Source organism: Pseudomonas nabeulensis, from assembly GCF_004682045.1.
Classification (GTDB): domain Bacteria; phylum Pseudomonadota; class Gammaproteobacteria; order Pseudomonadales; family Pseudomonadaceae; genus Aquipseudomonas; species Aquipseudomonas nabeulensis.
The window spans coordinates 1-54,819 of the sequence record NZ_QUZT01000011.1 but is presented as its reverse complement, the minus strand read 5'-3'; the positions used below and the strand labels follow the sequence as shown (position 1 = coordinate 54,819).

The window sequence follows — 54,819 nt, the reverse complement described above, 5'->3', positions numbered from 1 at the left end:
CGGTGATTCGCTTCGACCAGATCACCCCGCATTTCCTCGGTGGCTTCCTGCTGCTGCAATTGGCCAACTTCACCTATGCCGCCGGGCAAGTGATGTACAAGCATCTGGTGAAGCGTTATCCGAGTGACCTGCCGCACTACCGACGTTTCGGTTTCTTCTACGTGGGCGCTTTACTGGTGGTGTTGCCGGCGTTCCTGCTGTTCGGCAAGGCCAACTACCTGCCTGATGCCCCGCTGCAATGGGGCGTGCTGGTGTTCCTCGGTTTGGTCAGCACGGCGCTGGGCATGTACTGGTGGAACAAAGGCGCGTGCCTGGTGCAGGGCGGTACGTTGGCGGTAATGAACAACCTGCATGTGCCGGTGGGGTTGTTGTTGAACCTGCTGATCTGGAACCAGCATGAGCCGCTGGGGCGGTTGGCGTTGGGTGGGTTGGTGATTTTGGGGGCGGTGTGGATTAGTCGGTTGGGGGCTGTAAGTAACTCAAAAGGCACCGTATAAGCAATGTGGGAGGGGGCTTGCTCCCGATAGCAGTGTATCAGTCAAGGATGTTCTAACTGATCCACCGCTATCGGGAGCAAGCCCCCTCCCACATTTAAAGCGGTTAAGCCTTGACAGCCAACTGCTCCACCAAAAACTCAATAAACGCCCGCGTCTTCTGCGGCACCCGCCGTGCCGATGAATACACCGCATTTACCGTAATCGCCGGCGCCTGCCACTCGCACAACACGGGCACCAGGCGCCCGGCCGCCAGGGCGTCCTCGACAATAAAATCCGGCAACAACGCAATGCCCATGTCCGCTTCGGCGGCCTGGGCGAGCAGGTCGCCGTTATTGGCGTGCAACGGGCCTGTGACATTAACGCGCTGAGTGTCCTTGCCGTTGCTCAGTTGTAGGCTCACGCCGCTTTGCAGGTAGCCGTAGTTCAAGCATTGGTGCTGACGCAGGTCCTGTGGGGTTTGCGGTGTGCCGGCACGTTCCAGATAAGCCGGTGAGGCCACCATGATGCGCGGCGCGGGCGCCAGTTGACGGGCGATCATGGTGGAGTCGGGCAGGCTGGCGATGCGGATGGTCACGTCGAAACCGCCGCGTACCGGGTCCACTTGTTGGTCGCTGAGTACCAGTTGCAACTCGATGTTCGGGTGTTGTTCGTGGAACAGCGGGATCAGCCGCCCGAGCCGATGCAAGCCGAACGACATCGGTGCATTCACCCGCAGTACACCGCGCAGTTCACCAATTCCGTCTCGTGCCCGTTGCTCGGCTTCGTCGAGTGCCGCGATCACTTCCCGTGCCGCTTCGAAATACTCGGCGCCAGCCTCCGTCAGGTGCAGGCTGCGGGTGGTGCGTTGCAACAGTTGCACGCCGATGGCGTCTTCCAGGGCCTGGATCTGTTTGCTCACTTTTGAACGTGGCACGTCCATGGCGCGGGCCGCGGCGGCGAAGCCGTTTTCGCCGACGGTGACGACGAACGCACGCATGCACTCGATGCGGTCCATAATTGTCCCTTTTTCAGAATCAATGAATCCATATTCTAGGTAATTGTCTCGATATTGGCTAGGCCGTAAAGTGACTTCCAAGCCGCCAGCCACGCTGGAAGCAACTAAAAAACCAACTCATTAAAGGGAAGTCACCATGTCCATTCGCGAATTGCTCAACCCATCCAACTCCACCCTGATCCTGATCGATCACCAGCCACAGATGTCCTTCGGCGTGCAGTCCATCGACCGCCAAACCCTGAAGAACAACACCGTGGCTCTGGCTAAAGCGGCCAAGATCTTCAACGTGCCGACCATCTTTACCTCGGTCGAAACCAAAAGCTTCAGCGGCTATATCTGGCCGGAGCTGCTCAGCGTATTCCCCGACCAACAGCCGATCGAGCGCACCTCGATGAACTCCTGGGAAGACAAGGCGCTGGTCGCCGCCGTGAAGGCCACAGGCCGCAAAAAACTGATCATGGCCGCACTGTGGACCGAGGTCTGCCTGAACTTCCCGGCGCTGGAAGCCCTGGCCGAAGGCTACGAGGTGTACATCGTCACCGACGCGTCCGGTGGCACCACCAAGGAAGCCCATGACATGTCGATCCAGCGCATGATCCAGGCCGGCGCAGTCCCGGTGACCTGGCAGCAAGTGTTGCTCGAATACCAGCGCGACTGGGCGCACAAAGAAACCTACGACGAAGTCATGGACCTGGTTCGCGACCACAGCGGTGCGTACGGCATGGGCGTGGACTACGCCTACACCATGGTGCACGGCGCGCCGCAGCGTCAGGTCAAGTAACGCCGTCACGGGCCACAGCCGCAGGGCTGTGGCTTTTTTTTGCGCTTTTTTCCAGCAGGTTTGCGCCATGACCACCGCCACCACCCGCTCCCCGTGGAGCCCGTTGAAACATTCAATCTTCCGCGGGCTCTGGCTCGCCAGCATCGCTTCGAATATCGGCACCTGGATGCACGAGGTCGGCGCCGGTTGGTTGATGACCTCGCTGTCGGCCAACCCGATGACCGTCGCCCTGGTGCAAGTGGCCAGTGCGGCGCCGATGTTCCTGTTGGCGCTGCCCGCCGGAGCCCTCGCCGATATCGTCGACAAGCGTCGCTATTTGCTGATGGTGCAAGCCTGGATGGCCACGGTGGCATTGCTGTTGGCGGTGTTGACGCTGAGCGGTTTGATGACCGTGCCGTTGTTGTTGCTGTTGACCCTGGGCATGGGCGTGGGCACGGCATTGATGATGCCCGCGTGGTCGTCGCTGACACCGGAACTGGTGCCGGCTGACGAGGTGCCGTCGGCCATCGCCTTGAGCAGCGTAGGCACCAACCTTGCCCGCGCCGTTGGCCCGGCAATCGCCGGTGTGCTGGTGAGCCTGGTGGGGCCATGGGCTACGTTCGCGGTGAATGCGTTGTCGTTTTTTGCGGTGATTTCGGTGCTGTGCCTGTGGCGGCGCGAAACCCAGGTGGCCGTGTTGCCGGCCGAGCGGTTGTTCAGCGCGGTACGGGTGGGCTGGCGTTACGCGCGCAGTTCGCGGCCGTTGCAGCGGGTGTTGGTGCGCACGTTGGCGTTCTTCTTTGGTGCGAGTGCCGGGATGTCATTGCTGCCGCTGATTGTGCGCGGTGAATTACATGGCAGCGCGGCGCAGTTCGGTGTGTTGCTGGGCAGTGTGGGAATCGGTGCGGTACTCGGCGCGATGCTGTTGCCACGCCTGCGTCAGGCGTTGTCGGTGGACAAACTGGTTGCGCTTGCCAGCCTGGTCTACGCCTTGGTGCTGTTTGCCCTGGCCTGGGTGCGGGAGTTCTACGTGTTGATCCCGGTGATGCTGATCAGCGGAGCAGCGTGGATCGCGGTGCTATCCAGCTTCCAGGTGGCGGCGCAAACCTCAGTGCCCGCCTGGGTGCGGGCACGGGCCTTGGCGGTGTATATCCTGATGTTCTTCGGCTCCATGGCCGTCGGCGGATTGCTCTGGGGTTGGGTCGCCAGCCATAGCTCCATGAGCCTGGCGCTGAGTGTTGCAGGTTCAGTGTTGGCGCTGGGTGTGTTGCTGACCTGGCGAGTTGCCTTGCCACAACGCAAGGCTGAAGACCTGGCACCTTCGCTGCACTGGCCGCAACCGCTGCTGGCAGAAGGGCAGGATCAAGAGCGTGGCCCGGTGATGGTGACGCTGGAATACGACATCGACCCGCAGCACCTCCAGGACTTCACCCAGGCTATGAGCGCAGTGCGCCGCATGCGCCAACGCAACGGCTCGTTTTCCTGGAGCCTGGTGCAAGACAGCGAGCATCCACGGCGCTGGTGTGAAGTGTTCTACGACGAATCCTGGATCGGCCACTTGCGCCATCACCAACGGGTGACGCGCGCGGAGTTGAAGATTGAAGCGGCGGCGCGGCGTTATCAGACGGAAGGGGTGGCGATTGGGATTCGTCACTTCTTGCAGGGTTAGCGCAACTTCAACGGATATTCGACCACCACATACACCCGGTCGATATCGTCCCCGGCCTGGGCGCTGTTGGCGCGGTGGCTGACATGGGACAGCTGCACCGACAGGTCCTTGGCCGGACCGGATTGCACCACGTAATGCAGGTCGATATCCCGCTCCCAGTGACGGCCGCCACGACCTTGTTGGAGTGTGTACGCGCCGTCTTGGGGAGCGTGCGTGCCGTCGATGCCACGGCCCGTGACGTAGCGGGTCATGAATTTCAGGCCGGGAATGCCGAAGCTGGCGAGGTTGAGATCGTAGCGAACTTGCCATGAGCTTTCGCCAGGGCCGTTGAAGTCGGCGTATTTGATCGAGTTGGCGAGGTAGATCGAGTCACCACCCACGAAGTCGAACGGTGTGTTGCCATTGATCTTCTGGTAGGCCAGCGTCACGGACTGCGCCGCAAAACTGTATTTGCCCGCCAGGCTGTAAGCGGTGTTGGCGATGGTGCCGGCCTCGGCGCGGCCCTGGTCTTCGGTGCGGTAGATATTGCTGTCCAGCATCCAGTTGGCAGGGGACCAATGCAGGTTGGCGTAGTACTGGCGCCAGGTGTCGCTCAACTGCGAAGTGTACAGCGCACCGCCCAGTGGCTGGCCTTCGAAGAATTGCCCGCCGAGAAAGTCGATGGCGTTGTGACGAGTGCTTGCACCGTAGCCGCTGAAATCACCGCGCCCGTTGGAGCTGTCCTGGTTTTTGAACGCGGTGAAGTGGCCGGCTTGCCAGTGCAGGGCTTCCATTTCGCGGCTATCGAGCAGAAATCCGCTGGCATATTCAGGTTGCAGGCGTTTGTCGGAGGTGTCGAACACCGGGGTTTCGACAGTCATTTCACCTACCGACAGGGTGGTCTTTGAGGCCCGCAACTTGAGTGCGCCTCCAGCGCTGGAGTAGTCGCGCTCACTGCGCCCGTCGCTGTCCACGGGCAGCAGACCGGTGCCGGAATGGCCTTTGCCGCCATCGAGTTTCAGGCCGACAAAGGCATGGGCGTCGAAACCGAAGCCAATCGTGCCTGGCGTGAAGCCGGAGTCGAAGTTGGCAATGAACCCTTGCGCCCATTCCTCCTTGTGCGGCTTGCTCGAAGGGGAGCGCTCTTTGTTGTCGAGATAGAAGTTGCGGCTGAGCACGTCGAGGGTTGAATCGTCGAGAACACCTGCCGCCAGCACGCTATTGCAGGTGCCGGCCAGCATAAGTGACAGCAGGGTTGGAGCGCGCATCGGCGTAGCCTCAAAGGATTTTCAATGAGGCCAAGGGTCGCCGAATGTTCAGCACAACGATTGGATGGCTGTGCTGAATCGCTCTAGATCGCGGCTCTTTCCGGTGCGGGCAGATGGCTGGCGCCCAGCACGGCGGGCAATACCCCGGCGCGCAGGTCATTGCCGCTCGGCTGCTGATACAGGCTCAGGCCAAATTCCGGCAACACCGCCAGCAGGTAATCGAAGATATCGCCCTGGATACGCTCGTATTCGGCCCAGACGGTGGTGCGTGTGAAACAGTAGATTTCCAGCGGTACGCCCTGGGCGGTGGTTTGCATTTGGCGCACCATGCAGGTCATGTTCGGCTGGATGTCCGGGTGGCTTTTCAGATAGGCCAGGGCATAAGCGCGGAAGGTCCCGAGGTTGGTCATGCGGCGGCGGTTGGCCGACAGTTGCGGGCTGTGCCCCTGGGCTTCGTTCCAGGCCTTGAGTTCAGCCTGCTTGCGCCCGATGTAGTCGGTCAGCAGGTGCACTTGGGTCATGCGCACTTCTTCATCGTCGCGCAGGAAACGCACGCCGCTGGCGTCGATAAACAGGCTGCGCTTGATGCGGCGCCCGCCGGAGGCCTGCATGCCGCGCCAGTTCTTGAACGACTCGGACATCAGTCGCCACGTGGGAATCGAGACGATGGTCTTGTCGAAGTTCTGCACCTTGACTGTGTGCAAGGTGATGTCCACCACATCGCCATCGGCACCGACCTGGGGCATCTCGATCCAATCGCCCACCCGCAGCATGTCGTTGCTGGTCAGTTGTACGCTGGCAACGAACGACAGCAGGGTGTCCTTGTAGACCAACAGGATCACCGCCGACATCGCACCCAGCCCCGACAGCAGCAACAGTGGTGAACGGTCGATCAGCGTGGCGACGATGATGATCGCGCCAAACACGTACAGGACCATCTTGGCCAACTGTACGTAACCCTTGATGGAGCGGGTGCGGGCGTGTTCGGTGCGGGCGTAGATGTCCAGCAGGGCGTTGAGCAGGGCGCTCATGGCCAGCATCAGGAACAGGATGGTGACCGCCAGGGCCACATTGCCGATGAACAGGATGGCGGTCTTGCTCAGGTCCGGCACCAGGTACAGGCCAAACTGGATCACCAGCGAAGGCGTCATCTGCGCCAGGCGCTGGAAGACTTTGTTGTGCCGTAGGTCGTTGAGCCAGTGCAGGGCCGGTTGCCGGCCGAGCAATTTGACGGTGTGAAGGATGAGGTAGCGCGCCACTCGTCCGAGCAACAGCGCCACCACCAGCAACACCAGCAAGCCGAGGCTGGCATGCAGCAGCGGGTGTTCATCGAGGGCGCCCCAGAGGTCCTGGGCGTTGAGCCAGAGCTGTTTGATATCCATGGGTGAAACCGATTCTTCTGTGGGACAAGACGGGGCGATTAGAGCATTTAAGTGCAACAAAGTTGGCGTCCTGGACAAATGCCCTGACAAAAAAACAGCCGATTGGCACCGTTCGCGTAAAGAAACTCGGTTTGGACGCCCGAAACCGGTAACCTATGCAGCTGATTTTTTGTATTTCTTCGAGGTAGCACCCGTGTTTTCCCAATTCGCCCTGCACGAACGCCTGCTCAAAGCCGTGGCCGAGCTTAAATTTGTCGAGCCTACGCCTGTGCAAGCAGCGGCCATCCCGCTCGCGCTCGAAGGGCGTGACCTGCGGGTGACAGCTCAAACCGGTAGCGGCAAGACCGCCGCCTTTGTCCTGCCTGTGCTGAACCGCCTGATCGGCCCGGCCAAGGTCCGCGTGAGCATCAAGACCCTGATCCTGCTGCCGACCCGCGAACTGGCCCAGCAGACCCTGAAGGAAGTGGAACGCTTTTCGCAATTCACCTTCATCAAGTCTGGCATCATCACCGGCGGCGAAGACTTCAAGGTCCAGGCAGCCATGCTGCGCAAGGTGCCGGACATCCTGATCGGCACCCCGGGCCGGATGATCGAGCAACTCAACGCTGGCAACCTTGACCTCAAGGAAGTCGAAGTACTGGTGCTGGACGAAGCCGACCGCATGCTCGACATGGGCTTTGCCGACGATGTGCAACGCCTTGTAGGCGAATGCGTCAACCGCCAGCAGACCATGCTGTTCTCCGCCACCACCGGCGGTTCCACGTTGCGCGACATGGTCGCCAAGGTGCTGAACAACCCTGAGCACTTGCAGGTCAACGCGGTCAGCCAACTGAACTCGACCACCCGTCAGCAGATCATTACCGCTGACCATAACGTGCACAAAGAGCAGATCCTCAACTGGCTGCTGGCCAACGAGACCTATCAGAAAGCCATTGTGTTCACCAACACTCGCGCTGCCGCCGACCGCATCTACGGTCGTCTGGTCGCCCAGGAATACAAGGCGTTCGTGCTGCACGGCGAAAAAGACCAGAAGGACCGCAAGCTGGCCATCGACCGCCTCAAGGCCGGTGGCGTGAAGATCCTCGTGGCCACCGACGTCGCCGCCCGCGGCCTGGACGTGGATGGCCTGGACTTGGTGATCAACTTCGACATGCCCCGCAGCGGCGACGAATACGTGCACCGTATCGGCCGTACCGGGCGTGCGGGCAACGATGGCCTGGCCATCTCGCTGATCTGCCACGGCGACTGGAACCTGATGTCGAGCATCGAGCGCTACCTCAAGCAGTCGTTCGAGCGCCGTACCATCAAGGAAGTCAAAGGCACCTACACCGGGCCGAAAAAGGTCAAGGCCTCGGGCAAAGCCGTGGGTGTGAAGAAGAAAAAGACCGACGCCAAAGGCGACAAGAAGAAAACCGGCGCCAAGGCTCCGACCAAACGCCGGATCACCAACCGTCCGAAGACCGACACGCCGTCGCTCGTCAGCAAAGACGGCATGGCCCCGCTCAAGCGCCGCAAGCCAGAGGCTCCGGCTGCTGAGTAAGGTTTTAGCGTTATGAAAAAACCGGACGATGGTCCGGTTTTTTTATGCCTGCGGGTTTTGTGGCTTCGTCAGCCGGAGTGAACGGCCCGCAGTGCAGCCTGTCCACCGTTTAACGGGCCACTTTTCCACCCGCCCGCAGGAGGAATCAGGATGACGACTTACAACTGGGATCTGATTGAGCGTCTGCTGCATGAAGTGCAGAACGGCGAAGGCAGCTTTGCCCCGCGCAAGTACGCCGAGCAGGAAGCTGCCGAGAAGGCTACGGCGGGTGAGACGACGGGGAATCTGGATGCACTGAAAAAAACCGCTGCAGATTATGAGGCGTTGCTGTTCAAGCGTGGGTTTATCGAGTCGCGGCCGGAGGAGGAGGGCGGCAATGGTGAGAATTTCATCCTTACCCCGCTGGGTGCGCAGTTGCTGGCGCTGATCGACAGTTCGATTCCCGGCAATGACCATCCGCGGCAAGTGTTGGACGAACAGGTCGACGCACTTGACCCGGCGACATTTGCCGAGGTGGCCTCCAAGGCACAAATTGCCTGACCGAAGATTTGCCCTAATGCCAGTCAGTTAAGGAAACAAAAAGGCGACGCAATCCTTGTAGTGAGCGGGCTTGCCCCGCGCTGGGGGGCGGAGCCGCCCAAACCCAGGCAGCTCGGTGTTTCAGTTAGACCGAGGTGGATGGATTTGGGGCGGCTTCGCCCCCCAGCGCGGGGCAAGCCCGCTCACTACAGAGGCAGTCTTGGGCAACGGCCTCTCCCACATTCTAGAGCGAAGCGGCCTTCAGGCATTTGAGTGCCTTGAAGTCGCTGCGCACGCTGTCGATTTTCTGCGTTAGTTTCAGGCGCTGTTGCGGCGTGCTTTCTGCCATCAGATCCACCAGCAGGCTGCGTGCCGCGGCCTCCGTCTGGGCGTAGGCTGCGCGATATTCCGGCGTCCACAGACTTTCCCGGTCCACCAGCAGCTGCTGGATTTTCTGTGGGAAGTCAGCGCGCTTGCGCTGTTGTACCGCCTCGATAAATTGCGCCTGCCAGCGTGCACGGTTGCCGATCCATGCCTCGTTCTGATTTCCAAGCCCGCTGGACCACGCCATCACGCGCTGCTGTTGACTGGTACTGAGCGGGCCGATCCAACCATCCAGGCGCTTGCTCATGCGTTCGGCGCGGTCCTTGATCTGTTGCTCGAGGGGCGGCTTGAGATATTCCTCCTGACGCTTGCGCAGGTCTTTGGCCAATGCGTCGTTCATTTCCTTGACCTGCTGGTCATCCAGGCCTTGCAGCAATTCAATGGCCGACGGCGTGATCGTACGGGCGGTTTCGGCGATGGCCTGCTTGGCTTCGACGGTGCGGGTCTGCAGGGCGGCGTCGGTGACTTGGTTGTTGTCGACCATCTGCTGCAATCGATCCAGCCAGTCGAGGTAGCCAGGCAGTTGGGTGGTGCAGTGCCAGGCCAGGTGCTCCTTGAGTCTGTCGTTGAACCAGTTTTTCTGCCCGGCGTGCATGTCCAGGTAGTCACTGAGGGTCCAGGGGATGATCACATCCAGGTTGCGGTAGGCCAGGCCGACCCGATTGCAGCCGGCGAGCATCAGGCTCACGGTCAGCAATACCACCAGTAGTTTGAGCCGACGCAGCATGGGCGAGTCCTTGCACTGAGGGGGTTAATGCATGTGAACCCACGCGGGACGCGACAGTTCAGCCCATCAATAAAACGACCGCGCCGCCTTCAAGGTCAACAGGCCATCGCATTGCGAGTTGTGTCCGGAGTAGGCCGAGCAATCGCCGCCGCTGAGGCTGGAGTCGCTGTAGATCAGGTCGAGGTCGATGCCCATCCACTGTCGGGAGAACTGCACCGACCAATCGCTGAACGTGCGGATGGAGCCTCCATCCACCGAGACCGGGGTGCCTAACTGATGAGTGGTGTACTTCATGCTCACGCCGATACCGAAGGGCTGGGTGCCGCTGAGGTCGGCGAACAGGGTGCTGTCCTGGCGGTCCGGGTCGTTGCTGAACGAGGCACCGAAGCGGTTGCCCAGCAGGTTCAGGCCGCCGTAGAACTCTTGGCTGTCGAGAGGGCTGAGCTTGGGGTAGCTGTAGTGGATCAGGCCCACTTCGTAGCCCAGGGTCTGGTCGAAGGGGTGTTTGAAGCCCATATACGAATCGACTTCAAGGGTGCTGTCTGGAGAAAGGCCCATGCTCGGTGAGAATTGGCCGATGTACAGGCCGCTGTCGTGGCTCAAGTCCAGTCCGCCATGGAACGAGTCGCTGCCAGGAGAGGTGGGCTTGACCAGTCCCTGAGCCATGCTACGGCTCGGAGTGGTACCCAATTTCAGGTCAAAGTCGCCCAATTCACGCTGGAAGATTTGCGCTTCGGCGAGAGGGCTGGCTGCCAGGGCAGTGACCAGGAAAATGCAAGGTTTGAACATGCTTCACTCCATGAAAAGCGAGGAGTGCTGACGGAGAAAACCGGGCAGATGCCCGTTCTAGACGTGTGCAAGCATACCGGCGAATGCCGGGAGATGAGGCCCGTTCGTCGATTGGCACAAAGATGAATGTGTTGGGAGGGTGTTTCGGGCTCTAGTCCTAGCGCCTTGAGGGCAAGGCGCTTAGGGACCAGGTGTGTTGCGCGGTATTACTTCTTACCCAGGCTGATCTGCTTGGACGGGCCGAAAGTCTGGCCGCTGACGCCCTTGGCAATTTGCTGGATTTCACCGCCGGACTTGAGGAATGCAGCAATCTGGCTGTTGATCGATTCGCTGGTTTCAACGGCGGGAGCTGGCTTTGCTTTGCTGTTGGATGCTTTTACGCGCATGGCGGCCACTAACCTGTAGAAAATTAACTTGGCCAGGCATCGTACAGGAAATACTTGACAATTGCTTGGCAAATATCCCCTGAGAATAAAAGCGGGGCCTGAAAATAACCGAAGTTTATCTTTGAAATAAGCCCCTAACTTACTGTTTTAACTCGTAACCACTGGGAAAACGGCTGCTGGCGTCGGCGCAAAATTCAGCCGATTGATCGGACGAGCGGGGCGGTGCCACTGGAACGCCACGCAACCCCGCGATTTTTCAGGTGCGCGCGCGTGGGCAGCGCAACTCGGGTAGAATGCCGCCCACGTAACGAGGGTATCGAAAATGGCTTTAGTCGGGCGCTACAACAGCTTGCAAGTGGTTAAACACACTAACTTTGGTTTGTACCTGGACGGTGCGCAAGACGGTGAGATCCTCTTGCCTAATCGGTATATCCCCAAAGATATTCCCAGTGAAGATGAAGACTGGCTTAACGTTTTCATTTACCTGGACAGTGATGACAAACTTATCGCCACGACCGAAAAGCCGAAAGTTCAAGTAGGCGAATTTGCCAGTTTGAAAGTCGTGGAAGTCAACAGCATTGGTGTATTCCTCGATTGGGGTTTGCCAAAAGATCTGTTGCTGCCGTATTCGGAAGAAAAGCGTCAGATGACGGCCGGTGAATACTGCGTGGTGCACGTCTACCTCGACAAGCACACCAAGCGCATCACCGCGACCGCACGTCTGGACCGCTACCTGGACAAGACGCCGGCCAACTACCAAGTGGGCCAGGAAGTCGACCTGCTGGTGGCCGAGGCCACGGACATGGGCTTCAAGGCGATCATCAATAACAAGCACTGGGGCCTGATCCACAAGAACGAAGTGTTCAAGTTCCTGCGTCCGGGGAAGCAAGAGAAAGGCTTTATCAAAGAGATTCGTGCCGATGGCAACATCAGCCTGAGCCTGCAACCGGTCGGCCAGGAAGCAGCCTCCAGCCTGAATTCGAAGATCCTCGCCAAGTTGCGTGAAAACAACGGCACCTTGCCGGTCAGTGACAAGAGTGACCCGGCGGTGATCAGCAACTTGTTCGGTGTGAGCAAGGGCAACTTCAAGAAGGCCATTGGTGCCCTCTATAAGCAAGGCCAGATTGTGATTCACGCGGATCGCATTGAACTAAGCTGATTGACCTCCGTCTCTGTAGGAACGGGCGTGTTGTGGTGAGGGAGCTTGCTCCCGCTGGAGTGCGAAGCGCTCCCAAAAATGTGGGGCCGCTACGCAGCCCAGCGGGAGCAAGCTCCCTCGCCACGATAAGTCGTTTCCTACAGAGGCGCGTGATGTCAAAAAAAAACCTCTTCGCCTACCTCGGCACCCTGCTCGCCTTCCTGGTGCTGGACGGCCTGTGGCTCGGCGTCCTCATGGGGCCGACCTACAAATCCCTGCTGGGCTCGCTGATGCTTGATCAGCCACGCCTGTTGCCCGCAGTGCTCTTCTACTTGCTGTACGTTCTGGGTTGCGTGGTGTTTGTCGTGTTGCCCAGCAGCACTTGGCAACGCGCCGCTCGGCTGGGCGCCTTGCTCGGCTTGGTTGCCTACGGCACCTATGACCTGAGCAATTGGGCCACGTTGCAGGGTTGGTCTGCCGGTTTGGCCGTGATGGACATGGCCTGGGGCACCGTGCTTACCGCGGCGTGCTGCACGGTGGGTTATGCATGCGCAAGGCGCGCTCAGCGCTGACCGAGTGTCGGCTGACTACCAGGCCAGCCAGCAGCAAGCCGCTGCCGGCGACCACCAACGCCGGGTGCAGCCCACCGCTTAGATGACTGCTGATCGACGCCAGCAACGGCCCGCTCAACTGGCCGATGGCAAAACTGGCCGTCAGTATTCCGGTGCCGCGCTGGTAGCCGTGGGGCGCGATTTCCCGCAGGCGTGCCATTACCAACTGCATGCACGCCAGGAACGGCCCACCACACAGCAACACCCCCAGCGCCAGGCCCCAGCCATTGCCTAGCAAGCAGGCGAACACCCCGATCGCTTGCAGCCACAACGTGGTGATCAACCAGTCGCGCGTGGTGTTCGGATCTTTACGACGCAGGCTTGCCGCCACCACGCCCAAGGCAGCGGCCAGGCCGAAGCATGGCCAGAACAGATCAGCCTGCCAGGCCCCCTTGAACTGCGCAGTGGCCATCTGCGACAGAAACGTCGCCGGAATGATGTAACCCAAGCCGTACAGAAAATAGATCCAGCCAAGGTGCGCGATGCTTTGATTGCTGTCGGCACGCGTCTCGGCGGCGGCGGTGACGCTGGGCTTAGGCAGAAACGGCAGGATAGCCAGCAACATCACCAAGGCCACCACGCCATACACCATCCACAACGTGGCGGAGTTTTGCCCCAGCAGGTTTGAGCCCAACGCCAGCAACCCCGTCAGCAAAATCCCCAATCCCGGCCCCGCAAAGACCAAGGCCCCCAGGCGCGGACGCCCCGCTTTAATCGCCAGTGGCTGGCTCAGGCTGGTAATCATCACCAACGCCCAGGCACTGGCGACCCCGGTGCCAAAGCGCAGTAACAGATGCGGCCAGAACCCGTGGGCCCAGTACGACGCCAGCGTCAGCAGTACGCACATCCACAAACCGCCATACAGGCGGCCACTCACATGGTGGTGGCTGCGCGCAAAAATCGAATCCACCGCGCCGACGAAGTAGCCCAGGTAGTTGGCGGCGGCGATCAGGCCTGCGCCCGTCAAGTCGATCTGCCCTTCGCTGAGCAAATGTGGCATCTGCGGGGTGAGGGCGAAACGGCCAATGCCCATGGCCATCATCAAGGCGATAAAGCTGGCGAGTAAACGGATCAACGGTGACATGTTCAGGTTTCCTGCAAGACAGCGATTGACCCTCAGGCTAAACCCCATTGACTTTCTGTAAAAATGAATAATAGTGAGTAACTTGTTCAGTTTTGGAGAAAGGTATGGAGTTCAGTCAATTGCGCATTTTCCAGGCCGTGGCGGAAGAGGGCTCCATCACTCGTGCGGCCGAGCGCCTGCATCGCGTGCCGTCGAACCTGTCGACACGGCTCAAGCAGATGGAAGAGCAACTGGGCGTTGAGCTGTTTGTGCGTGAGCGTCAGCGCTTGCAGCTTTCTCCTGCGGGCAAAGTGTTGTTGGACTACAGCACGCGTCTGCTGGCGCTGCATGACGAAGCTCACGGCGCCGTCCAGGGAGGGCAGCCGGCGGGCGACTTTGTGCTGGGCAGCATGTACAGCACGGCGGCAATTCATTTGCCCAAGCTGTTAGCGCGTTATCACAAGGCTTATCCGATGGTGAATTTGCAGGTGCAGTCGGCGCCCAGCGGGGAGCTATTGGAAGGGCTGATCACGGGGCGCTTGGATGCGGCGTTGGTGGATGGCCCGTTGACCATCGCTACGCTGGACGGCGTGCCGCTGTGTGAAGAGCGCCTGGTGCTGATTTGCGAAGCGGATCATCCGCCGGTACATGGGCCGCAGGATGTAGCGGGGCGGGCGGTATTCACCTTTCGGCGCAGTTGCGCTTATCGCACGCGCCTGGAAACCTGGTTTTCCCACGAACGGGTGGCGATGGGGAGGGCGATTGAGATTGAGTCCTATCAGGGCATGCTGGCCTGTGTGATCGCCGGTTCCGGTGTGGCGTTGATGTCCGAATCCATGCTCGACAGCCTGCCGGGCAAGGATGGCGTGTCCGTTCATCCGCTGACAGGGCCTTTTGCCACTGCGACCACCTGGCTGATGTGGCGAAAGGGTATGCTCGGCGCTAACCTCAACGCATGGATCGATCTGCAGCAAGCGGGCAAGGCCGAGGCTGTGCAAGACACCCGCGCAATTGCTTGAACGATCCGTCAGGATTTTGATGGATTCAGTAATAGTTCGTTGTGGTTTCGTTCAAGCATTACGTAGGACTTAGGGCTACTATCACTGTAGGAAACGGCGACAGAACTTGCGCCTACCAGCATTACCCTCAAAGGGGGCGACACCATGAAAGAGAAAATCCAGAACTGGCTCCATGACCTCGGCGTTGCATTGGGCTTGATCGAGCCGCCGCTGCAACCGGTGCCGATTCGTACGGATGATGAGCAGCGTCGGCCACGGCGCAGATAATCCAAGCTCAAAGCCGAATTAAAAAAGTGTGTGCGGGCTTGCTGTGGCGAGCAAGCTTGCTTGCGCTGGGGTGCGAAGCGCCCCTAAAAAGCTGGCTCCAGCTACGCTGTCGAACGGGAGCACGCTCCCTCGCCACAGCAAGCCCGCTCCCACATTAGTTTTGTGCAACACACAAATAACGTCGCGGGCCATCCGATCCCCCTCTCAATCCTCGGTGTTCAACTATCGGAATCGGACTACCTGCCCATCAGACGCGCCTGGCTTATTAAATTTTAAAGATAAAAGTAGGTTCAGCTTCGTAGTGCCCCAACTTCGCAATTGTTGGAGACAAAACGATGAAGCTCTGCTCAGTTCCGCCAGTCACCGCGTCACTCATCGCTACAACCGAACCCATCCTGCATATCGCACCGGTGTCGAGCGCCTGGAAGACCGACGCTCCCAGCAACGTCGTATTTCTCTCGCCGACACTGACCAAGCAAGCGCTACTCCTACAGATCGCCCTTCTGCGGCCCTCCACGATGATTATCGGAGACCAGGCCATCGATGCCGACATCATTGAACAATGGCGCACATCCCACCCCTTTGGAGACCTCAGTTTGCTGCGTCGAGGGACAAGCCTGGATAAGGTGCGACTGGACCTGTGCGCATCCAGCCATATTCGAGTGGTCAATACACCCGGTATCAACGCGCCGCATGTCGCCGCCTATATCGCGCACTGGCTGACACTCTCCGATGGTTCCATCCCAGGGGAAGTCTGTGTGTTGGGATACGGCAACGTGGGTAAAGCGCTGGTCAAGTTGTTACTTGAGCGAGATCCGACAGTTCAAATCAAGGTGCTTGCTCGATCCGGTCAAGCAACGGATTGCGACGCCAGAGTGGCGTTTGTCGCGGATTGGCCGCAAGCGCTGGAAGAGGCTGATGCGGTTGCCATCTGTGTGTCCCTCAATGAGGAGTCTGCTCATCGCATCGATCGCTCCCTCATTCAGTGTTTGCGCAAACACGCGCGTCTGGTCTGCGTGTCCAAGCCTGATGTCTTCAGCGATGACGCGTTGCAGGTGATGGCGGCGGCCGACGGCATCCAGCTTATTCTGGATTACGGCCCCGCCACGCTGGAGGCCTTTCGGCTGCGCACACAAATGCTCGGTTGCAGTACCGACGCGTGGCGCAGACCGGCAACGCTGACCAGCCAGGCGGCCACCACCGAAGCCTGCAACAGCGACCTTGACTACGCCGTCTCGGTGCAACTGAGCTTGATGGCCTTGCGCGGGCTGGTCCGGCGCAAACTTGCACACTCATTGACGATCCCCACGGAGCCTGCAGGCGCCGACGCGCCGCGGGTGTCGGTTATCGGCAGCGGTATCAACGGGTTGTTCCAGGCGGTGATGCTGCGTTTGGCGAATTATCAGGTCACGGTTTATGGCGTAACTCAATCGATGACAGCAGCGCCGACCTATTGTGAACACCTGTTTCCCGAAAATCAGCGCCTGTCCGTTGAATGCAATCGTGCAGGTGACGAGTTGTGTGAAAAACTGGTGATGGACAACCCATCGTTGGAGCGTGCCGCGGAAGCCGGCAGGATTGATGTGAGTCGCTTGGAGGCGCTTTTAGAGCGTTCCGGCGTACATTTTCTGCCCCAATGCCCGAGTCCGACCCAAATTGCCGAGCTGAGCAGAGACCACGTCGTAGTTGCCATCACGCAGGAAGAGGATGAAATTTCGATAGTCTATCGCGGCGCTTACCACCGAATCGTGGCTGGCGTAGCGCACGTTGGCGACGCAACGCGGGGCTTGGTATGGGCGTCCCTGATCCAGGAACTCACCCTGGCAAATTAAAAAAAACGGGCGCGACATCAGACGTCGCGCCCGCTGAAGAAACCGCTCTAAACCCCGTTACACATCACACCGCCTGAGCTCCCACCGCCCCAGGCTTGCGCGACAGCACACTCACCAGCACAAAACTGACCAACCCGATCGCCAGGCTGTAGTAGATCGGCGTATTCGCATCCAACCCATCCTTGAGCATAAACACCAATGCCGTCACAAAACCCAACGTCATCGAGGTAATCGCCCCGGATGTGGTGGCACGTTTCCAGAAAATCGCGCCGATCAGGGGGATCAACATGCCGCCCACCAACAGGTTGTACGCCAGCGTCAGCGCACTGATCACATCGTTGACCACCAGCGCGATACCCAGCACGGCGATACCGGTCAACATCGTGAACAAGCGGTTGATCGCCAGGCTCGACTGCTTGCCACCTCGCAGGCGCGGCAGCAGGTCTTCGGTCAATACGGTGGAGGCGGCGAGCAAGCCGGCGCTGGCGGTGGACATCATCGCGGCCAGTGCGGCGGCGATCACCAGGCCACGGATGCCGTCCGGCAGCGAGACTTTGACGATGGCGGCAAACGCGTTGTTGACGTTATCCAGGTCCGGGATCAGCACATGGGCGGCCATGCCGATCAACGCACAGGCCAGGCCGTAGAGAATGCAATAGAAACCCGCGAATGTGCCGGCGTGCTTGGCGACCTTTTCGTCACGCGCCGTGAACACTCGCTGCCAGATGTCCTGGCCGATCAGGATGCCGAAAAAGTAGATCATGAAGTAGGTGATGATGGTGTCCCAGCCAATCGCAGTGAAGCTGAAATTCGACGCAGGCAGCTTGGCCACCAGTTCATCCCAGCCGCCGACGCGGTACAGGCAGATCGGCAGCAGGATAAACATCAGGCCGACGGTCTTGATCACGAACTGCACGATGTCGGTGAGGGTCAGCGACCACATGCCACCGATGGTCGAGTACACCACCACCACGCCACCGCCCAATAGCACCGAGACCCAGAACGGCAGGCCGAACAGCACTTGCAGCACGGTGCCGATGGCCAGGATCGACGTCACGCCGATCATCAGCGCGTAAGCCAGCATGATCACCGCGCTCGCCTGGCGGGCCATGGGGTTGTAGCGTTTTTCCAGGACCTGGGTGACGGTGAAAATCTTCAACTTGAGCAGCGGCTTGGCCAGGAACAGGTTCAGCGCAATGATCCCGGCGCCCAGCGCGGCACACAGCCAGAAACCCGAGATGCCATGCACATAACCCAGGCGCACGGTACCGACGGTAGAGGCACCGCCCAATACCGTGGCGGCCATGGTGCCCATGTACAGCGACGGGCCCAGGTTGCGACCGGCCACCAGGTAGTCTTCGTGGGTCTTGGCACGGCGCATGCCGTAGTAGCCGAGCACGAGCATGCCGGCGGCGTAGATGAGTACGACGAATAGATCCAAAGCCATGACGGCGATTCTCCGGTTTTTTATTGTGATGACGAGGCTTGCTGTAAGGGAGCTTGCTGTGGCGAGGGAGCTTGCTCCCGTTCGACAGCGAAGCTGGAGCCGGCTTTTTTAGGGCCGCTGCGCAGCCCAGCGGGAGCAAGCTCCCTCGCCACAAAGGCAGGTCCATACACCTCGGCAGGCTCAGGAAACACCCGCAGCAACGTCAGGTACACCACCGACGCCAACCCCAACGTCACCGGCAAGCTGATATCGATGCCATCGGCCAAATTGCCCAGCGGCCCGACAAACTGCCCCGGCAAGTTGACGAAGCACAGCCCCACCAACGCACTCGGAATCCAGGCACCCAGCCCACGCCAGTTCCAGCCGTGGCTGAACCAGTAGCGGCCACCGGTTTCCCCACGGGTGAACACTTGCAGGTCATCCGGGCAGTAGAAGCCGCGACGCACGATCAGGCCGATGATCATCATCACCATCCACGGCGTGGTGCAGGTGATGATCAGCACGGCGAAGGTAGACACGCTCTGCACCAGGTTGGCGGCGAAACGTCCGATAAAGATGAAGGCAATCGACATCACCCCAATCAGCAGCGTGGCCTTGACCCGCGACAGCAGGCGCGGGAACACACTGGACATGTCCAACCCCGTGCCATACAGCGAGGTGGTGCCGGTGGACATGCCGCCGATCACCGCGATCAGGCACACCGGCAGGAAGAACCAGCTCGGCGCCACGGCCAGCAAACCGCCGACATAATTGTTGGCCGCAATGTAGTCCGGCGCCTTGATCGCGACGATGGTCGCGGTGGCCAGGCCGAACAAAAACGGGATCAACGTCGCGACTTGCGCCAGCACCACCGCCAGCATGATGCGCACTTTTGGCGTCTCACGCGGGATGTAGCGCGACCAGTCACCGAGGAACGCGCCGAAGGAAATCGGGTTGCTCATGGCCACCAGCGCCGCGCCGATGAACGCGGCCCAGAAGCCGGTCTGGCCCATGGCGACGGTGCCGGCAAAGTGGCTGTCGAAGGCCGGCGCGAAGGCAAAGATGCCCAGCAGGAACAGCAGGCTCGCCGCCCACACCGCAATGCGGTTGACCCACAGCATGAAGCGAAAGCCGTAGATGCACACGGTCAGCACCAGAATCGCGAACACGCCGTAGGCCAGGCCCAGGCTCAAGTCGGTTTCTGGCAGGCCGACCAGACGTTTCGCACCACCCACCAGCGCATCGCCTGAACTCCACACCGACAGTGAGAAGAAGGCAATCGCCGTCAGCAGCGACAGAAACGAGCCGACAATGCGCCCGTGCACGCCAAAGTGCGCACCGGAAGACACGGCGTTGTTGGTGCCATTGATCGGCCCGAACAGGCCCATGGGCGCCAGGATCAGCGCGCCCACCAGCACACCCAGCACAATCGCCCAGGCACCGGCCTGGAACGACAAGCCGAACAGCACGGGAAAGGAACCCAGCACGGCGGTGGCAAAGGTATTGGCACCGCCGAAAATCAGTCGGAACAGATCCTTGGGGCCGGCGGTACGTTCGTGGTCCGGGATCTGTTCGACCCCGTTGGTTTCTATCTTGCGAATACTTTTTTCGTTGTTTTTATTATTCATGATCAGCTCCGATCATATTGGCTAATGGGGCGGCAGCCCTTCCGGCATAGCGGACAAATGTTCGTGACAGGCCAGCCACAGGCCTTCTTTTTGTTGTGTGCCAGAGCCTTGTCGTTTGAAGACAATGGTCTCGCGTTCCTGGCTAAAGAATTGCTCCCCGTTCATGCGCAGCTCGGTGGCCACGTCATGGATAAAAATCGCCACGTCGCCTTGCAGGCTGACAAAGGCGTTGCTCGATGTGCACGAGAGCACTTCGAACCCCTCGTCCCGGCGCCAGCTGTCCCACAACGCCTGGTAGGCATCGCGACTGAGCAGCGGCTGGGGGAGGGTGTAGAACACAAAGCTGGCGTCGGCCGTGAACGCGCCGAAATAGGCGGCGCGATCATTGCGGGCGAAGGCCGCCACCAGGTCGGCGGCGGCTTGCAGCACGGCTTGCGCGCTCATCAGCGGTGCGCCACGCCAGGCAGTACGCAGAGCATCTCGTACAGCAGGTTGGCGCCCAGCAACGAGGTGTTGCCGGTGGTGTCGTAGGGCGGCGAAACTTCTACCAGATCACAACCAATCAGGTCGAGGCCCTGGCAGCCACGGATGATCTCGATGGCCTGGATGGTGGTGAGCCCGCCGATTTCCGGGGTGCCGGTGCCCGGTGCCCAGGCTGGGTCGATGCCGTCGATATCAAAGCTGAGGTACACCGGGCCACCGCCGACTTTTTCGCGCACTTCGGCCATCAAGGGCGCGAGGGAGTGGTGCCAGCATTCTTCGGCCTGGACCACACGGAAGCCCTGTTTGCGGCTCCAGTTGAAGTCTTCGGCGGTGTAGCCCTGGGCACGCAGGCCGATCTGCACCACGCGGTCACAATCCAGCAGACCTTCTTCCACGGCGCGGCGGAAGGTGGTGCCGTGGGCGATTTTCTCGCCGAACATATGGTCGTTCACATCGGCGTGGGCATCGATGTGCACCAGTCCGACCTTGCCGTGTTTCTTGTGGATCGCCCGCAGGATCGGCAGGGTGATGGTGTGGTCGCCACCCAGGGTCATGGGGATCACGTCGTGTTCGAGGATCTCGTCGTAGGCTTCTTCGATGATGCGTACGGCATCGAGCAGGTTGAAGGTGTTGATCGCCACATCCCCGATATCCGCCACCGACAGCGAGTCGAAGGGCGCGGCGCCCGTGGCCATGTTGTAAGGGCGGATCATCACCGATTCGGCGCGGATTTCACGCGGCCCGAAGCGGGTGCCGGCGCGCAGCGAGGTGCCGATGTCCAGGGGCACGCCGATAAAGGCGGCGTCCAGGCCTTTGGCCGATTGCAGGTGGGGAAGACGCATCATGGTGGCGATGCCGGCAAAGCGCGGCATTTCGTTGCCGCCCAGTGGTTGGTGGAAAATCTTGTCCACGGGAGTGCCTCATCGTTGTTTTGTTTGTTAGGGGCCGATTCTGCGAAATACGCTGAAGCGAAAGAATCGGCTGAGGCAAATACTTAGTTCAGATTTTTCTAAACTAATGCCTGGGGTAAACTCGGTTCAAATGTGGGTTTTGTATGTATCTGGAGATCCGATGGCCAACGCCTTGCCCGACCTGAAACTCCTGCGCATCTTCGTCAGCGTCGTGCGGCACCAGGGTTTCGCCAACGCCCAGCACGAACTCAACCTGTCCACCTCGGCCATCAGCACGTATATGAGCCAGCTGGAGTCGGCGTTGGGCCTGGTGCTGTGCCATCGCGGGCGGGGCGGGTTCAGCCTCACCAGCAAGGGCGAGTTGTTCCATCAGGAAACCTTGCGCCTGTTGGGCGAGCTGGAAGGCTTCGAGCAATACGCGGCGGCCTTGAAAGGCGAGTTGCGTGGCACGCTTAAACTGGGCGTGCTGGATTCCACGGTCAGCGACAATGCCTTGCCGTTCGCCGAAGTGATCGGCGCGTATAGCCTGGAGCACCCGGCGGTGCATTTGCATTTGTCTGTGATGAGTCCGTATGAGCTGCAACTCGGCGTACAGGACAACCGTCTGGACCTGGCCATCGGCGCCTTTTCCAACCGCATGAGCGGGCTGATCTACATGCCGCTGTACCGCGAGCAACATTGGCTGTATTGCAGTACTCGCCATCCTTTATTCAATGAGCGCCGGATTCCCGAACAAGTGATCACGCAACAGCGGATGGTCGGTCGCGGCTACTGGAGCCAGGCGGAATTGGCGCGCCACGGTTTCAAGCACAGCGCAGCGACCGTAGAAAGTATGGAAGCGCAGCTGATCCTTGTATTGTCCGGCGCCTACATCGGCTACTTGCCCGAACACTACGCCCAAGCCTGGGCCGACAAGGGCGACCTGCGCGTGTTGCTGCCGGCCACCTTCGGCTACCAGGCACCGTTCTCGATGATCATGCGCCGTGGCCGCAGTCGCGAACCGCTGATCCAGACCTTTCGCGACTTGCTGAAAACCCAGCTCAATCAGGCCTGAAATCCTATGTCCAGACCCCAATGTTCTCGTTGCCTCAGGCCGCTCACCCATTGTTTGTGCGCGCTGATCCCCAGCCTCGACAGCCGCACTCGCGTGTTGCTGTTGCAGCACCCCAGCGAAGTCAACCATGCGCTCAACACCGCACGGCTGGCGGCGTTGGGCTTGAACAATGCGCAGTTGGTGGTGGGCGAGGTGTTTGAGGACTTGCCGACGTTACTGCACGTGCCGGGCTATCAGGCGCGGTTGTTGTTTCCGGCGGACGATGCCCAGGCGTTGCACGCCTATGCGCCTGGCGAAGAGCCGCTGTTGCTGGTGGTGCCCGATGGCACTTGGCGCAAGGCGCGCAAGATGTTGCATCTCAACCCGTTGCTGGCGGCGTTGCCTCGGGTCACCCTGGCCGAGGGTGGGGTTTCCCGCTATCGGTTGCGCAAGGCGCCGGGGCCGGGAGCGTTGTCGACGGTTGAAGCCATCGCACAAGCATTGCAGGTGTTGGAGGCGCCGGTCTCTTTCGAGCCGTTGCTCAAGCCATTTGAAGCGTTGATTGAAGGCCAGATCGCAGCGATGGGAGATGATGTGTTTCAGAAAAACCATGGCTAGCAGGTTCACCGAGTCGCGCCCATCGGGGGCAAGCCCCCTCCCACACTTAACTGTGTTCACCGATCAAAATGTGGGAGGGGGCTTGCCCCCGATGGGGCCCTCAAGTGCGCCTTATTCTTTTAAGCCATAAGCACCACACTTTGCGTGATATGGCCCGCCGGCCTTTCCCGGTATGATGTGCGCCCCGCAGTCTGGATTGCGAATACGCCATGACCTTGCAGTACCCAACAATCGCCGATTGCGTCGGCAACACGCCCCTGGTTCGCTTGCAACGCATGGCGGGCGAAACCAGCAATACCCTGCTGCTCAAGCTCGAAGGGAATAACCCGGCCGGCTCCGTCAAGGACCGCCCGGCGCTGTCGATGATCACCCGCGCCGAGCTGCGCGGGCAGATCAAACCTGGCGATACCCTGATCGAAGCCACCTCGGGTAATACCGGCATCGCACTGGCCATGGCCGCTGCGATCAAGGGTTACAAGATGGTGCTGATCATGCCCGACAACGGCAGCGCCGAGCGCAAGGCGGCGATGACCGCCTATGGCGCCGAGCTGGTGCTGGTCACCCAGGAAGAGGGCATGGAAGGTGCCCGCGACCTCGCCGAGCGCATGGCCGCCGAAGGCCGTGGCCAGGTGCTGGACCAGTTCGCCAACGGCGACAACCCCGAGGCGCACTACACCACCACCGGTCCGGAAATCTGGCGCCAGACCCAGGGCACCATCACCCATTTCGTCAGCTCCATGGGCACCACCGGCACCATCATGGGCAACTCGCGTTACCTCAAGGAGCAGAACCCGGCGATCCAGATCGTCGGCCTGCAACCGATGGAAGGCGCCGCCATTCCCGGTATTCGCCGTTGGCCCGAAGAGTATTTGCCGAAGATCTATAACGCGACCCGCGTGGACCGCATCATCGACATGGCCCAGCGTGAAGCCGAAGACACCACCCGCCGCCTGGCGCGTGAAGAAGGCATCTTCTGCGGCGTGTCTTCCGGTGGCGCCGTGGCCGGTATGTTGCGCTTGTCCCAAGAAGTGGAAAACGCGGTGATCGTCGCGATCATCTGTGACCGAGGCGACCGCTACCTGTCGACCGGCATCTTCGACGAACCCAACTGATGGCCAAGCACGAGAGAGGCCTGCGCTTCCAACCGACGGGCGGCAGCCGCGCCCCGCAGATTCCGGTGGGCAAGAAGCAGCGCCTGACCATCGAGCGCCTGGCCAATGATGGCCGGGGCATCGTGTTCTTTGAAGGCCGGACCTGGTTTGTAAACGGTGCGCTGGCCGGCGAAGAGGTGGAGGCACGCGTGTTGGGTGCCCACGGCAAAATCGTCGAGGCGCGCACCGAGCGTGTGTTCAAGGCCAGCGAATTGCGTCGTCCGGCCCCCTGTGCCCATGTTGGCCGCTGTGGCGGTTGCAGCGTGCAGCACTTGCCCCATGCCGAACAACTTGCCCTGAAACAGCGCATGCTCGCCGAGCAATTGTCCCGCGTGGCCGCTGTCGAACCGCAGGAATGGGTCGCGCCGTTGAGCGGTCCGGAATTCGGCTACCGCCGCCGTGCCCGCGTGGCCGTGCGCTGGGATGCCAAGGCGAAACAGCTTGAGGTGGGTTTCCGTGCCGTGGCCAGCCAGGACATCGTCGCCATCGACGATTGCCCGGTGCTGGTACAGGCCTTGCAACCGATCATGCAGCGTCTGCCAACCATGTTGCGTCGCCTGAGCAAACCGCAGGCGCTGGGGCATGTGGAATTGTTCAGTGGTACGTCCATTGCCGTGCTGTTGCGGCATATGTCGCCATTGTCCGACGCCGACTTGCAGGTATTGAAAGAATTTTGCGCCTTCCATGAAGCCCAATTGTGGCTGCATGGCGAGGGCCAACCGGAGCCGGTCGACGCCGATTCTGTCCTGGGCTTTCGCCTGGAACAGTGGGATCTGGAGCTGGCCTACCGCCCAGGTGACTTCGTGCAAGTCAACGCTGGCGTCAACGAGGCGATGGTCGCCCAGGCCCTGGACTGGCTGGCACCACAACCCGATGAACGGGTGCTGGACCTGTTTTGCGGCCTGGGCAACTTTGCCCTGCCACTGGCGCGCCAAGTGCGTGAAGTGGTGGCGGTGGAAGGTGTGCAGGTCATGGTGGACCGGGCGGCGCACAATGCCGTCAGCAACGATTTGCATAATGCGCAGTTTTTTCAGGCCGATTTGTCTCAGCCTTTGACCGACGCAGAATGGGCCAAACAAGGCTTTTCTGCGGTACTCTTGGACCCACCGCGTGACGGTGCCCTGGAGGTTGTGCGCAAGCTCGCCAAGTTGGGTGCCAAGCGCCTGGTGTATGTGTCCTGCAACCCGGCGACGCTGGCGCGGGACACGGTTGAGTTGGTCAAGCAGGGCTACCGGCTAAAACGTGCCGGGATCCTCGACATGTTTCCGCAGACAGCGCATGTCGAGGCCATGGCGTTATTTGAAGCGGGCTAGGATGCCCGTTTAATCCGACTGGCCTGCACACTTCATGGCCGTGACCTGCCACGGGGTGTGCTTGAGCTTTAATAGGTAAAGCAGGTCAGCGATGATTTCTGGCGCATTCAAGGTGCGTCGTAGGGAAGGTAAGCAAGATGGTACAGGTGAGAGCACACCAGCCGATCAACACCGACGGCAGTATCAATCTCGAGGCATGGCTGGACCATGCCATCAGTGTCGACCCGGCACTGGACCGTGAAGCCATGAAGGCAGCCTGCGAGTTCGCGCGCGAGGCTGAGCAGCAAGACAAGGCGGCCAAGAACCTGTGGGCCGAAGGCACTTCCAGCTTTCGTACCGGGCTTGAGATCGCCGAGATCCTGGCCGATCTCAAGCTGGACCAGGACTCGCTGATCGCCGCCGTGCTCTATCGCGGCGTGCGTGAAGGGCATATCCCGTTGCCCACGGTCAGCCAGCGTTTCGGCGCGGTGGTGGCCAAGCTGATTGACGGCGTGCTGCGCATGGCGGCCATCAGTGCCAGCCTCAGCCCCCGCCAGTCCATGGTGCTGGGCACCCAGGGCCAGGTCGAGAACCTGCGCAAGATGTTGGTGGCGATGGTCGATGACGTGCGCGTTGCGTTGATCAAGCTGGCCGAACGCACCTGCGCGATCCGTGCGGTGAAGACCGCCGACGACGAGAAGCGCAACCGCGTTGCCCGTGAAGTGTTCGACATCTACGCGCCGCTGGCGCACCGCCTGGGTATCGGCCATATCAAGTGGGAGCTGGAGGACTTGTCCTTCCGTTACCTTGAGCCCGACCAATACAAACAGATTGCCACGTTGCTGCACGAGCGACGGCTCGACCGTGAGCGCTTTATCACCGACGTGATGAACCAGCTGCGCTCCGAGTTGCAGGCCACCGGGGTCGAGGCCGACATCAGCGGCCGCGCCAAACACATCTATTCCATCTGGCGCAAAATGCAGCGCAAAGGCCTGGCGTTCAGCCAGATCTACGACGTGCGCGCGGTGCGTGTGCTGGTGCCGGAAATGCGCGACTGCTACACCGCGCTGGGCATCGTCCACACCCTGTGGCGCCATATTCCCAAGGAATTCGACGACTACATCGCCAACCCCAAGGAAAACGGCTACCGCTCGCTGCACACCGCAGTGATCGGCCCCGAGGGCAAGGTGCTGGAAGTGCAGATTCGCACCCACGCCATGCACGAAGAGGCGGAACTGGGGGTGTGTGCGCACTGGCGTTACAAGGGCACCGACGTCAAGGCCGGGTCCAACCAGTACGAAGAGAAAATCTCCTGGCTACGCCAAGTATTGGAATGGCACGAAGAGCTCGGCGACATTGGCGGCCTGGCCGAACAGCTGCGCGTTGATATCGAGCCCGACCGGGTCTATATCTTCACCCCCGACGGCCACGCCATCGACTTGCCGAAGGGCGCCACGCCGCTGGATTTCGCCTACCGCGTACACACCGAAATCGGCCACAACTGCCGGGGCGCCAAGATCAACGGGCGCATCGTGCCGCTGAACTACAGCCTACAGACCGGTGAACAAGTCGAGATCATCACCAGCAAGCACGGCACGCCGAGCCGCGACTGGCTGAACCCGAACCTAGGCTACATCACTACCTCGCGAGCGCGGGCGAAGATCGTCCACTGGTTCAAGTTGCAGGCGCGAGACCAGAACGTCGCCGCCGGCAAGACCCTGCTCGAACGCGAATTGGCCCGCCTGGGCTTGCCGCAGGTGGACTTCGACAAGCTGGCCGAAAAGGCCAACATGAAGATTGCCGAAGACATGTTCGCCGCCCTCGGTGCCGGCGATTTGCGCTTGGCGCAACTGGTCAACCTGGCCCAGCAACTGGTCGAGCCGGAACGCGGCAGCGAGCAGTTGGAGCTGATCCCACGCAAAGCCACCGGCTACAAACCCGGCAAGCGCGGCGATATCCAGATCCAGGGCGTGGGCAACCTGATGACGCAAATGGCCGGCTGCTGCCAGCCGTTGCCGGGCGACGCCATCGTCGGCTACATCACCCAGGGCCGTGGCGTGAGCATTCACCGCCAGGACTGCGCCTCGGTGCTGCAACTGGGCGGGCGTGAGCCGGAGCGGATCATCCAGGTCAGTTGGGGGCCGGTGCCGGTGCTCACCTATCCGGTGGACATCATCATTCGTGCATACGACCGCTCCGGGCTGCTGCGTGACGTCTCGCAAGTCCTGCTCAATGAGCGGATCAACGTGCTGGCGGTCAACACCCGCTCGAACAAGGAGGACAACACCGCGCTGATGTCCCTGACCATCGAGATTCCGGGGCTGGACGCGTTGGGGCGGTTGCTGGGTCGGATTTCTCAGTTGCCGAATATCATCGAGACGCGGCGTAATCGCACCCCTTGATGAGCTCAAAATGTGGGAGAGGGCTTGTGTGGGAGGGGGCTTGCCCCCGATGAGGGCGTGTCAGTCAGCATCTCTATCGACTGATACACCGCTATCGGGGGCAAGCCCCCTCCCACATTTGATCTTCAGTGTTCCCACTTCAGCGGAAATAGAATCATGTATTCACTCGACGACCTGCTACACCTGATGAACCGCCTGCGAGACCCGCAATACGGCTGTCCGTGGGACATCAAGCAGACTTACGCCACCATCGTGCCGCACACCCTGGAAGAAGCCTACGAAGTCGCCGATGCCATTGAGCGCGGCGACTTCGACCATCTGCAAGGCGAGCTGGGCGACCTGTTGTTCCAGGTGGTGTATTACAGCCAGTTGGCGCGGGAGGAGGGGCGTTTTGAGTTCGCCGGTGTGATCGACAGCATCACCCGCAAGTTGATCCGGCGTCATCCTCACGTATTCCCTACCGGTGATCTGTATGCACCGCTGGATGTGCCTCGGCTGAGCGAAGAGCAGGTCAAGCAGCGCTGGGAGCAGATCAAGGCCGAGGAGCGTGCGGAAAAATCCGATGCACCGGAGCAATTGTCCCTGCTGGATGATGTGCCCACGGCGCTGCCATCCCTGTCCCGTGCCGCCAAATTGCAAAAGCGCGCGAGCCAGGTCGGCTTTGACTGGCCATCCGCCTTGCCGGTGGTGGATAACGTGCGTGAAGAGCTGGATGAAGTGCTCGAAGCCATGGCTGATAACGACTCGGCGGCCATCGCTGATGAAGTCGGCGACCTGCTGTTTGCCGCGGTCAACCTGGCCCGTCACCTCAAGGTCGACCCGGAAATCGCGCTGCGTGGCGCCAATGCCAAGTTCGAACGACGTTTCCGATTTATCGAACAGGCATTGCGCGATACCCACCGTCCCATAGAAGATTGCACCCTCGAAGAGTTGGACGCCCTGTGGGGCGAAGCCAAACGTCAGGAAAAGAACATGTCCAGCTGCGGTTGAGCGGCTGCCTAAGTGAGTAAGCACCATGAGCATTTCCCTTCGCGATCAGTTGCTCAAAGCAGGTCTGGTCAATCAAAAGCAGGCCAAGCAGGTCGGCAAAGAGAAACAGAAGCAGCAGCGCCTGGTGCACAAGGGCCAGATCGAGGCCGATGACACCCAGGCCCGCCTGGCTGCCGAAGCGAAAGCAGAGAAGGTCAAGCGCGACCAGGAGCTGAACCGCCAGCAGCAGGAAAAAGCCGAGGCCAAGGCCCGCACGGCCCAGGTCAAGCAACTGATCGAGACCTCGCGCCTGCCCAAGTTGACCACCGAGGACTACTACAACTTCGTGGACGACAAGAAGGTCAAGCGCCTGTCGGTCAACACCCTGATGCGCAACAAGCTGAGCAACGGCTCGCTGGCCATCGTGCACCACGGTGGCGGCTACGAGGTGATCCCGCGTGAAGCGGCGCTGAAGATTCAGGAGCGTGCGCCGGAGCGTATCGTGCAGCTCAATATCCTGACCGAGAGCCAAGTGCCGGATGAGGATGATCCGTACGCCGCGTACCAGATCCCGGATGATCTGATGTGGTAAGGCTCTAGAAACACAAACCCCGCTCAAAAGGCGGGGTTTGTGTTTGGAAGGGGTGGGGGCTCAGGAGCCTTCTACCTGGCGTCTCATCTCAAGGGCTTCAAGCTCGTTTTTATAATTATGAGCGTCGCTCTCGTTGTGGAACATGCCGACCAGCAGGTCCTGTTGGTGTACATCCCAGATGTGAATTCCATGGCCCAGCGCTTCGTGGGACATGTGTGCATCGTCGCGTTCAGTTACTTTTACAGTCATCTGCTTGCTCCAATCTCTGGTGGGTATGCGGCAAGTCGTCGCAGGCCTCTTTTATATGATTTGTTAGCTTGCTAAGTAAACCGACTTTTCGTGCAACAATTCTTTGCGGGAAATGCAACAGTGCTGCAGGCCGTGTAAACCGCGTCATTGCGCCGCAGGCTGCTGAGTTTTATGACAAAAGTTTCATGTTCAAGTCAGGCATTGAATGCTTTGTCGGCCTTGTTATCGCCATCGGGGGCAAGCCCCCTCCCACATTTTGATCTGTGAACGCAATCAAGTGTGGGAGGGGGCTTGCCCCCGATGGCGGTAGTGGCTTCAAAACAAAACCCATGGGCGAAAAAAAGCCCCGCATTCAGCGAGGCTCATTGTTGACTCATCAGTGCATCAGCTACCTTTGACAGCCTTCCCGTCAACGGTACCGTCCTGCAGCATGATGTTGTATTCCTTGCCATCTGTCTCAACCTGGCGCAGCGCAACCAGAATGCCGCCCTGGTCCTTGGCAAACCACATCTGGGTGATGCGCTTGCTCTGCGATGGATCACGCACGCGCTCGACCTTGATTGCGTCGATGGCGCCGACCTTGGTCTGCACCTTTTCCGCGCCGATCACGCGAAAGTCGTAGGTGTCGACGTCAGTGCCTTCGACCACGCGGTAGCTCATGCTTTTCTTGCCGGCCGCTACATCGCGTTGCAGGGCCAACTGGTAAGTGGATTTGTCGAGCATGCCACTTTCAAGGGTGACGTTGACCGGGTCTTTGTTCTCGAAACCGGTAACTTTCTTCGCGATCTGGTCGAAGTCCAGGTTGATCTTCTTCGCTTTGCCCAGGCCACCGCGCTCGAAGCTGTAGCTCTTCGGTTGCAGGGTGTCCTTGTCAAACAGGATCTGGCTGGTTTCGGTGAGGCTGGCGATCATCATGGAAGCCTTGAAGTTCAAGGTCCAGGTGCCGTCGCCATTCTTGGCCAGGCTGCGTTCAGCCGAACCACTCATGGGCAACTGTTTCCAGTCGGCGGTGTAGCTTACGGAGAAAGGGTGAAGGTCTGCTGCTTGCACGGCTGGCAAGGCGAACAGCGCAAAAGCGAAGAGCAAGGCGCGACGCATAAAATCTCCTAGGTTCGAATCAAGTGGCCGCTGGCCGCAAGTAACTGACCGTCCAATAATGCACCCTGATCGCTAAGAATCAACCGTCCCTCGGCAAACCAGCGAACAGCCAGCGGGTAAATCCTGTGTTCCTGGGTGTGAACCCGTTGCGCAAGGGTCTGCGCAGAGTCGTCAGACTCTACCGGAACCACTGCCTGTACGACCAGAGGCCCGCCATCGAGTTCCTCGGTGACGAAGTGCACGCTGCAGCCATGCTCGCTGTCGCCGGCGTCGAGCGCCCGCTGATGCGTGTGCATGCCTTTGTACTTGGGCAGCAGGGAAGGGTGGATATTCAGCAGGCGCCCCTCATAGTGCCGCACGAAATCAGCGCTGAGAATGCGCATGAAGCCGGCCAGTACCACGAGTTTGGGATTGAAGGTGTCGATCAGTTCGACCAAGGCTGCATCGAAGGCCTCGCGGCCCTCGAAAGCCTTGTGATCCAGCGAGCGGGTGGCGATACCCGCTTCCCTGGCGCGTTGCAGGCCGTAGGCGTCGCTGCGGTTGGAGATCACCGCAGCGATGCGCACCGGGTTGTCGCCGGTGCGCGTGCTGTCGATCAGGGCCTGCAAGTTACTGCCGGTGCCGGAAAGCAGCACCACGACATCACAGGTTGCAGGCATCAGTGCGCCTTAAGGTTCTTCAGTTCAACCTGAGCCGCGCCTTCGGCAGCGGTAGCGATCTGGCCGATGACCCAAGGCTGCTCGCCGGCTTCACGCAGTACGTTCAGCGCGGTTTCAACGTGCTCTTGAGCCACGCAGATCACCATGCCAACGCCGCAGTTCAGCACGCGGTGCATCTCGGTTTCGTCAACGTTGCCTTTTTCCTGCAGCCAGTCGAAGACCGCAGGACGCTGCCAGCTGGCAACGTCGACGATGGCCTGGGCGCCTTTTGGCAGCACGCGCGGGATATTGTCCAGCAGGCCGCCACCGGTGATGTGGGCCATGGCTTTAACCGCGCCAGTGTCCTTGATCAGCTTGAGCAGGGGCTTGACGTAGATGCGGGTCGGGGCCATCAGCAGGTCGGTCAGCGGCTTGCCGTCGAGTTGGGTGTTCTCGATGTCGGCGCCGGACACTTCGATGATCTTGCGGATCAGCGAGTAGCCGTTGGAGTGCGGACCGGAAGAGGGCAGGGCCAGCAGGGCGTCACCGGCAGCCACCTTGGAGCCGTCGATGATTTCGGCTTTTTCCACAACGCCGACGCAGAAACCGGCCAGGTCGTAGTCTTCGCCTTCGTACATGCCTGGCATTTCAGCGGTCTCGCCGCCCACCAGGGAGCAACCCGACAGTTCGCAGCCAGCGCCGATACCGGTCACCACTTGGGCAGCGGTGTCCACGTTCAGCTTGCCGGTAGCGTAGTAGTCCAGGAAGAACAACGGCTCGGCGCCGCACACCACCAGGTCATTGACGCACATGGCCACCAGGTCGATGCCGATGCTGTCGTGCTTGTTCAGGTTCAGGGCCAGGCGCAGCTTGGTGCCCACGCCGTCGGTGCCGGATACCAGCACAGGCTGTTTGTAGCCGGCCGGGATCTCGCAGAGGGCGCCGAAACCGCCCAGGCCGCCCATGACTTCGGGGCGCGCAGTGCGCTTGGCGACGCTCTTGATGCGTTCGACCAATGCTTCACCGGCGTCGATGTCTACACCGGCGTCCTTGTAGCTCAGGGAGGGTTGCTTGCTCATGATCCAGGCCTTTAGGGGGGATTCAGGGGTAACGACCGAGCGGGCAGGCGCTTTTGGTAAAAGCCCCAGCCGTTGACGGTCTGCGAAGGCGCGCGATTTTATCAGGCTTGAGGGGCAGCGGCCATCCTCGGGCCGACGGGCAGGGCCATATGAAGTTAAAAAAATGCTAATCGGCTCTGCTTTGCGGCGTATTAACGTATAGCCTTGAACCCGCTATCGTTATGACAGTACGAAAACTTACCAAGACCCTGTGAATGTTTTACCGGTCGCTGTGGTCACAGCCTTGCCACACCGGATTCACGCGGTCTGTTCCAGCCGCTAAATTTGTCGTTCGGGAATCTTTCATGCGTCTGTGTAAATTCTTTTTTGTGGGCTGCTTGTCGTTGGTCAGCCTGGCGAGTCATGCCGAAACCCTCAATGGCCTTTATCAAGTTCTTGAACCCGTCAGCAGCCAGTCGCCGCAAGAGCGCGACCAGGCCACCCAGCGTGCCGTGCAGACAATGGTGATTCGCCTGACCGGTGACGCCAAGGCCGCCGATGGCCCAGGGTTGGCGGCGGTTCGCAAGGATCCACAGCAAATCATCACGCAATACGGCTACGACGCGGGTCCGCCAGAAAGTCTGCAAGTGGATTTCGACCCTGTCAGCACAGATCGCGTCCTGCGCGAAGCGGGTTTGTCTATCTGGGGCAGTAATCGGCCGTCGATTCTCAGCTGGTGGTTGAACGATTCCACTGACGGCAGCAGCCTGGTGGGGGATGGTCAGGCCGTTGCCCAGGCCTTGCGTCGTGCGGCACAGCACCGTGGGTTGCCGCTGCGCCTGCCGCTGGGTGACCTCGAGGAACAGGTGGTCGCCACCGCACCCAATCTGGAAAGTGCCGATGCGACCCCGTTGCGTGCCGCCTCCGAGCGTTACGGCGCCGATGCCTTGCTGGCCGTGCATGCGCGCCAGGACGGTAATCAATGGACGGCCAAATGGCGCTTGTGGCTGGGGGACAAAAGCGATCAAGGCACTGCACAGGGCGCAGACACTGCCGCTGTGGCTGATGCGGTGATGCTGGCGGTCAGCCAAAAACTGGCGCCGCGATTTGCGGTCAAGCCGGGCGTCAGTACCGAACAATTGCTGGAAGTGCAGGGCATGACCCTTGAGCGCTATGCCGCGCTGGGCCACTTGCTTGAACCCTTTGGTGGTCAGCCACTGCGGGTGGAGGGCGACCGCATTGTGTATCGCGTCAATGGCAGCGCCGATCAGTTGCGCACCCAGTTGAGCCTGGCCAAGTTGCAAGAGGTGCCGGCAGGTGAAGCGCCTGCCGTTGTGGAAGGCGCTCAACCGGATGCCGCACCAGAGCCTCAGGCGCAACTGCGTTTTCATTGGTAGTCGTTTTCTTCTTTATATAGATGGAGTGGTATATGGCGGATACGCGTCGTTGGGTGTGGCTTGGCGGGATTGTCCTGCTGTGCGGGTTTGTGTTCTTGCTGCATTCGATCCTGACGCCGTTCCTGGTGGCGTTGTTGTTGGCCTATCTGTTCGATCCGGTGGTGGATCGCCTGGAGAAAATCGGCCTGTCGCGTACCTGGGGCGTGGTGACGGTATTTGCGCTGTTTACCTTGATCATCACCGCGTTGGTGTTGGTGTTGGTGCCGATGCTGGCCAAGCAACTGGTGCGCCTGTATGAACTGGCGCCGCAGATGCTTGATTGGCTGCAACACACGGCCATGCCGTGGGCCCAGGCCAAGCTGGGGTTGTCGGACGGGTTCTGGAAGTTCGACAAGGTCAAGGCGGCCATCAGCGAGCATATGGGCCAGACCACCGATATCGTCGGCGTGGTACTCAGCCAGGCCACGGCATCCAGCCTGGCGCTGATCGGCTGGTTGACCAACCTGGTGCTGATCCCGGTGGTGGCGTTCTACCTGCTGCGCGACTGGGACATCATGATGGCCAAGATCCGCAGCCTGCTGCCGCGCAATCGTGAAGAGCGCATCGTCTCCCTGGCCGAAGAGTGCCATGAGGTGCTGGGGGCGTTCGTGCGTGGCCAGTTGCTGGTGATGCTGGCGCTGGGGATTATCTACGCGGCGGGGTTGATGGCCATCGGCCTGGAGCTGGGCCTGTTGATCGGCCTGATCGCCGGTTTGGCGGCCATCGTGCCTTATATGGGGTTTGTGATCGGGATTGGCGCGGCCTTGGTCGCCGGGCTGTTCCAGTTCGGTGGCGATTTGTACCCGATGCTGGGGATCGTCGCAGTGTTCATGGTGGGGCAGGCCCTGGAAGGCATGGTGCTGACGCCATTGCTGGTCGGTGATCGGATTGGCTTGCATCCGGTGGCGGTGATCTTTGCGATCCTGGCCGGTGGTGAGTTATTCGGCTTCACCGGCATCCTGTTGGCGCTGCCGGTGGCGGCGGTGATCATGGTGCTGGTGCGTCATGTGCACGATCTTTACAAGGATTCAGAGGTGTATACGGGGACTGAAGACCCGGACCTGTAACCTTGGCGTCACAAACCCGGCTTTGGCCGGGTTTGTTGTTTCTGGAGCTGGCGCGTCAAACAATCTGCGCAAAACCGGCAAGTTAACGCAAACCTTTGATTTTGCTTGTGGTCTGCTGCATTGTGCGCCCGGCGTGACGGGTATAAACTTTGCAAACTTTTCACAGAGGCCACTAGCGGTTCGTTTGGAGCCGTTCAGTCAGCATGAAACCGATTCAGCTGCCCCTGGGTGTGCGTCTGCGTGATGACGCCACCTTTATCAACTACTACCCAGGCGCCAATGCCGCTGCACTCGGCTATGTCGAGCGGCTATGCGAAGCCGACGCCGGGTGGACCGAAAGCCTGATCTATCTGTGGGGCAAGCACGGCGTAGGGCGTACCCATCTGTTGCAGGCCGCGTGCCTGCGCTTCGAGCAAATGGGCGAACCGGCGGTGTACCTGCCGCTGGCTGAGTTGATGGATCGCGGTATTGGCATCTTCGACCACCTGGAGCAGTACGAGCTGGTCTGCCTGGATGACCTGCAAGCCATCGCTGGCAAGGCGGAGTGGGAGGAAGCGCTGTTTCACCTGTTCAACCGCTTGCGCGACAGCGGCAGGCGCTTGCTGATAGCGGCGTCGACCTCACCGCGAGAACTGCCGATCAAGTTGGCCGACCTCAAGTCGCGCATGACCCTGGCGTTGATCTTCCAGATGCGCCCGCTGTCCGACGAAGATAAATTGCGTGCCTTGCAGTTGCGCGCATCCCGTCGCGGCCTGCACCTCACCGATGAAGTCGGGCACTTTATCCTCACCCGTGGCACCCGCAGCATGAGCGCCTTGTTCGATTTGCTCGAGCAACTCGACCAGGCCTCTTTGCAGGCGCAAAGAAAATTGACGATCCCTTTTCTCAAAGAGACGTTGGGCTGGTAACTCGTTGAATTCAGGCGGTTCGGCAGTTTCCAGGCGTCAGAAAACCTGCGTTATAAGCCGGTTTGGCCACGCAAAAGGCGGGTATAGGGTGTTAAGGGCTTAGATGTCATAGTCCAAACAGGAAGTCACATAGTTCACGATTGAATTTGCAAATCGATCCGATAGTGGGCATAGTCTCGGCTTCTTTACCTATCAGCCACGGTCGTGCCCATGCTAAATCGCTTCGCACCCCTCGTGCCTCTCGCACTCGTTACCCTGTTGTTTGGTTGCGCCTCCCACCCTCAGCAGGTGGCAGAACAGCAAAAACCACAGGTTCAAAATCAGGCAAAATTCGTTGCTGCACAATCGGCTTCTGTTTATGAAGAAGAAGTGGCAACCGAAAAGGAACTGGCCGACTTCGGCGGCAGCAAGCCGTACCAGCTCCCAGTCCTGGCCGACAGCATCCTCGAACGCGGCATGTCCCTGATCGGTACCCGTTACCGTTTTGGCGGCACCTCTGAAGCCGGTTTCGATTGCAGCGGTTTCATCGGCTATCTGTTTCGTGAAGAAGCTGGCATGAACCTGCCGCGCTCCACTCGCGAAATGATCAAAGTGGATGCACCGTTGGTCGCACGCAGCAACCTCAAGCCGGGTGATCTGCTTTTCTTTAGTACGGCTGGCCGTGGTCGTGTAAGCCATGCCGGTATCTACCTGGGCGATAACCAGTTTATTCACTCCAGCAGCCGTCGCAGTGGCGGTGTTCGAGTCGACAACCTGGGTGACAGCTACTGGAGCAAAACCTTCATCGAAGCCAAGCGCGCACTCGCCATGGCCCCGACGACGGTTACCGCTAGCAAGTAAACTTAAAGTGATACTTGAAGTTTGACGTGTAAGCGCTAGAATCCCTGGATATTGTTGGAATCCGTTCGCGCGAGCTTTGCTTGCGCGTTCTGGTTTTCAGCGTTCGGCAGCGAAAGCCGCATCCAGACCAGGATTGTTCTGCCCATGTCGACCTCGGCCCGCCTGATCCTCATTTTTTGCGCCGCGCTGCTCAGCGCCTGCGCAAGTCGTCCACCGCCCGCGCCTGTGGCTGTCAAGCCGAAGCCGGTGTTCAACTACTCCACCCAGAATTTTTCGCCTGCGGCCGAGGACGTGCTTTTTCGTGCGCTGGGCCTGGTCGGTACGCCTTATCGTTGGGGCGGCAATACGCCGGACTCGGGGTTTGATTGCAGCGGCCTGATCGGATTTGTCTTCCGTGATGCCGCAGGGATCTCCCTGCCGCGAACGACCCGTGAGCTGATCGTGATGCGTGCGCAGGATGTCAGTGAACAGAACCTGCAGACCGGCGACTTGTTGTTCTTTGCCACCGGCGGTGGCTCCCAGGTCAGCCACGCCGGGATCTACGTGGGTGAAGGTCGCTTTGTGCATGCGCCGCAAACTGGCGGTACGGTAAAGCTCGACACCTTGTCCAAGGCGTATTGGCAGAATGCGTACCTGAGTGCCAAGCGCGTACTGCCGGGCAATCTGGCGCGTAATCCCTAAGCCACAATCAGATCAAAATGTGGGAGGGGCGGTGCGACGGTTCGACTTGCCCCCGATGTCGGTGCTTCAGTCCCTTACTCATTGACTGACACACCGCCATCGGGGGCAAGCCCCCTCCCACAATTGTTTTGTAGTGGTCTTGGGTAAGTGCAGCAGCTTTAATTGACGCTCCACCCCCAACCCACTACCCTTCGCGACTTGTTCCAGGTGCTCTGTGACCCATGGGTCGACAGAGTGAAACAGGGAAGCCGGTGAGTGAGCGCACTTGTACACAGTGCCGCCGCAATTCCGGCGCTGCCCCCGCAACGGTAAATGAGTCAAGACGCTGCTTTTTGCCACTGTATCGACGCCGATATGGGAAGGCGCAGCGACGGCCAATTGCGCCACTCATGAGCCCGGAGACCGGCCCGGAGCATCCAACAGCATCACGGTGGGCGATGCTTGGCTGTCTGTAATGTCTTTTTCCTGCCCGCCGTTTTTGTCCAGCCCCAACGGAGAGCTGCCATGACCGATTCCCCCGACCGCGACGAACGCCACCTGGCGCGCATGCTGCGCAAAAAAGCCGTGATCGACGAGCGCATCGCCAATTCCCCCAACGAATGCGGTTTGCTGCTGGTGCTGACCGGCAACGGCAAGGGCAAAAGCAGCTCCGCGTTTGGCATGCTTGCCCGGGCCATGGGCCACGGGATGCAGTGCGGCGTGGTGCAGTTCATCAAGGGCCGCAACAGCACGGGCGAGGAGCTGTTTTTCCGCCGTTTCCCCGAGCAGGTTCGCTTCCATGTGATGGGCGAAGGCTTCACCTGGGAAACCCAGGACCGCCAGCGCGACATCGCCGCCGCCGAAGCCGCTTGGGCGGTGTCCCGCGAACTGCTGCAAGACCCGTCCATCGGCATGGTCGTGCTCGACGAGCTGAACATCGCTCTCAAGCATGGCTATCTCGACTTGGACAGCGTGCTCAGTGACTTGCAAGCCCGTCCGCCGATGCAACACGTGGTGGTCACCGGCCGTGGTGCCAAGCCCGAGATGATCGAGCTGGGCGACACCGTCACCGAAATGGGCATGCTCAAACACGCCTTCCAGGCCGGTATCAAGGCACAGAAGGGCGTCGAACTTTGAATCAGCCCCGTCATTGCCCGGCCGTATTGATCGCCGCACCGGCGTCCGGCCAGGGCAAAACCACCGTCACCGCCGCGCTGGCCCGTTTGCACCGCAATCTGGGTCGTAAAGTGCGCGTGTTCAAATGCGGGCCGGACTTTCTCGATCCGATGATCCACGAACGCGCCAGCGGTGCGCCGGTGTATCAATTGGATATGTGGATGGTGGGTGAGCAAGAAAGCCGCCGCCTGCTGTGGGAAGCGGCGGGGGAGGCCGACCTGATCCTGATTGAAGGCGTGATGGGCTTGTTTGACGGCACCCCATCCAGCGCCGATTTGGCCCGCCACTTCGGCGTGCCGGTGCTGGGCGTGATCGACGGCACCGCCATGGCCCAGACGTTCGGCGCACTGGCCCTTGGCCTGGCGCGCTACCAGCCGGACTTGCCATTCGCCGGCGTGCTGGCCAATCGCGTCGGCACCCTGCGCCATGCGCAACTGTTGGAAGGCAGCCTCACCGAAGGCTTGCGCTGGTATGGCGCGCTGTCCCGCGAAACCGGGATCGAATTGCCGAGCCGCCATTTGGGCCTGGTGCAAGCCAGTGAACTGAATGACCTAGACGTGCGCCTGGACGCTGCCGCCCAGGCCCTGGGCAGCAGTTGTGAAGTCGCGTTGCCGCCGCCAGTGACCTTCGCCGCGCCGGAAGTGATCGCGGCCGAGCCATCGCTTGCCGGCGTACGTATCGCCGTGGCCCGCGACGAAGCCTTTGCCTTTACCTATGGCGCCAGCCTCGATTTGCTGCGGGCGATGGGCGCCGAGCTGACATTCTTCTCGCCGATCCACGACCGGGAGTTGCCTGACGCCGACAGCCTGTACCTTCCCGGTGGTTATCCGGAATTGCACCACAAGGCACTGTCGGAAAATACCTCGATGCTAGAAGCCATCCGCGCCCATCACGCGGCGGGCAAACCGTTGCTCGCCGAATGTGGCGGCATGCTCTATCTGCTGGATTCGCTCACCGATGTCGACGGAACCCGCGCCGAACTGGTCAGCCTGTTGCAGGGCGATGCGGTGATGCAGAAGAAGCTCGCGGCCCTGGCGCTGCAAAATGTCGAGCTGCCCGAAGGTACGTTGCGCGGCCATACTTATCATCACTCGCTGACCAGCACGCAGTGGCAACCGATTGCCCGTGGCCTGAGCCCCAACGGTGGGCGTGGGGCCGAGGCGGTGTATCGGCAGGGGCGCATGACGGCTTCGTACGTGCACTTTTATTTCCCGTCGAATCCGAGCGCAGTGGCCGCGTTGTTTGCGCCAGACCGGGAGGCCGCCATCGCAGGCAAGCCAGCTCCCACATTAACGGCGTTTGCAGATCAAAATGTGGGAGGGGGCTTGCCCCCGATGAGGCCATGACGGACAACGCCTTCCCCCAGGCCGACCGCGAAGCCGTCTACCGCGCCATCGCCGAACGCCGCGACATGCGCCACTTCAGCGGCGGCACGGTCGCCCCCGAGTTGCTCCACCGCCTGCTCCACGCTGCCCATCAAGCCCCCAGCGTCGGCCTGATGCAGCCGTGGCGCTTTATCCGCATCAGTGACCGCCAGCTGCGTGGCCAAATCCAGCATCTGGTGGAAGAAGAGCGCGTACGCACCGCCGAAGCCTTGGGCGAGCGCTCCGACGAATTTATGAAGCTCAAGGTCGAAGGCATCCACGATTGCGCCGAAGTGCTGGTGGCTGCGCTGATGGATGATCGCGAACGCCACATCTTTGGCCGGCGCACCTTGCCGGAAATGGACATGGCCTCGCTGTCCTGTGCGATCCAGAATCTGTGGCTCGCGGCCCGCGTCGAAGGCCTGGGCATGGGCTGGGTCTCGCTGTTCGAACCCCAGGCCCTGGCCGATCTGCTGGGCTTGCCGCCCGGCGCCAAGCCCCTGGCGGTGTTGTGCCTGGGGCCGGTGACCGAGTTTTACCCGGCACCGATGTTGCAGCTCGAAGGCTGGACCGAGCCTCGGCCGCTGAGTGACATGCTGTATGAAAACACGTGGGGAGTGAGTCAATGAGTGTGGCCTTGCTGTGTGTCGCGGCCGTGGCGCTGGATGCGCTGCTGGGCGAGCCCAGGCGCTGGCATCCGCTGGTGGCGTTCGGCAGTTTCGCCGGGCGCATCGAGCAACGTTTCAATACCGGTGGGCGTGGCTGGCGCAGCCACGGCGTGACCGCGTGGGTTATCGCGGTAGTGCCACTGACCCTGCTGGCCACGGCATTGTCCTGGGCGCCGTATATTGGTTGGGTGCTGGAGATCCTGGCGCTGTACTGTGCCCTCGGCATGCGCAGCCTGGGCGAACATGTGATCCCGGTGGCCCAGGCCTTGCGCAGTGATGACCTGGACGAGGCGCGCAAACGCGTGAGCTATTTGGTGAGCCGTCAGACCAGCGAATTGGACCGCACCGAAGTCGCCCGCGCCGCCACGGAGTCGGTGCTGGAAAACGGCAGCGATGCGGTGTTTGCCGCGTTGTTCTGGTTTGTCGTGGCGGGTGTGCCGGGCGTGGTGCTGTACCGCCTGAGCAACACCCTGGATGCCATGTGGGGCTACCGCAACGAACGCTTCGAGCGCTTTGGCTGGGCTGCGGCCAAAATCGATGACGTGTTGAACTACATTCCTGCCCGCTTGGTGGCATTGACCTACGCGCTGCTCGGCAAAACCCGACTGGCACTTAAATGCTGGCGCACCCAGGGCCCGACGTGGGACAGCCCCAACGCTGGCCCGGTGATGGCTGCCGGTGCAGGCGCCCTCGGTGTCGAACTGGGTGGTGCCGCGATCTATCACGGCGAAGTCCATCAGCGTTCGCAGCTGGGCGAAGGCCCGCCAGCGGATGCGGACTCCATCGACCGAGGCTGGCAACTGGTGCAACGCGGCGTATGGTTGTGGCTGCTGATCCTGTGCGCGGGGGCGCAATTCTATGCTTGAACACGGTGGCCGACTGCGCAAGGCGGCGCTGCAATACGGAATCGCCGAGGCCGACTGGCTGGACCTCTCCAGCGGCCTGGCTCCCTGGCCCTGGCCCATTCCCGAGATTCCCTTGCGGGCCTGGGCACGTTTGCCAGAGACCGACGATGGCCTGGAACAGGCCGCCAGCGAATACTACGGCGCCGCGCATTTGTTGCCGGTGCCCGGTTCCCAGGCGGCGATCCAGTTGCTGCCGCGCCTGCGTCGTGCGGGCAAGGTCGGGGTGCTGTCGCCGTGCTATGCCGAACACGCCGAAGCCTGGCGGCGCGCCGGCTATGTGGTGCGTGAAGTGCAGGAGCAGGAAGTGGATTTCTTCCTCGACAGCCTCGACGTACTGGTGGTGGTCAATCCCAATAACCCCACGGGCCTGAGCCTGCCCCCGCAACGCTTGCTGGACTGGCACACGCGCCTGGCCCAGCGCGGCGGCTGGCTGGTGGTGGACGAAGCTTTCATGGATGTGACCCCGCAATTGAGCCTGGCGAGTGAAGCCCATCAGGTCGGCCTGATCGTGCTGCGTTCATTTGGCAAATTCTTCGGCCTGGCCGGTGTGCGGCTGGGTTTTGTGTTGGCCGAACGCAAGTTGCTCAAATTGCTCGCTGAACAAGTCGGGCCTTGGGCCGTCAGCGGACCCACCCGGTTGGTGGGGCAGGTGTGCCTGCGTGACGTGGCAGGGCAGGCACGGCAACGCACGCGGTGTATCGAGGCTGGCAAACGCTTGTTCGCCTTGCTTGAGCGGCATGGCTTCCAGCCCCAGGGTGGCTGCGCGCTGTTCCAATGGATGATCACCCCGCACGCCGAACGCTTGCACGAATTCATGGCCCAGCGCGGCATCCTGCTGCGTTTGTTCGTCCACGACAGCAGCCTGCGTTTTGGCCTGCCCGACACCGAGGCCGACTGGCTACGCCTCGACGAAGCCCTGGCCGCCTACAAGGATGCTTCATGAGTACGCTGATGGTGCAAGGCACCACCTCCGACGCCGGTAAAAGCACACTGGTGACTGCATTGTGCCGCTGGCTGGTTCGCCAAGGCGTGGCGGTCGCGCCGTTCAAGCCGCAGAACATGGCCCTCAACAGCGCCGTGACCGCCGAAGGTGGCGAGATCGGCCGCGCCCAGGCCGTGCAGGCCCAGGCCGCCAACTTGGCGCCGCACACCGATATGAACCCGGTGCTGCTCAAGCCCAACAGCGATACCGGCTCCCAAGTCATCATCCACGGCCGTGCGGTGACCAGCATGAACGCCGTGGCCTATCACGACTACAAAGCCATCGCGATGCAAGCGGTGCTGGCCTCCCATGCCCGACTGAGCGCAGCCTACCCGGTGGTGATGGTGGAAGGTGCGGGCTCCCCGGCGGAGATCAACCTGCGCGCCAACGATATCGCCAACATGGGCTTCGCCGAGGCGGTGGACTGCCCGGTGCTGCTGATCGCCGATATCAACCGTGGCGGCGTGTTTGCTCATCTGGTGGGCACCCTGGAGTTGCTGTCGCCCAGCGAACAAGCGCGGGTCCAGGGTTTCATCATCAACCGTTTTCGCGGCGATATCGCGCTGCTGCAACCGGGGCTGGATTGGTTGGAGGCACGCACCGGCAAACCGGTGGTGGGCGTATTGCCCTATGTGATGGACCTGCACCTGGAAGCCGAGGATGGCATCGACCAGCGCCAGATCGACAAAGCCGCCCAGGTGCTCAAGGTGGTGGTGCCGGTGTTGCCGCGCATCAGCAACCATACGGATTTCGACCCGCTGCGTTTGCATCCCCAAGTGGATTTGCAGTTTATCGGCCCGGGCCAGCCGATCCCGGCTGCCGACCTGATTATCCTGCCGGGCTCGAAAAGCGTGCGCAGTGATCTCGCTTACCTGCGCGCCAACGGCTGGGACACTGCCGTGGCGCGGCACTTGCGCTACGGCGGCAAGGTGCTGGGCATTTGTGGCGGCTTGCAGATGCTCGGCGAGCAGGTGCATGACCCGCTCGGTCTGGAAGGGCCTGCGGGCTCCAGCGAAGGACTGGGGCTGCTGGCGTTCAGCACCACGCTGGAAGAAGAGAAGCAACTGCGCAATGTGCACGGACGTTTGTTGTTGGAAGACACCGAGGTCAGCGGGTATGAGATTCATGCGGGCGTGACGTCGGGTGCTGCGCTGGCGAATGCTGCGGTGTTGCTGGATGACGGTCGCAGCGACGGCGCGCAAAGCGCAGATGGGCAGATTCTTGGTACTTACCTGCATGGTCTGTTTGAAACGCCGGCTGCGTGTAGCGCCTTGCTACGCTGGGCGGGGCTGCAGGATGTGCAGGAGGTGGATTACCACGCGTTGCGCGAGCGCGATATGGAGCGTTTGGCGGATCTGGTGGAAAATCATTTGGACACTGATCTCCTGCGCCGCCTGTGCGGGATTTAATGGTGTGCACATTATCCAAATGTGGGAGGGGGCTTGCCCCCGATAGCGGTGGTTCAGTTAGAGCAACTTTGACTGACACACTGCCATCGGGGGCAAGCCCCCTCCCACAGGGGGATGTGTCTGTCTCGAAAACCGATTCGGCGAAACAAGGTATAACCCCATGCTCCAACTGATCCTCGGCGGCGCCCGTTCCGGCAAAAGCCGCCTCGCCGAAAAACTCGCCAGCGACAGCGCGTTGCCCGTCATCTATATCGCCACCAGCCAGCCCCTGGACGGCGAGATGAATGAGCGCGTCGCGTTGCATCGCCAGCGCCGCCCCGATCACTGGGGCCTGATCGAAGAGCCTCTTGAACTGGCACGGGTGCTGCGGGAAAACGCAGCCGTCGGCCATTGCCTGCTGGTGGATTGCCTGACCCTCTGGCTCACCAATCTACTGATGCTTGAAGACTCAAGCCGGCTGACGGCGGAACGCGATCAACTGCTCGAAACCCTGGCCACGCTGCCAGGGGAAATCATTTTTGTCAGCAACGAGACCGGTCTGGGTGTCGTGCCGCTGGGCGAATTGACTCGCCGCTATGTGGATGAAGCCGGTTGGCTGCATCAAGCCTTGGCCGAGCGTTGTCAGCGTGTTGTCCTGACGGTTGCCGGCCTGCCCCTGACTTTGAAAGGTACTGCGTTATGACTGACTCCTGGTGGCTCAACCCTTGTAAGGCGATTGACGCGCAAGCGTACGAGCAAGCCCTGGCGCGCCAGCAGCAATTGACCAAGCCGGCAGGTTCCCTGGGTCAGCTGGAGGCGCTGGCGGTGCAGTTGGCTGGTCTGCAAGGCCAGGTAAAACCTGCTGTGGACCAGCTGTGGATCGCGATTTTTGCCGGTGACCACGGCGTGGTTGCCGAAGGTGTATCGGCCTATCCCCAGGAAGTGACCGGGCAGATGCTGCATAACTTTGTCAGCGGCGGCGCGGCCATCAGCGTCTTGGCGCGGCAACTGGATGCGCAATTGGAAGTGGTCGACCTTGGCACGATTACGCCGTCGCTGAGTTTGCCCGGCGTACGCCACCTGAATATCGGCGCGGGCACCGCGAACTTCGTCAACGGTCCGGCGATGACCGCCGCCCAGGGTCGCTTGGCCCTGCAAGCGGGTCGCGACAGTGCGCTGCGTGCACGGGAGAGCGGCGCACAGTTGTTTATCGGCGGCGAGATGGGCATCGGCAATACCACGGCCGCCAGTGCGCTGGCGTGCGCGTTGCTGGATTGCCAGGTCAGTGACTTGACCGGTCCGGGCACCGGCTTGAATGCGCAAGGCGTCAGCCATAAGGTTGCCGTGATCGAACGTGCGCTGACTGTGCATGCCGGACAACGCAGTGATGGGCTGCAAACCCTGTTCAATCTCGGCGGTTTTGAAATTGCCGCCCTGGTGGGCGCTTATCTGGCCTGCGCCCAGGAAGGCATCGTGGTGCTGGTGGACGGATTTATCTGCACCGTGGCGGCACTGGTCGCCACGCGTCTGAATCCGGCCAGTCGTGAGTGGTTGGTGTTTGGCCATCGGGGTGCCGAGCCAGGCCATCGTCATGTACTGCAAAGCCTCGACGCGCAGCCGTTGCTGGAATTGGGCCTGCGCCTCGGTGAAGGCAGCGGCGCCGCATTGGCCGTGCCGCTGTTGCGCCTGGCGTGCGCGCTGCACGGCCAGATGGCCACCTTTGCCGAAGCGGCCGTGGCAGACCGTCCGGCATGACCGTGCACCTCGACCTGCTGCGCCACGGCGAAACTGAGTTGGGCGGCGGCCTGCGTGGCAGCCTGGACGACGCGCTCACCGCCAAGGGCTGGGAGCAGATGCGCGCCGCCGTAGTCGGGCAGGGGCCTTGGGACCGTTTGGTCAGTTCGCCGTTGCAACGCTGTGCGCGATTTGCCGAGGAATTGGGCGCTCGGCTCAATGTGCCGGTCAGCCTGGAAAAGGCTCTACAGGAGTTGCACTTCGGCGCCTGGGAAGGCCAGAGCGCGGCGGCACTGATGGAGACCGACGCCGAGGCGCTGGGGTTGTTCTGGGCTGATCCGTACGGTTTTACGCCGCCGGATGGCGAGCCTGTCAGTGACTTTTCCGATCGGGTGCTGGGCGCAATCTCACGCCTACAGCAGGCCTACGCCGGCGAGCGTGTGTTGTTGATCAGCCATGGCGGCGTGATGCGTCTCTTGCTGGCGCGGGCGCGTGGTTTGCCCCGTGAGCAGTTGCTGAATGTTGAGGTTGGGCACGCTGGGTTGTTCAGCCTGCAAATCAACGCGGATGGCGTGTTGAAGGAAGGAATCTGACGATGCTGCCGTTTTGGATCGCCCTGCAATTTCTCAGCAGCCTGCCGATTCGTTTGCCGGGCATGCCGCAACCCCAGGAGCTGGGGCGTTCGTTGCTGTTTTACCCGCTGGTCGGCGTGTTGTTCGGCGTACTGTTGTGGGCCCTGAACGCCGTGTTGATGGGATCGCCCTTGCTGCTGCACGCCGCACTGTTGCTGACGGCCTGGGTGCTGCTCAGTGGAGGCCTGCACCTGGACGGCCTGGCAGACAGCGCCGACGCCTGGCTGGGTGGCTTTGGTGACCGTGAGCGCACCCTCACCATCATGAAAGACCCGCGCAGCGGGCCGATTGCGGTGGTGACGTTGGGCCTGGTGTTGTTGCTCAAGTTCACCGCGCTGGTGGCGTTGATCGAGCAACACAACGGCGCGGCGTTGCTCCTGGCACCGCTGATCGGTCGAGCGTCGATGTTGGCGTTGTTTCTGACGACCCGTTATGTGCGTGCAGGAGGATTGGGCCAGGCCTTGTCGGATCATTTACCGAGGGGCGTCGGCCAACAGGTGCTGATCCTGAGTGGCCTGGCGTGCATCCTGATCGGCGGTTTCAGCGGCGGCATGGCTGTTTTGCTGGCTGCGCTGTGCTTTATCGGTTTGCGTCACCTGATGGTCAAGCGCCTGGGCGGAACCACCGGCGACACCGCCGGGGCGTTGCTGGAGCTGCTGGAAGTCGCGGTATTGGTCAGTCTGGCGCTGTAACACTTTCTTGCATTCTATTAATCGCGGGTATATACACGTTCCATGCTTGCCTCCCAATGTTTATGCACCAACCTGCGTCGTGCCGCCCGTGGCGTCAGCAGGTATTACGACGGCGCTCTCGACGGCTTCGGGATCAACGTTGCCCAGTATTCTTTGCTGTGCAACTTGCAGCGCCTGGATCAGCCGAGCATTTCCAGCCTGGCCGAAGCCATGGGACTGGATCGCAGCACCTTGGGGCGCAACCTGCGGGTGCTGGAAGGCGAAGGCCTGGTGCAACTGGTGGAGGGCGACGACCTGCGCAACCGCCTGGTGCTGTTGAGCGAGGCCGGCGAAGAACGGCTGGCCGCCGCGTTACCGGCCTGGGAAGCGGCACAACAGAAATTGATCGATCAACTCGGCGCGGATAAACGCGAAACCTTGTTGGCCTTGCTGGACGAACTCGCCTGAAGGCGAGTTTGTTCGAATACAAGCGGGTATATACCCGCGAGCGGAGAATAAGAAATGACCTCGATGTGGCGCGCCAGTGGCTGGATTCTTGTGGGGAGTGCGCTGATCCTGGCGCTGTCGTTGGGTGTGCGACATGGTTTCGGCCTGTTTCTGGCGCCGATGAGCAGTGAATTTGGCTGGGGCCGTGAGACGTTTGCCTTCGCCATCGCCTTGCAGAACCTGATCTGGGGTCTGGCCCAGCCGTTTACCGGTGCGCTGGCTGACCGTTTCGGTGCGACCAAAGCCGTGTTTGTCGGCGGCGTGCTGTACGCCGCCGGACTGGTGTTGATGGGCATGTCCGATTCGGGGGCGTCGTTGTCCCTCAGTGCGGGTCTGCTGATTGGTATCGGCCTGTCCGGTACGTCATTCTCGGTGATTCTGGGTGTGGTCGGTCGCGCGGTGGCATCAGAGAAGCGTAGCGTCGCCATGGGCATCGCCAGCGCAGCCGGTTCGTTCGGCCAGTTTGCGATGGTGCCAGGCACTCTGGGGCTGATCAGTTGGTTGGGTTGGTCCGCAGCCCTGCTGGTGCTGGGCCTGATGGTCGCGTTGATCCTGCCATTGGTGAGCATGCTCAAGGATCGACCATTGCCGGCCACGGCGGGTCAGCAAACCCTGCGTGAAGCCTTGAAGGAAGCCTGTTCCCATTCCGGTTTCTGGCTGCTGGCCTTCGGCTTTTTTGTCTGCGGTTTCCAAGTGGTGTTTATCGGCGTGCACTTGCCGGCCTACCTGGTGGACCAGCATCTGCCGGCCACCGTCGGCACCACCGTATTGGCGCTGATCGGGCTGTTCAATATCTTCGGCACCTACACCGCCGGTTGGCTCGGTGGGCGTATGTCCAAGCCGCGCTTGCTCACCGGGTTGTACCTGTTGCGGGCGGTGGTGATTGTGTTGTTCCTGTGGGCGCCAGTCACCGAGATCACGGCGTATCTGTTTGGCATGGCGATGGGCTTTTTGTGGCTGTCCACCGTTCCGCTGACCAACGGCACGGTCGCTACGCTATTTGGTGTACGAAACCTCTCTATGTTGGGTGGGATTGTATTCCTGTTCCATCAACTGGGATCGTTCCTCGGCGGCTGGTTGGGCGGGGTGGTCTATGATCGAACCGGCAACTACGATTTGATCTGGCAGGTGGCAATTCTGTTGAGCGTACTGGCGGCGGCGTTGAACTGGCCGGTGCGTGAACGCCCAGTGGCAAGGTTGCAGGCGCAGATGGAGGCGGCATGAGCATAGCGGCACGGGGTTTGGTGATGATTGCAGGGCTGATCCTGATGCTGTTGGCCTGGTGGGGCTGGCAACACGGTGGCCTGGCATTGATGCAACTGGGTATGTCGATCTGTTAAGTTCGTGACCTGACATTCTCAAGGACACATGACATGCAGATGCGCTGGCTCGCTGTACCCGTGCTGATGGCCATCGGCAGCGCCGCGATGGCCGCCACTTGCCCGCCGTTGCTGGAAGGCCAGTTGCCCAAGCTGCGCGCCAAGGAATCCATCGACCTGTGCCAGCGTTTTGCCGGCAAGCCGCTGGTCATCGTCAACACCGCGAGCTTCTGCGGGTTCGCGCCGCAATTCAAAGGCCTGGAAGCCTTGTACCAGCGTTACAAGGGCGAAGGGTTGGAGGTGATCGGCGTACCGTCCGATGACTTCAAGCAAGAGGCCAAGACCGGCGAAGAGACCGCCAAGGTTTGTTACGTGAATTACGGCGTAACCTTCACCATGACCGAGCCGCAGAAGGTCAAGGGGCCGGATGCGGTGCATCTGTTCAAGGTGTTGGCCGAGCAGACCAACGCGCCGAAGTGGAATTTCTACAAGTACGTGGTGGATCGGCAGGGCAAGGTGATTGCCAATTTCTCCAGCCTGACCAAGCCGGACAGCCCGGATTTGATCGAGGTGGTGGAGAAGGCGTTGGCTTCCAAACCGTGATTTTCGGGTATTAAAAAGCCCCGCTTCCTTTGCAGGAGAGCGGGGCTTTTTTACACCCGTCCGTTTTAGAAGGTGTAGGTCATGCCGAGGCCGAAGCCGTTGGCACTGTTTTCGTATTTGGCGCGGTAGCTCGACGGTGCGGCAGTGTTATTGACCTTAACGTCTTCTTCCTTGAGGTAGGAATAAGCCAAGTCGATGGTCATGTTGTCCATGACTTTGTAGCCCAGGCCGACACTAAAAATCGTCCGGTCGCCGGTAGGAATACGTGGCGAGCGGTCAGTATTGTTAGTTGGCGACTGGTCGAAAGTCAGGCCGGTACGCAGTACTACCTGCTTGGTCAATTGGTACGAAGTACCCACGGCATAAGCCCAGGTGTCATGCCAGTTTTGCTCTTCGGTAATGCTGCCGATTCGGCTAGGGCCCAGAAGGCCGCCGTTTGCTGTGGTCACACCATCATTGTTAACGGTGATCTCTTTCAGCCGGCTCCAGCGGGTCCATGTGGCACCACCGTACAGTTTCCAGGCATCGGTCAGATCTTGAGTGACCGACAAGTCGTAGGATTCTGGCGTTTCGATCTTCAACGAGGCATCGTAACGGTTGTTACGCAGGAACCCTTGAGTCGCAGCAGGACCGCTGACGGTCGTGTGGCCTTCAAGTTTGTATTTGACCTTCGAGTGGTAGGTCAGGCCAACGCGAGTCGTATCGGTCGCTTGAACCAGTACGCCAACGTTGAAACCCAAGGCAGTATCGTCACCCTTGATTTTGACATTGGTGTCGGAGGCGAGAGGGCTCAGCGTTTTATCCGACTCCAGAGTGCCGGAAATCCGGTTGATGGTCGGGCCAAAGCCAACGGAAACCTTGTCGTTGAACGCATAGCTGACGGTTGGCTGGAAGGTCACTACCTTCACTTCGCTCTTACTGCCAAAACCACGGCCCTGGAAACCGCTCTCATAATCGGTCACAAGGCCAAAAGGGGCATAGAAACCCAGGCCAACAGCCCATTGATCGTTGAGTTTATTCGTGTAGAAACCGAATGGCACCGCGGTGAACGGAACCATGTCACCTTTGTTGGAGCCGCTTGGAGAACCGCTTGCATCTTTGATATTGGTCGACGCATCAATGGCAGCGACACCGCCAGTGATTTGCTGACCATTCAGGCGAGCCATACCGGCAGGGTTACCGTAGACAGTGCTTGCATCATCGGCAGAAGAGGAGCGACCTGCGAAACCCGTACCCATCCCGCTGACGCTCTGTTCGTTCAGTGCAAAACCGCTTGCGAACAGGTGGGAGGATGCCATGGCAACGGCGAGGCTAAGTGTGGTCTTGAGCATTACTTTTTTCATTATTAGAACTCCGTGGTGATCACCGCTGCGGAAAGTATCAATAAATTTAAGAGAGCGCTATAGGCTGTAATGTGGGAGATAGAGCGGTTTTGTAGGACAATCCGACCAAAATCGCTGTTTTTTGGCGATTCTTGCAAATTGCCCGGTCAGCAAGCCACGTGATTCATGGATGAAACACAGGTTTGCCAGGTTTGCGTCAAATCCTTGATGCGCCCATGAGGGTGAAATATTTCTTTCCAGATACGCGCCATGGCCAGAACATCGCCAGGCGGTGGCAAAGCGGGGTTGTGTTGCTCCACCAACAGCCAGGCGATGGCGGTGGCGTAACGCAGGTTTACCGTAAGTTCGAGTTGCGGCGCACTGAGGAATGCATGTTGACTGGCCAGCCCACGTACCAGGCTGGCGCGCTCGGGGTCCAGCGCCAGGTAGTTATCCCATAATGCGCGATGGCGGGGTTCGGTGATGCTGTACAGCCCGTGGCCGCGCCGGTCGTGCAGGGCGGAGCCCAGTTCTGACTGGCTGGCGGCAATGCCCAGCAGCAGTGATTCAGCCGCATCGTTGTGACAGCCCAGGTAGGTCAACGTCGGCCGAATCACATAACGACACAATTCGCTGGCAGCGATACCCATACACGCCTCAATCCGTGAAGAAAGTGGTCGACGAGGCCTGAGCGGGGGCTTGGCAGCAGTGGATCGGAACTCAGGCTCGCCGGAAGCGGATCATGCCGCTTGAGTTGAAGTGTAGTGTCATATTTGTGATGTAAAGGACTGTTTTTAAAACATCTTCGCCATTTAGTTATAACGTTTATACCTATTCGCACTTAGTGCAAAAGCTCAAAACTGTTATTTCGGGCAATAAAAAACCCTGCTTTTTAAGCAGGGTTTTGGGTGTTTCAGCGACTCGGGTCAGTCAGGCAGTCAATGCCTGGCGAGTACGATCGATCACGGCCTGCAGCGGTTCTGCGCTGGAGTATTGATCGGGGTACAGGCGTTCGCTGTGACGAGCGATGCCGTGTTCGTTGACCAGCGTGAAGCTGAAGCAGCCTTTGCGAGCGGCCATGATCAGGCAGTTCATTGGAGCAAAAGCGTTGGTTAGGGTGCGAATGGCATCCTGAGTATGAATTTGAGTGTTCATATTATTGGTGTTCCTACAAATGACACAGATAAGAACCGTGCCGTATTAAAACGTTCCAGCGACGTTGACCACGATTGATCGAACGAAGAAACCAACTGGAACAAAGCAGCCAGTTTGAAGCGCTGATAAGTTAGGCGCGCTTGGGCTGGCAGGTAGGTACTTAGGAGGGCAGGCAACACAACAGGGGCAAAGGTTCTGGGCCCGGGGTGAGGATCCTGATCAATTTGCAGGTTGGTTCGGTCAGAGTATTGAGACTTGGCGACACCCTTTGCTTGTTCAAAGGCTGTGTCGTCGCAAGGAATACCTGGAAACCATCGAGGTGATCGATCCCGCGTTGTTCGGGGGAGTTATTCGACCAGAATTGACTTTCAGCTTGGTACTAACGCCGCGGATAGTAACGGATTGAAACAGGTAAGGGAAGTGTGTTAGCCAAAAAAATTAATCAGTAGCCCAACAGGCCGTGGTAGACCAGCACCGTGGCCGATGCCGCGAGCGAGCAGCCGAGCCCGTAGGCTGCGAGCGTCAAGCGCAGGGACTGGCCGGTTTCGATCACGTTCATCACATCGCCCATGTCATTGATCCGGCCTTCGCCCAGTTCGATGCACAGGCAAACGGCCGTGAAGGTCGCTGACAGCAGGATCGCGATGGCGAACAGCGCCCCATCCGGGGACGGCAGCGTCGCGCTGATTCCCAGGGAAGTGGCGCAAATGGCCAATAACAACATGGCGAATACCAGCATTCCTTTCATCAGCCCGCCCGCTGTGGTGTTGTAAGTCGCGAAGTGTGGCGAGCGTTTCGGGATTTGAAAAGTCCCCGGTTTGTCCATGCGGTAACATTTTTGAGGCCAGTCGCTTCAAAAAACGCGGGCGATATAACCATCGGAGGGGCACTTGTGCACATTAGTTGCGGAATGTGTAACCACCCTGTCAACTGCGTTGATGAGGCGTCTGGTGCCTGCATTGGAAATTTAAGTCAATGAAAAATCTCGCTTTTTTTTATTGGTGAAAAAATCGTCAGTTTGACTGCGGCCCCCATTCCATGGGCCTTTGCGCGGGTTAAAGGGGGGTTGTCCACTGAGTTATCCACAGCTTCTGTGGATTGTCCCGAGCGCTTGCTCTAGAACGGGCGTGCAGAGTTTTTCCAGCTTTACCTGTACGAAAAAAAGAGTAGAGTGGCGCGCCTTCCGATCTGTCCCACAGTGTTTTATGAAGTTTCGCTCAGTATCACCTTCTGTTACCGATACCCCTCAGACTGTTACCGCACCCAAGCGCTTTTCGTTGAAGGTCGCGTTGTGGCTGCTCGACAGCCCGCGCCTGGGGCACAGCACCAACGTCAAGCACTTCGCTGGGCGCTTGCTCAAACAACCCGCCCGTGAAGGCGTGGTCGCGGCGCAGAGCCGTTTGGGCGAGCTGATGTGCCGTGAATGCGGCAACGCCCGCGACCGCCGCATCGGCCACGACCTGCTGCGCCTGGCTGCACGTGCCGGCGACCGCCGGGCCCAACGTGAGCTGGGCCAGGTCGAAGACTGAACTGTCCTCCCGCCTCGTGCTCCGCTAACCTTGGTTTTTTTCGGTGATGGCAGAAATGGCTATGGTGTTTGACTGGACCAGTATTGCCTTGGGCCTCGCGGGTGCAGCAGTGCCGTTACTGGCGGTGTGCTGGCAGATCCAACGCAAGCTCACGGCCCGCATGACGGGCTGGGAATTGCTCGAAGAGCGCCTGGCCACCGCGCAACTGGCCCAGGAAGGCCTCACCGCTCAACTGGAGGCCAGCCGCGACGAGATCAGCGACCTGAGCCACGCCAATGCCGCCAAACAAGCCGACCTCGCGGCTGTGCGCCGTGAAGTCGAGCTGTTGCAGATCGATCGCGACAACGCCCGTGACGCTGCCCACGCCTGGAACCTCGACCGCAGCGCCAAAGACACCGAACTGCGCCGTCTCGACGCGCTGGCAGCCGCCTTGCGTGCCGAACTGCGCGAGCAACAGGACAGCCATCAACAACGCCTCGCCGACCTGCAAGGCTCGCGGGATGAGTTGCGCGCGCAGTTCGCCGAATTGGCTGGCAAGATCTTTGACGAGCGCGAACAACGTTTTGCCGAAACCAGCCAGGAGCGCTTGGGTCAGTTGCTCGACCCGTTGAAGGAACGCATCCAGTCCTTTGAAAAGCGTGTCGAAGAGAGCTATCAGAATGAAGCCCGTGAGCGGTTTTCCCTGGCCAAGGAGCTTGAGCGCCTACAGCAGTTGAACCTGCGTCTGTCAGATGAGGCCACTAACCTGACCCGTGCCCTCAAGGGCCAGAAAACCCAGGGCAATTGGGGCGAACTGATCCTGGAGCGCGTGCTGGAACATGCCGGATTGGAGAAAGGCCGCGAGTACCAGACACAAGTCAGCCTCAAAGGCCCGGATGGCGAACGCTTCCAGCCCGATGTGCTGATCATGTTGCCCGGTGACAAGCAGGTGGTGGTGGACTCCAAGGTCAGCCTCACCGCCTATCAGCAGTTCGTCGGCGCGGACGATGAGGTGATCGGCCAGGCGGCGTTGAAGCAACACGTGCTGTCCCTGCGCAATCACGTCAAAGGCCTGGCCAGTAAGGATTACAAACGCCTGGAAGGCCTGCACAGCCTGGATTTCGTCTTGCTGTTCGTGCCCATTGAGGCGGCGTTCTCCGCGGCGTTGCAGGCTGAGCCGAACCTGTTCCAGGAAGCCTTCGACCGTCATATCGTGATCGTCAGCCCCACCACCTTGCTCGCCACGTTGCGGGTGATCGACAGCCTGTGGAAGCAGGAGCGCCAGAGCCAGAACGCCCGGGAAATCGCTGAGCGTGCGGGTTGGCTGTACGACAAGTTCGTGTTGTTTATCCAGGATCTGGATGAAGTGGGTAATCGCTTGCAACAGTTGGATAAGGCTTACAGCTCAGCGCGCAACAAGCTGACAGATGGACGCGGGAATCTGGTCAGCCGTACTGAGCAATTGAGGTTGCTGGGCGCGCGGGCCAGTAAAAGCCTGCCGACAGATTTGCTGGAAAGGGCGATGACCGATGCCGATGGCGTGGCACATCTCCCCGAATAAATGAAGTTCAACATGTGGGAGGGGGCTTGCCCTAATGCCAG

56 protein-coding genes and 1 riboswitch (1 of these 57 only partly in view) are annotated in these 54,819 nt (G+C 60.4%); of the genes, 37 read left to right on the top strand and 19 right to left on the bottom strand.

Annotation, left to right across the window (positions count from 1 at the left end):
* On the top strand, positions 1–497 hold the 3' portion of the coding sequence (locus DYL61_RS08475; protein WP_135307956.1) for a carboxylate/amino acid/amine transporter. Its footprint begins 373 nt before the window's first position; the window shows 497 of its 870 coding nt (coding positions 374–870); its start codon lies beyond the left edge, outside the window; it ends in the stop codon at positions 495–497.
* A gap of 103 nt (positions 498–600) precedes the next feature.
* Here the strand turns inward: DYL61_RS08475 and DYL61_RS08470 are convergent, their stop codons facing one another.
* Positions 601–1,491 carry a LysR family transcriptional regulator gene (locus DYL61_RS08470; protein WP_135307955.1) on the bottom strand — a complete coding sequence of 297 codons (891 nt, stop codon included), beginning with the start codon at positions 1,489–1,491 and terminating at the stop codon, positions 601–603.
* Between the two features lie 136 nt (positions 1,492–1,627).
* On the opposite strand from DYL61_RS08470, the gene DYL61_RS08465 reads away from it, so the two are divergent.
* Positions 1,628–2,272, top strand: a complete 645-nt coding sequence (locus DYL61_RS08465) for a hydrolase (RefSeq protein WP_135307954.1) — start codon at positions 1,628–1,630, stop codon at positions 2,270–2,272.
* Between the two features lie 67 nt (positions 2,273–2,339).
* Complete coding sequence (locus DYL61_RS08460) at positions 2,340–3,920, top strand: MFS transporter (protein WP_135307953.1); 1,581 nt, start codon at positions 2,340–2,342, stop codon at positions 3,918–3,920.
* Here DYL61_RS08460 and DYL61_RS08455 read toward each other — a convergent pair.
* Complete coding sequence (locus tag DYL61_RS08455; RefSeq protein ID WP_135307952.1) at positions 3,917–5,167, bottom strand: OprD family porin; 1,251 nt, start codon at positions 5,165–5,167, stop codon at positions 3,917–3,919. The genes DYL61_RS08460 and DYL61_RS08455 overlap by 4 nt on opposite strands.
* Positions 5,168–5,250: 83 nt before the next feature.
* Positions 5,251–6,549, bottom strand: a complete 1,299-nt coding sequence (locus DYL61_RS08450) for a mechanosensitive ion channel family protein (protein ID WP_105694788.1) — start codon at positions 6,547–6,549, stop codon at positions 5,251–5,253.
* Positions 6,550–6,742: 193 nt separating this feature from the next.
* On the opposite strand from DYL61_RS08450, the gene DYL61_RS08445 reads away from it, so the two are divergent.
* The gene (locus DYL61_RS08445) at positions 6,743–8,089 is read left to right on the top strand and encodes a DEAD/DEAH box helicase (protein ID WP_135307951.1); all 1,347 of its coding nucleotides are present in this window, start codon (positions 6,743–6,745) and stop codon (positions 8,087–8,089) included.
* A 150-nt stretch (positions 8,090–8,239) separates the two neighbouring features.
* Positions 8,240–8,629, top strand: coding sequence for a transcriptional regulator (locus DYL61_RS08440; RefSeq protein ID WP_135307950.1), 390 nt, complete (start codon positions 8,240–8,242; stop codon positions 8,627–8,629).
* 223 nt (positions 8,630–8,852) lie between these two features.
* On the opposite strand, the gene DYL61_RS08435 is transcribed toward DYL61_RS08440, so the two are convergent.
* From DYL61_RS08435 to DYL61_RS08425, 3 genes are all read right to left on the bottom strand, one after another.
* Positions 8,853–9,719, bottom strand: a complete 867-nt coding sequence (locus DYL61_RS08435) for a DUF6279 family lipoprotein (protein WP_135307949.1) — start codon at positions 9,717–9,719, stop codon at positions 8,853–8,855.
* A 66-nt stretch (positions 9,720–9,785) separates the two neighbouring features.
* The gene (locus DYL61_RS08430) at positions 9,786–10,508 is read right to left on the bottom strand and encodes a TorF family putative porin (protein ID WP_135307948.1); all 723 of its coding nucleotides are present in this window, start codon (positions 10,506–10,508) and stop codon (positions 9,786–9,788) included.
* A 206-nt stretch (positions 10,509–10,714) separates the two neighbouring features.
* Positions 10,715–10,894 (bottom strand): hypothetical protein, encoded by a 180-nt coding sequence (locus DYL61_RS08425; protein ID WP_003193095.1) that lies wholly within the window; start codon positions 10,892–10,894, stop codon positions 10,715–10,717.
* A gap of 322 nt (positions 10,895–11,216) precedes the next feature.
* On the opposite strand from DYL61_RS08425, the gene DYL61_RS08420 reads away from it, so the two are divergent.
* Together DYL61_RS08420 and DYL61_RS08415 are read left to right on the top strand one after the other, a co-directional pair.
* Entirely contained in the window at positions 11,217–12,053 is an 837-nt protein-coding gene (locus DYL61_RS08420; protein ID WP_105694794.1) for a CvfB family protein, read from the top strand.
* Between the two features lie 152 nt (positions 12,054–12,205).
* Positions 12,206–12,604 (top strand): DUF2177 family protein, encoded by a 399-nt coding sequence (locus tag DYL61_RS08415; protein WP_135307947.1) that lies wholly within the window; start codon positions 12,206–12,208, stop codon positions 12,602–12,604.
* Here the strand turns inward: DYL61_RS08415 and DYL61_RS08410 are convergent.
* Entirely contained in the window at positions 12,549–13,727 is a 1,179-nt protein-coding gene (locus DYL61_RS08410) for a YbfB/YjiJ family MFS transporter (RefSeq protein WP_135307946.1), read from the bottom strand. The genes DYL61_RS08415 and DYL61_RS08410 overlap by 56 nt on opposite strands.
* 104 nt (positions 13,728–13,831) lie before the next feature.
* Between DYL61_RS08410 and ptrR the strand changes: the two genes are divergently transcribed.
* The 3 genes from ptrR to DYL61_RS08400 all read left to right on the top strand — a co-directional run bounded on the left by ptrR (position 13,832) and on the right by DYL61_RS08400 (position 16,824).
* On the top strand, positions 13,832–14,725 hold the full coding sequence (ptrR, locus tag DYL61_RS08405) for a putrescine utilization regulator PtrR (RefSeq protein ID WP_135307945.1): 894 nt from the start codon (positions 13,832–13,834) through the stop codon (positions 14,723–14,725).
* Between the two features lie 144 nt (positions 14,726–14,869).
* Positions 14,870–14,992: a PA1414 family protein gene (locus DYL61_RS31720; protein ID WP_003193089.1), complete on the top strand. Its 123-nt coding sequence runs from the start codon at positions 14,870–14,872 to the stop codon at positions 14,990–14,992.
* A 335-nt stretch (positions 14,993–15,327) separates the two neighbouring features.
* On the top strand, positions 15,328–16,824 hold the full coding sequence (locus DYL61_RS08400; RefSeq protein WP_135307944.1) for an NAD(P)-dependent oxidoreductase: 1,497 nt from the start codon (positions 15,328–15,330) through the stop codon (positions 16,822–16,824).
* A 64-nt stretch (positions 16,825–16,888) separates the two neighbouring features.
* Here the strand turns inward: DYL61_RS08400 and DYL61_RS08395 are convergent, their stop codons facing one another.
* From DYL61_RS08395 to speB, 4 genes are read right to left on the bottom strand one after another with little or no spacing between them, the layout of a single operon-like run.
* Entirely contained in the window at positions 16,889–18,271 is a 1,383-nt protein-coding gene (locus DYL61_RS08395; RefSeq protein WP_135307943.1) for a sodium:solute symporter family protein, read from the bottom strand.
* Between the two features lie 20 nt (positions 18,272–18,291).
* A complete protein-coding gene (locus DYL61_RS08390) occupies positions 18,292–19,878 on the bottom strand; it encodes a purine-cytosine permease family protein (protein ID WP_135307942.1) in 1,587 nt (528 codons plus the stop codon).
* Positions 19,879–19,899: 21 nt separating this feature from the next.
* Positions 19,900–20,322, bottom strand: coding sequence for a YybH family protein (locus tag DYL61_RS08385; protein ID WP_135307941.1), 423 nt, complete (start codon positions 20,320–20,322; stop codon positions 19,900–19,902).
* Positions 20,322–21,272 carry an agmatinase gene (gene speB / locus DYL61_RS08380; RefSeq protein WP_010563906.1) on the bottom strand — a complete coding sequence of 317 codons (951 nt, stop codon included), beginning with the start codon at positions 21,270–21,272 and terminating at the stop codon, positions 20,322–20,324. Before speB ends, DYL61_RS08385 begins: the two co-directional genes overlap by 1 nt.
* A gap of 160 nt (positions 21,273–21,432) precedes the next feature.
* Here speB and DYL61_RS08375 point away from each other — a divergent pair, with 160 nt between their 5' ends.
* The 7 genes from DYL61_RS08375 to DYL61_RS08345 all read left to right on the top strand — a co-directional run bounded on the left by DYL61_RS08375 (position 21,433) and on the right by DYL61_RS08345 (position 29,329).
* Positions 21,433–22,326, top strand: coding sequence for a LysR family transcriptional regulator (locus tag DYL61_RS08375; protein ID WP_135307940.1), 894 nt, complete (start codon positions 21,433–21,435; stop codon positions 22,324–22,326).
* A 6-nt stretch (positions 22,327–22,332) separates the two neighbouring features.
* Complete coding sequence (locus DYL61_RS08370) at positions 22,333–22,923, top strand: tRNA-uridine aminocarboxypropyltransferase (protein WP_135307939.1); 591 nt, start codon at positions 22,333–22,335, stop codon at positions 22,921–22,923.
* A 209-nt stretch (positions 22,924–23,132) separates the two neighbouring features.
* Positions 23,133–24,035 carry a cysteine synthase CysM gene (cysM, locus tag DYL61_RS08365; RefSeq protein WP_135307938.1) on the top strand — a complete coding sequence of 301 codons (903 nt, stop codon included), beginning with the start codon at positions 23,133–23,135 and terminating at the stop codon, positions 24,033–24,035.
* Positions 24,035–25,387 (top strand): 23S rRNA (uracil(1939)-C(5))-methyltransferase RlmD, encoded by a 1,353-nt coding sequence (gene rlmD / locus DYL61_RS08360; RefSeq protein ID WP_135307937.1) that lies wholly within the window; start codon positions 24,035–24,037, stop codon positions 25,385–25,387. Before cysM ends, rlmD begins: the two co-directional genes overlap by 1 nt.
* Positions 25,388–25,524: 137 nt before the next feature.
* A complete protein-coding gene (gene relA / locus DYL61_RS08355) occupies positions 25,525–27,768 on the top strand; it encodes a GTP diphosphokinase (RefSeq protein ID WP_135307936.1) in 2,244 nt (747 codons plus the stop codon).
* 156 nt (positions 27,769–27,924) lie between these two features.
* On the top strand, positions 27,925–28,758 hold the full coding sequence (gene mazG, locus DYL61_RS08350; protein WP_135307935.1) for a nucleoside triphosphate pyrophosphohydrolase: 834 nt from the start codon (positions 27,925–27,927) through the stop codon (positions 28,756–28,758).
* A gap of 25 nt (positions 28,759–28,783) precedes the next feature.
* Positions 28,784–29,329 carry a DUF2058 domain-containing protein gene (locus tag DYL61_RS08345; protein ID WP_105694808.1) on the top strand — a complete coding sequence of 182 codons (546 nt, stop codon included), beginning with the start codon at positions 28,784–28,786 and terminating at the stop codon, positions 29,327–29,329.
* A gap of 60 nt (positions 29,330–29,389) precedes the next feature.
* On the opposite strand, the gene DYL61_RS08340 is transcribed toward DYL61_RS08345, so the two are convergent.
* The 4 genes from DYL61_RS08340 to purM form a co-directional block, all read right to left on the bottom strand.
* A complete protein-coding gene (locus DYL61_RS08340; protein ID WP_135307934.1) occupies positions 29,390–29,578 on the bottom strand; it encodes a hypothetical protein in 189 nt (62 codons plus the stop codon).
* Positions 29,579–29,962: 384 nt separating this feature from the next.
* The gene (locus tag DYL61_RS08335) at positions 29,963–30,676 is read right to left on the bottom strand and encodes a DUF3108 domain-containing protein (RefSeq protein ID WP_135307933.1); all 714 of its coding nucleotides are present in this window, start codon (positions 30,674–30,676) and stop codon (positions 29,963–29,965) included.
* Positions 30,677–30,684: 8 nt separating this feature from the next.
* Complete coding sequence (gene purN / locus DYL61_RS08330) at positions 30,685–31,335, bottom strand: phosphoribosylglycinamide formyltransferase (RefSeq protein ID WP_135307932.1); 651 nt, start codon at positions 31,333–31,335, stop codon at positions 30,685–30,687.
* Positions 31,335–32,393, bottom strand: coding sequence for a phosphoribosylformylglycinamidine cyclo-ligase (gene purM / locus DYL61_RS08325; RefSeq protein WP_105523083.1), 1,059 nt, complete (start codon positions 32,391–32,393; stop codon positions 31,335–31,337). Before purM ends, purN begins: the two co-directional genes overlap by 1 nt.
* A gap of 344 nt (positions 32,394–32,737) precedes the next feature.
* Between purM and DYL61_RS08320 the strand changes: the two genes are divergently transcribed.
* The 18 genes from DYL61_RS08320 (at position 32,738) to DYL61_RS08235 (ending at position 49,232) form a co-directional block, all read left to right on the top strand.
* Positions 32,738–33,769 carry a DUF2066 domain-containing protein gene (locus DYL61_RS08320; RefSeq protein ID WP_135307931.1) on the top strand — a complete coding sequence of 344 codons (1,032 nt, stop codon included), beginning with the start codon at positions 32,738–32,740 and terminating at the stop codon, positions 33,767–33,769.
* A 32-nt stretch (positions 33,770–33,801) separates the two neighbouring features.
* Positions 33,802–34,875: an AI-2E family transporter gene (locus DYL61_RS08315; protein ID WP_135307930.1), complete on the top strand. Its 1,074-nt coding sequence runs from the start codon at positions 33,802–33,804 to the stop codon at positions 34,873–34,875.
* A 203-nt stretch (positions 34,876–35,078) separates the two neighbouring features.
* The gene (gene hda, locus DYL61_RS08310; RefSeq protein ID WP_010208669.1) at positions 35,079–35,783 is read left to right on the top strand and encodes a DnaA regulatory inactivator Hda; all 705 of its coding nucleotides are present in this window, start codon (positions 35,079–35,081) and stop codon (positions 35,781–35,783) included.
* 210 nt (positions 35,784–35,993) lie between these two features.
* On the top strand, positions 35,994–36,623 hold the full coding sequence (locus DYL61_RS08305) for a C40 family peptidase (protein WP_105694815.1): 630 nt from the start codon (positions 35,994–35,996) through the stop codon (positions 36,621–36,623).
* Positions 36,624–36,767: 144 nt separating this feature from the next.
* A complete protein-coding gene (locus DYL61_RS08300) occupies positions 36,768–37,304 on the top strand; it encodes a C40 family peptidase (RefSeq protein WP_135307929.1) in 537 nt (178 codons plus the stop codon).
* A 188-nt stretch (positions 37,305–37,492) separates the two neighbouring features.
* Positions 37,493–37,729: riboswitch (cobalamin riboswitch) on the top strand.
* A gap of 79 nt (positions 37,730–37,808) precedes the next feature.
* The gene (cobO, locus tag DYL61_RS08295) at positions 37,809–38,420 is read left to right on the top strand and encodes a cob(I)yrinic acid a,c-diamide adenosyltransferase (RefSeq protein WP_135307928.1); all 612 of its coding nucleotides are present in this window, start codon (positions 37,809–37,811) and stop codon (positions 38,418–38,420) included.
* Positions 38,417–39,805, top strand: a complete 1,389-nt coding sequence (locus DYL61_RS08290; RefSeq protein WP_135307927.1) for a cobyrinic acid a,c-diamide synthase CobB — start codon at positions 38,417–38,419, stop codon at positions 39,803–39,805. Before cobO ends, DYL61_RS08290 begins: the two co-directional genes overlap by 4 nt.
* Positions 39,802–40,452 carry a 5,6-dimethylbenzimidazole synthase gene (gene bluB / locus DYL61_RS08285; RefSeq protein WP_135307926.1) on the top strand — a complete coding sequence of 217 codons (651 nt, stop codon included), beginning with the start codon at positions 39,802–39,804 and terminating at the stop codon, positions 40,450–40,452. Before DYL61_RS08290 ends, bluB begins: the two co-directional genes overlap by 4 nt.
* Positions 40,449–41,357 carry an adenosylcobinamide-phosphate synthase CbiB gene (gene cbiB, locus DYL61_RS08280; RefSeq protein WP_135307925.1) on the top strand — a complete coding sequence of 303 codons (909 nt, stop codon included), beginning with the start codon at positions 40,449–40,451 and terminating at the stop codon, positions 41,355–41,357. Before bluB ends, cbiB begins: the two co-directional genes overlap by 4 nt.
* The gene (cobD, locus tag DYL61_RS08275; protein WP_135307924.1) at positions 41,350–42,339 is read left to right on the top strand and encodes a threonine-phosphate decarboxylase CobD; all 990 of its coding nucleotides are present in this window, start codon (positions 41,350–41,352) and stop codon (positions 42,337–42,339) included. Before cbiB ends, cobD begins: the two co-directional genes overlap by 8 nt.
* On the top strand, positions 42,336–43,787 hold the full coding sequence (locus DYL61_RS08270) for a cobyric acid synthase (protein WP_135307923.1): 1,452 nt from the start codon (positions 42,336–42,338) through the stop codon (positions 43,785–43,787). Before cobD ends, DYL61_RS08270 begins: the two co-directional genes overlap by 4 nt.
* 160 nt (positions 43,788–43,947) lie before the next feature.
* A complete protein-coding gene (gene cobU, locus DYL61_RS08265; protein ID WP_135307922.1) occupies positions 43,948–44,469 on the top strand; it encodes a bifunctional adenosylcobinamide kinase/adenosylcobinamide-phosphate guanylyltransferase in 522 nt (173 codons plus the stop codon).
* Entirely contained in the window at positions 44,466–45,521 is a 1,056-nt protein-coding gene (gene cobT, locus DYL61_RS08260; RefSeq protein WP_135307921.1) for a nicotinate-nucleotide--dimethylbenzimidazole phosphoribosyltransferase, read from the top strand. Before cobU ends, cobT begins: the two co-directional genes overlap by 4 nt.
* Positions 45,518–46,093, top strand: coding sequence for an alpha-ribazole phosphatase family protein (cobC, locus tag DYL61_RS08255; RefSeq protein WP_135307920.1), 576 nt, complete (start codon positions 45,518–45,520; stop codon positions 46,091–46,093). The genes cobT and cobC overlap by 4 nt, the downstream gene beginning before the upstream one ends.
* Before the next feature lie 2 nt (positions 46,094–46,095).
* Positions 46,096–46,824, top strand: a complete 729-nt coding sequence (locus tag DYL61_RS08250; RefSeq protein ID WP_135307919.1) for an adenosylcobinamide-GDP ribazoletransferase — start codon at positions 46,096–46,098, stop codon at positions 46,822–46,824.
* 42 nt (positions 46,825–46,866) lie between these two features.
* Positions 46,867–47,271, top strand: coding sequence for a MarR family winged helix-turn-helix transcriptional regulator (locus tag DYL61_RS08245; protein ID WP_135307918.1), 405 nt, complete (start codon positions 46,867–46,869; stop codon positions 47,269–47,271).
* A gap of 63 nt (positions 47,272–47,334) precedes the next feature.
* Complete coding sequence (locus tag DYL61_RS08240; protein WP_167497947.1) at positions 47,335–48,534, top strand: MFS transporter; 1,200 nt, start codon at positions 47,335–47,337, stop codon at positions 48,532–48,534.
* A 149-nt stretch (positions 48,535–48,683) separates the two neighbouring features.
* Entirely contained in the window at positions 48,684–49,232 is a 549-nt protein-coding gene (locus DYL61_RS08235) for a glutathione peroxidase (protein ID WP_135307916.1), read from the top strand.
* 65 nt (positions 49,233–49,297) lie between these two features.
* Here DYL61_RS08235 and DYL61_RS08230 read toward each other — a convergent pair whose 3' ends face one another.
* The 4 genes from DYL61_RS08230 to DYL61_RS08210 form a co-directional block, all read right to left on the bottom strand.
* Entirely contained in the window at positions 49,298–50,575 is a 1,278-nt protein-coding gene (locus tag DYL61_RS08230) for an OmpP1/FadL family transporter (RefSeq protein WP_135307915.1), read from the bottom strand.
* A gap of 146 nt (positions 50,576–50,721) precedes the next feature.
* Complete coding sequence (locus DYL61_RS08225) at positions 50,722–51,204, bottom strand: hypothetical protein (RefSeq protein ID WP_135307914.1); 483 nt, start codon at positions 51,202–51,204, stop codon at positions 50,722–50,724.
* Between the two features lie 280 nt (positions 51,205–51,484).
* A complete protein-coding gene (locus tag DYL61_RS08220) occupies positions 51,485–51,709 on the bottom strand; it encodes a hypothetical protein (protein ID WP_060756074.1) in 225 nt (74 codons plus the stop codon).
* A 442-nt stretch (positions 51,710–52,151) separates the two neighbouring features.
* On the bottom strand, positions 52,152–52,457 hold the full coding sequence (locus tag DYL61_RS08210) for a hypothetical protein (RefSeq protein WP_135307913.1): 306 nt from the start codon (positions 52,455–52,457) through the stop codon (positions 52,152–52,154).
* 457 nt (positions 52,458–52,914) lie between these two features.
* Between DYL61_RS08210 and DYL61_RS08205 the strand changes: the two genes are divergently transcribed.
* Both DYL61_RS08205 and DYL61_RS08200 read left to right on the top strand, forming a co-directional pair.
* Entirely contained in the window at positions 52,915–53,238 is a 324-nt protein-coding gene (locus DYL61_RS08205) for an SEL1-like repeat protein (protein WP_105694832.1), read from the top strand.
* Positions 53,239–53,299: 61 nt separating this feature from the next.
* On the top strand, positions 53,300–54,778 hold the full coding sequence (locus DYL61_RS08200; RefSeq protein ID WP_135308004.1) for a DNA recombination protein RmuC: 1,479 nt from the start codon (positions 53,300–53,302) through the stop codon (positions 54,776–54,778).
* Positions 54,779–54,819 lie beyond the last annotated feature (41 nt).

What these genes read in the sequence shown, in the direction of transcription:
- cobO (WP_135307928.1), top strand. Translation starts at nt 37,809, where the DNA reads ATGACCGATTCCCCCGACCGCGACGAACGCCACCTGGCGCGCATGCTG.
- DYL61_RS08320 (WP_135307931.1), top strand. Translation starts at nt 32,738, where the DNA reads ATGCGTCTGTGTAAATTCTTTTTTGTGGGCTGCTTGTCGTTGGTCAGC.
- DYL61_RS08375 (WP_135307940.1), top strand. Translation starts at nt 21,433, where the DNA reads ATGGCCAACGCCTTGCCCGACCTGAAACTCCTGCGCATCTTCGTCAGC.
- DYL61_RS08240 (WP_167497947.1), top strand. Translation starts at nt 47,335, where the DNA reads ATGTGGCGCGCCAGTGGCTGGATTCTTGTGGGGAGTGCGCTGATCCTG.
- DYL61_RS08425 (WP_003193095.1), bottom strand. Translation starts at nt 10,894, where the DNA reads ATGCGCGTAAAAGCATCCAACAGCAAAGCAAAGCCAGCTCCCGCCGTT.
- DYL61_RS08440 (WP_135307950.1), top strand. Translation starts at nt 8,240, where the DNA reads ATGACGACTTACAACTGGGATCTGATTGAGCGTCTGCTGCATGAAGTG.
- DYL61_RS08470 (WP_135307955.1), bottom strand. Translation starts at nt 1,491, where the DNA reads ATGGACCGCATCGAGTGCATGCGTGCGTTCGTCGTCACCGTCGGCGAA.
- DYL61_RS08205 (WP_105694832.1), top strand. Translation starts at nt 52,915, where the DNA reads ATGAAGTTTCGCTCAGTATCACCTTCTGTTACCGATACCCCTCAGACT.
- mazG (WP_135307935.1), top strand. Translation starts at nt 27,925, where the DNA reads ATGTATTCACTCGACGACCTGCTACACCTGATGAACCGCCTGCGAGAC.
- DYL61_RS08200 (WP_135308004.1), top strand. Translation starts at nt 53,300, where the DNA reads ATGGTGTTTGACTGGACCAGTATTGCCTTGGGCCTCGCGGGTGCAGCA.
- hda (WP_010208669.1), top strand. Translation starts at nt 35,079, where the DNA reads ATGAAACCGATTCAGCTGCCCCTGGGTGTGCGTCTGCGTGATGACGCC.
- DYL61_RS08370 (WP_135307939.1), top strand. Translation starts at nt 22,333, where the DNA reads ATGTCCAGACCCCAATGTTCTCGTTGCCTCAGGCCGCTCACCCATTGT.
- DYL61_RS08300 (WP_135307929.1), top strand. Translation starts at nt 36,768, where the DNA reads ATGTCGACCTCGGCCCGCCTGATCCTCATTTTTTGCGCCGCGCTGCTC.
- cobT (WP_135307921.1), top strand. Translation starts at nt 44,466, where the DNA reads ATGACTGACTCCTGGTGGCTCAACCCTTGTAAGGCGATTGACGCGCAA.
- DYL61_RS08335 (WP_135307933.1), bottom strand. Translation starts at nt 30,676, where the DNA reads ATGCGTCGCGCCTTGCTCTTCGCTTTTGCGCTGTTCGCCTTGCCAGCC.
- DYL61_RS08460 (WP_135307953.1), top strand. Translation starts at nt 2,340, where the DNA reads ATGACCACCGCCACCACCCGCTCCCCGTGGAGCCCGTTGAAACATTCA.
- cobD (WP_135307924.1), top strand. Translation starts at nt 41,350, where the DNA reads ATGCTTGAACACGGTGGCCGACTGCGCAAGGCGGCGCTGCAATACGGA.
- DYL61_RS08230 (WP_135307915.1), bottom strand. Translation starts at nt 50,575, where the DNA reads ATGAAAAAAGTAATGCTCAAGACCACACTTAGCCTCGCCGTTGCCATG.
- relA (WP_135307936.1), top strand. Translation starts at nt 25,525, where the DNA reads ATGGTACAGGTGAGAGCACACCAGCCGATCAACACCGACGGCAGTATC.
- DYL61_RS08435 (WP_135307949.1), bottom strand. Translation starts at nt 9,719, where the DNA reads ATGCTGCGTCGGCTCAAACTACTGGTGGTATTGCTGACCGTGAGCCTG.
- DYL61_RS08395 (WP_135307943.1), bottom strand. Translation starts at nt 18,271, where the DNA reads ATGGCTTTGGATCTATTCGTCGTACTCATCTACGCCGCCGGCATGCTC.
- DYL61_RS08210 (WP_135307913.1), bottom strand. Translation starts at nt 52,457, where the DNA reads ATGAAAGGAATGCTGGTATTCGCCATGTTGTTATTGGCCATTTGCGCC.
- bluB (WP_135307926.1), top strand. Translation starts at nt 39,802, where the DNA reads ATGACGGACAACGCCTTCCCCCAGGCCGACCGCGAAGCCGTCTACCGC.
- DYL61_RS08430 (WP_135307948.1), bottom strand. Translation starts at nt 10,508, where the DNA reads ATGTTCAAACCTTGCATTTTCCTGGTCACTGCCCTGGCAGCCAGCCCT.
- cbiB (WP_135307925.1), top strand. Translation starts at nt 40,449, where the DNA reads ATGAGTGTGGCCTTGCTGTGTGTCGCGGCCGTGGCGCTGGATGCGCTG.
- DYL61_RS08235 (WP_135307916.1), top strand. Translation starts at nt 48,684, where the DNA reads ATGCAGATGCGCTGGCTCGCTGTACCCGTGCTGATGGCCATCGGCAGC.
- DYL61_RS08250 (WP_135307919.1), top strand. Translation starts at nt 46,096, where the DNA reads ATGCTGCCGTTTTGGATCGCCCTGCAATTTCTCAGCAGCCTGCCGATT.
- DYL61_RS08420 (WP_105694794.1), top strand. Translation starts at nt 11,217, where the DNA reads ATGGCTTTAGTCGGGCGCTACAACAGCTTGCAAGTGGTTAAACACACT.
- DYL61_RS08450 (WP_105694788.1), bottom strand. Translation starts at nt 6,549, where the DNA reads ATGGATATCAAACAGCTCTGGCTCAACGCCCAGGACCTCTGGGGCGCC.
- DYL61_RS08340 (WP_135307934.1), bottom strand. Translation starts at nt 29,578, where the DNA reads ATGACTGTAAAAGTAACTGAACGCGACGATGCACACATGTCCCACGAA.
- DYL61_RS08345 (WP_105694808.1), top strand. Translation starts at nt 28,784, where the DNA reads ATGAGCATTTCCCTTCGCGATCAGTTGCTCAAAGCAGGTCTGGTCAAT.
- DYL61_RS08270 (WP_135307923.1), top strand. Translation starts at nt 42,336, where the DNA reads ATGAGTACGCTGATGGTGCAAGGCACCACCTCCGACGCCGGTAAAAGC.
- DYL61_RS08245 (WP_135307918.1), top strand. Translation starts at nt 46,867, where the DNA reads ATGCTTGCCTCCCAATGTTTATGCACCAACCTGCGTCGTGCCGCCCGT.
- DYL61_RS08315 (WP_135307930.1), top strand. Translation starts at nt 33,802, where the DNA reads ATGGCGGATACGCGTCGTTGGGTGTGGCTTGGCGGGATTGTCCTGCTG.
- DYL61_RS08465 (WP_135307954.1), top strand. Translation starts at nt 1,628, where the DNA reads ATGTCCATTCGCGAATTGCTCAACCCATCCAACTCCACCCTGATCCTG.
- cobC (WP_135307920.1), top strand. Translation starts at nt 45,518, where the DNA reads ATGACCGTGCACCTCGACCTGCTGCGCCACGGCGAAACTGAGTTGGGC.
- DYL61_RS08305 (WP_105694815.1), top strand. Translation starts at nt 35,994, where the DNA reads ATGCTAAATCGCTTCGCACCCCTCGTGCCTCTCGCACTCGTTACCCTG.
- purM (WP_105523083.1), bottom strand. Translation starts at nt 32,393, where the DNA reads ATGAGCAAGCAACCCTCCCTGAGCTACAAGGACGCCGGTGTAGACATC.
- DYL61_RS31720 (WP_003193089.1), top strand. Translation starts at nt 14,870, where the DNA reads ATGAAAGAGAAAATCCAGAACTGGCTCCATGACCTCGGCGTTGCATTG.
- DYL61_RS08385 (WP_135307941.1), bottom strand. Translation starts at nt 20,322, where the DNA reads ATGAGCGCGCAAGCCGTGCTGCAAGCCGCCGCCGACCTGGTGGCGGCC.
- DYL61_RS08390 (WP_135307942.1), bottom strand. Translation starts at nt 19,878, where the DNA reads ATGAATAATAAAAACAACGAAAAAAGTATTCGCAAGATAGAAACCAAC.
- cysM (WP_135307938.1), top strand. Translation starts at nt 23,133, where the DNA reads ATGACCTTGCAGTACCCAACAATCGCCGATTGCGTCGGCAACACGCCC.
- DYL61_RS08225 (WP_135307914.1), bottom strand. Translation starts at nt 51,204, where the DNA reads ATGGGTATCGCTGCCAGCGAATTGTGTCGTTATGTGATTCGGCCGACG.
- DYL61_RS08415 (WP_135307947.1), top strand. Translation starts at nt 12,206, where the DNA reads ATGTCAAAAAAAAACCTCTTCGCCTACCTCGGCACCCTGCTCGCCTTC.
- purN (WP_135307932.1), bottom strand. Translation starts at nt 31,335, where the DNA reads ATGCCTGCAACCTGTGATGTCGTGGTGCTGCTTTCCGGCACCGGCAGT.
- DYL61_RS08455 (WP_135307952.1), bottom strand. Translation starts at nt 5,167, where the DNA reads ATGCGCGCTCCAACCCTGCTGTCACTTATGCTGGCCGGCACCTGCAAT.
- DYL61_RS08220 (WP_060756074.1), bottom strand. Translation starts at nt 51,709, where the DNA reads ATGAACACTCAAATTCATACTCAGGATGCCATTCGCACCCTAACCAAC.
- cobU (WP_135307922.1), top strand. Translation starts at nt 43,948, where the DNA reads ATGCTCCAACTGATCCTCGGCGGCGCCCGTTCCGGCAAAAGCCGCCTC.
- DYL61_RS08410 (WP_135307946.1), bottom strand. Translation starts at nt 13,727, where the DNA reads ATGTCACCGTTGATCCGTTTACTCGCCAGCTTTATCGCCTTGATGATG.
- ptrR (WP_135307945.1), top strand. Translation starts at nt 13,832, where the DNA reads ATGGAGTTCAGTCAATTGCGCATTTTCCAGGCCGTGGCGGAAGAGGGC.
- DYL61_RS08400 (WP_135307944.1), top strand. Translation starts at nt 15,328, where the DNA reads ATGAAGCTCTGCTCAGTTCCGCCAGTCACCGCGTCACTCATCGCTACA.
- rlmD (WP_135307937.1), top strand. Translation starts at nt 24,035, where the DNA reads ATGGCCAAGCACGAGAGAGGCCTGCGCTTCCAACCGACGGGCGGCAGC.